Annotated in this window: 52 protein-coding genes and 1 pseudogene; 27 read left to right on the top strand and 26 right to left on the bottom strand. The window is 73.8% G+C overall.

Annotated elements, in window-relative coordinates:
- Positions 1–692, bottom strand: a 692-nt coding sequence (locus IF89_RS0128365; protein WP_030774039.1) for a catalase, incomplete at its 3' end; no start/stop codon positions are given.
- A gap of 120 nt (positions 693–812) precedes the next feature.
- Entirely contained in the window at positions 813–992 is a 180-nt protein-coding gene (locus IF89_RS0128370) for a hypothetical protein (RefSeq protein WP_030774042.1), read from the bottom strand.
- Between the two features lie 134 nt (positions 993–1,126).
- On the opposite strand from IF89_RS0128370, the gene IF89_RS0128375 reads away from it, so the two are divergent.
- From IF89_RS0128375 to IF89_RS0128385, 3 genes are all read left to right on the top strand, one after another.
- Positions 1,127–2,029: a DUF3626 domain-containing protein gene (locus IF89_RS0128375; RefSeq protein WP_051807756.1), complete on the top strand. Its 903-nt coding sequence runs from the start codon at positions 1,127–1,129 to the stop codon at positions 2,027–2,029.
- Between the two features lie 211 nt (positions 2,030–2,240).
- Positions 2,241–2,534, top strand: coding sequence for a hypothetical protein (locus IF89_RS0128380; RefSeq protein ID WP_158717933.1), 294 nt, complete (start codon positions 2,241–2,243; stop codon positions 2,532–2,534).
- A 327-nt stretch (positions 2,535–2,861) separates the two neighbouring features.
- The gene (locus tag IF89_RS0128385; RefSeq protein WP_030774051.1) at positions 2,862–3,278 is read left to right on the top strand and encodes a CBS domain-containing protein; all 417 of its coding nucleotides are present in this window, start codon (positions 2,862–2,864) and stop codon (positions 3,276–3,278) included.
- Between the two features lie 274 nt (positions 3,279–3,552).
- Here IF89_RS0128385 and IF89_RS0128390 read toward each other — a convergent pair whose 3' ends face one another.
- Positions 3,553–3,783, bottom strand: a complete 231-nt coding sequence (locus tag IF89_RS0128390; RefSeq protein ID WP_051807743.1) for a hypothetical protein — start codon at positions 3,781–3,783, stop codon at positions 3,553–3,555.
- A 120-nt stretch (positions 3,784–3,903) separates the two neighbouring features.
- Here IF89_RS0128390 and IF89_RS0128395 point away from each other — a divergent pair, with 120 nt between their 5' ends.
- The gene (locus IF89_RS0128395) at positions 3,904–4,323 is read left to right on the top strand and encodes a VOC family protein (RefSeq protein WP_051807744.1); all 420 of its coding nucleotides are present in this window, start codon (positions 3,904–3,906) and stop codon (positions 4,321–4,323) included.
- On the opposite strand, the gene IF89_RS0128400 is transcribed toward IF89_RS0128395, so the two are convergent.
- Both IF89_RS0128400 and IF89_RS41030 read right to left on the bottom strand, forming a co-directional pair.
- A complete protein-coding gene (locus IF89_RS0128400; RefSeq protein ID WP_051807745.1) occupies positions 4,293–5,039 on the bottom strand; it encodes a lytic polysaccharide monooxygenase in 747 nt (248 codons plus the stop codon). The genes IF89_RS0128395 and IF89_RS0128400 overlap by 31 nt on opposite strands.
- A 144-nt stretch (positions 5,040–5,183) precedes the next feature.
- Positions 5,184–6,515, bottom strand: coding sequence for a fibronectin type III domain-containing protein (locus tag IF89_RS41030; RefSeq protein ID WP_051807746.1), 1,332 nt, complete (start codon positions 6,513–6,515; stop codon positions 5,184–5,186).
- 395 nt (positions 6,516–6,910) lie between these two features.
- Here IF89_RS41030 and IF89_RS0128410 point away from each other — a divergent pair, with 395 nt between their 5' ends.
- Positions 6,911–8,443: an FAD-binding oxidoreductase gene (locus IF89_RS0128410; protein WP_030774062.1), complete on the top strand. Its 1,533-nt coding sequence runs from the start codon at positions 6,911–6,913 to the stop codon at positions 8,441–8,443.
- A 12-nt stretch (positions 8,444–8,455) separates the two neighbouring features.
- Entirely contained in the window at positions 8,456–9,682 is a 1,227-nt protein-coding gene (locus IF89_RS46165) for a hypothetical protein (RefSeq protein ID WP_158717934.1), read from the top strand.
- Here the strand turns inward: IF89_RS46165 and IF89_RS41040 are convergent.
- Together IF89_RS41040 and IF89_RS0128425 are read right to left on the bottom strand one after the other, a co-directional pair.
- Positions 9,636–10,034: a hypothetical protein gene (locus IF89_RS41040; RefSeq protein ID WP_051807748.1), complete on the bottom strand. Its 399-nt coding sequence runs from the start codon at positions 10,032–10,034 to the stop codon at positions 9,636–9,638. The genes IF89_RS46165 and IF89_RS41040 overlap by 47 nt on opposite strands.
- Positions 10,035–10,099: 65 nt before the next feature.
- Positions 10,100–11,047 (bottom strand): AEC family transporter, encoded by a 948-nt coding sequence (locus tag IF89_RS0128425; protein ID WP_030774071.1) that lies wholly within the window; start codon positions 11,045–11,047, stop codon positions 10,100–10,102.
- An 86-nt stretch (positions 11,048–11,133) separates the two neighbouring features.
- On the opposite strand from IF89_RS0128425, the gene IF89_RS0128430 reads away from it, so the two are divergent.
- The 4 genes from IF89_RS0128430 to IF89_RS0128445 all read left to right on the top strand — a co-directional run bounded on the left by IF89_RS0128430 (position 11,134) and on the right by IF89_RS0128445 (position 15,739).
- Positions 11,134–12,531 carry a sensor histidine kinase gene (locus tag IF89_RS0128430; RefSeq protein ID WP_078628573.1) on the top strand — a complete coding sequence of 466 codons (1,398 nt, stop codon included), beginning with the start codon at positions 11,134–11,136 and terminating at the stop codon, positions 12,529–12,531.
- The gene (locus IF89_RS0128435) at positions 12,528–13,208 is read left to right on the top strand and encodes a response regulator (protein WP_030774077.1); all 681 of its coding nucleotides are present in this window, start codon (positions 12,528–12,530) and stop codon (positions 13,206–13,208) included. Before IF89_RS0128430 ends, IF89_RS0128435 begins: the two co-directional genes overlap by 4 nt.
- Before the next feature lie 189 nt (positions 13,209–13,397).
- The gene (locus tag IF89_RS0128440; RefSeq protein ID WP_030774079.1) at positions 13,398–14,513 is read left to right on the top strand and encodes an alpha/beta hydrolase; all 1,116 of its coding nucleotides are present in this window, start codon (positions 13,398–13,400) and stop codon (positions 14,511–14,513) included.
- The gene (locus tag IF89_RS0128445; protein ID WP_030774080.1) at positions 14,510–15,739 is read left to right on the top strand and encodes an acyltransferase family protein; all 1,230 of its coding nucleotides are present in this window, start codon (positions 14,510–14,512) and stop codon (positions 15,737–15,739) included. The genes IF89_RS0128440 and IF89_RS0128445 overlap by 4 nt, the downstream gene beginning before the upstream one ends.
- 101 nt (positions 15,740–15,840) lie before the next feature.
- On the opposite strand, the gene IF89_RS0128450 is transcribed toward IF89_RS0128445, so the two are convergent.
- Positions 15,841–16,263, bottom strand: a complete 423-nt coding sequence (locus IF89_RS0128450) for a DUF350 domain-containing protein (RefSeq protein ID WP_030774082.1) — start codon at positions 16,261–16,263, stop codon at positions 15,841–15,843.
- Positions 16,264–16,356: 93 nt separating this feature from the next.
- Here IF89_RS0128450 and IF89_RS49110 point away from each other — a divergent pair, with 93 nt between their 5' ends.
- A complete protein-coding gene (locus IF89_RS49110) occupies positions 16,357–18,147 on the top strand; it encodes a GNAT family N-acetyltransferase (RefSeq protein ID WP_063831358.1) in 1,791 nt (596 codons plus the stop codon).
- Between the two features lie 16 nt (positions 18,148–18,163).
- Here the strand turns inward: IF89_RS49110 and IF89_RS0128460 are convergent, their stop codons facing one another.
- Entirely contained in the window at positions 18,164–20,233 is a 2,070-nt protein-coding gene (locus IF89_RS0128460; protein ID WP_030774088.1) for an AMP-binding protein, read from the bottom strand.
- A 145-nt stretch (positions 20,234–20,378) separates the two neighbouring features.
- On the opposite strand from IF89_RS0128460, the gene IF89_RS0128465 reads away from it, so the two are divergent.
- A complete protein-coding gene (locus IF89_RS0128465) occupies positions 20,379–22,292 on the top strand; it encodes an ABC transporter ATP-binding protein (protein ID WP_051807750.1) in 1,914 nt (637 codons plus the stop codon).
- Between the two features lie 7 nt (positions 22,293–22,299).
- Positions 22,300–22,686 carry a VOC family protein gene (locus tag IF89_RS0128470; RefSeq protein ID WP_030774094.1) on the top strand — a complete coding sequence of 129 codons (387 nt, stop codon included), beginning with the start codon at positions 22,300–22,302 and terminating at the stop codon, positions 22,684–22,686.
- An 81-nt stretch (positions 22,687–22,767) separates the two neighbouring features.
- On the opposite strand, the gene IF89_RS0128475 is transcribed toward IF89_RS0128470, so the two are convergent.
- Entirely contained in the window at positions 22,768–23,115 is a 348-nt protein-coding gene (locus IF89_RS0128475; RefSeq protein WP_030774097.1) for a hypothetical protein, read from the bottom strand.
- Between the two features lie 516 nt (positions 23,116–23,631).
- Between IF89_RS0128475 and IF89_RS0128480 the strand changes: the two genes are divergently transcribed.
- A complete protein-coding gene (locus IF89_RS0128480) occupies positions 23,632–24,153 on the top strand; it encodes a gluconokinase (protein WP_030774099.1) in 522 nt (173 codons plus the stop codon).
- Between the two features lie 58 nt (positions 24,154–24,211).
- Here IF89_RS0128480 and IF89_RS0128485 read toward each other — a convergent pair whose 3' ends face one another.
- The 4 genes from IF89_RS0128485 to IF89_RS0128500 form a co-directional block, all read right to left on the bottom strand.
- Entirely contained in the window at positions 24,212–25,195 is a 984-nt protein-coding gene (locus IF89_RS0128485; RefSeq protein WP_051807752.1) for a hypothetical protein, read from the bottom strand.
- A 93-nt stretch (positions 25,196–25,288) separates the two neighbouring features.
- Positions 25,289–25,834, bottom strand: coding sequence for a cytochrome P450 (locus tag IF89_RS0128490; protein WP_030774104.1), 546 nt, complete (start codon positions 25,832–25,834; stop codon positions 25,289–25,291).
- Between the two features lie 927 nt (positions 25,835–26,761).
- On the bottom strand, positions 26,762–27,583 hold the full coding sequence (locus IF89_RS0128495; RefSeq protein ID WP_030774107.1) for a hypothetical protein: 822 nt from the start codon (positions 27,581–27,583) through the stop codon (positions 26,762–26,764).
- Between the two features lie 154 nt (positions 27,584–27,737).
- Entirely contained in the window at positions 27,738–31,346 is a 3,609-nt protein-coding gene (locus IF89_RS0128500; RefSeq protein ID WP_030774109.1) for a S8 family serine peptidase, read from the bottom strand.
- 181 nt (positions 31,347–31,527) lie between these two features.
- Between IF89_RS0128500 and IF89_RS0128505 the strand changes: the two genes are divergently transcribed.
- Both IF89_RS0128505 and IF89_RS0128510 read left to right on the top strand, forming a co-directional pair.
- A complete protein-coding gene (locus IF89_RS0128505) occupies positions 31,528–33,036 on the top strand; it encodes an MFS transporter (protein WP_051807757.1) in 1,509 nt (502 codons plus the stop codon).
- Between the two features lie 153 nt (positions 33,037–33,189).
- Complete coding sequence (locus IF89_RS0128510) at positions 33,190–34,848, top strand: GMC oxidoreductase (RefSeq protein ID WP_030774116.1); 1,659 nt, start codon at positions 33,190–33,192, stop codon at positions 34,846–34,848.
- Positions 34,849–35,010: 162 nt separating this feature from the next.
- On the opposite strand, the gene IF89_RS0128515 is transcribed toward IF89_RS0128510, so the two are convergent.
- The 6 genes from IF89_RS0128515 to IF89_RS0128540 all read right to left on the bottom strand — a co-directional run bounded on the left by IF89_RS0128515 (position 35,011) and on the right by IF89_RS0128540 (position 39,873).
- Entirely contained in the window at positions 35,011–35,490 is a 480-nt protein-coding gene (locus tag IF89_RS0128515) for a carboxymuconolactone decarboxylase family protein (protein ID WP_030774118.1), read from the bottom strand.
- The gene (locus IF89_RS0128520; RefSeq protein ID WP_030774122.1) at positions 35,487–36,569 is read right to left on the bottom strand and encodes a dihydrodipicolinate reductase; all 1,083 of its coding nucleotides are present in this window, start codon (positions 36,567–36,569) and stop codon (positions 35,487–35,489) included. Before IF89_RS0128520 ends, IF89_RS0128515 begins: the two co-directional genes overlap by 4 nt.
- A 70-nt stretch (positions 36,570–36,639) precedes the next feature.
- Complete coding sequence (locus IF89_RS47125) at positions 36,640–36,804, bottom strand: DUF6126 family protein (RefSeq protein WP_167751146.1); 165 nt, start codon at positions 36,802–36,804, stop codon at positions 36,640–36,642.
- Complete coding sequence (locus IF89_RS0128530) at positions 36,801–37,475, bottom strand: helix-turn-helix domain-containing protein (RefSeq protein ID WP_043194510.1); 675 nt, start codon at positions 37,473–37,475, stop codon at positions 36,801–36,803. The genes IF89_RS47125 and IF89_RS0128530 overlap by 4 nt, the downstream gene beginning before the upstream one ends.
- Positions 37,476–37,551: 76 nt before the next feature.
- The gene (locus IF89_RS0128535) at positions 37,552–38,118 is read right to left on the bottom strand and encodes an HPP family protein (protein WP_234327896.1); all 567 of its coding nucleotides are present in this window, start codon (positions 38,116–38,118) and stop codon (positions 37,552–37,554) included.
- A gap of 219 nt (positions 38,119–38,337) precedes the next feature.
- The gene (locus tag IF89_RS0128540; RefSeq protein ID WP_030774130.1) at positions 38,338–39,873 is read right to left on the bottom strand and encodes an ATP-dependent DNA ligase; all 1,536 of its coding nucleotides are present in this window, start codon (positions 39,871–39,873) and stop codon (positions 38,338–38,340) included.
- 220 nt (positions 39,874–40,093) lie between these two features.
- On the opposite strand from IF89_RS0128540, the gene IF89_RS0128545 reads away from it, so the two are divergent.
- Both IF89_RS0128545 and IF89_RS0128550 read left to right on the top strand, forming a co-directional pair.
- Complete coding sequence (locus IF89_RS0128545) at positions 40,094–42,934, top strand: alpha/beta fold hydrolase (protein ID WP_030774133.1); 2,841 nt, start codon at positions 40,094–40,096, stop codon at positions 42,932–42,934.
- Complete coding sequence (locus IF89_RS0128550; RefSeq protein ID WP_420706974.1) at positions 42,931–43,827, top strand: ABC transporter permease; 897 nt, start codon at positions 42,931–42,933, stop codon at positions 43,825–43,827. Before IF89_RS0128545 ends, IF89_RS0128550 begins: the two co-directional genes overlap by 4 nt.
- A 106-nt stretch (positions 43,828–43,933) precedes the next feature.
- On the opposite strand, the gene IF89_RS0128555 is transcribed toward IF89_RS0128550, so the two are convergent.
- Positions 43,934–44,884 (bottom strand): aldo/keto reductase, encoded by a 951-nt coding sequence (locus tag IF89_RS0128555; RefSeq protein ID WP_030774139.1) that lies wholly within the window; start codon positions 44,882–44,884, stop codon positions 43,934–43,936.
- Between the two features lie 223 nt (positions 44,885–45,107).
- Between IF89_RS0128555 and IF89_RS0128560 the strand changes: the two genes are divergently transcribed.
- Together IF89_RS0128560 and IF89_RS0128565 are read left to right on the top strand one after the other, a co-directional pair.
- Positions 45,108–45,386, top strand: coding sequence for a GlsB/YeaQ/YmgE family stress response membrane protein (locus tag IF89_RS0128560; RefSeq protein WP_030774142.1), 279 nt, complete (start codon positions 45,108–45,110; stop codon positions 45,384–45,386).
- 148 nt (positions 45,387–45,534) lie between these two features.
- On the top strand, positions 45,535–45,918 hold the full coding sequence (locus IF89_RS0128565) for a TraR/DksA family transcriptional regulator (RefSeq protein ID WP_234327897.1): 384 nt from the start codon (positions 45,535–45,537) through the stop codon (positions 45,916–45,918).
- Between the two features lie 180 nt (positions 45,919–46,098).
- On the opposite strand, the gene IF89_RS0128570 is transcribed toward IF89_RS0128565, so the two are convergent.
- The 5 genes and pseudogenes from IF89_RS0128570 to IF89_RS0128590 form a co-directional block, all read right to left on the bottom strand.
- A complete protein-coding gene (locus IF89_RS0128570; protein WP_030774175.1) occupies positions 46,099–46,836 on the bottom strand; it encodes an SAM-dependent methyltransferase in 738 nt (245 codons plus the stop codon).
- Positions 46,837–46,854: 18 nt separating this feature from the next.
- Positions 46,855–48,065, bottom strand: a pseudogene (locus tag IF89_RS38365) (glycosyltransferase); the annotation flags it as partial.
- 133 nt (positions 48,066–48,198) lie between these two features.
- Positions 48,199–48,984: a VOC family protein gene (locus tag IF89_RS49390; protein WP_043194511.1), complete on the bottom strand. Its 786-nt coding sequence runs from the start codon at positions 48,982–48,984 to the stop codon at positions 48,199–48,201.
- Positions 48,985–49,035: 51 nt separating this feature from the next.
- Positions 49,036–49,305: a GNAT family N-acetyltransferase gene (locus IF89_RS0128585; protein WP_030774149.1), complete on the bottom strand. Its 270-nt coding sequence runs from the start codon at positions 49,303–49,305 to the stop codon at positions 49,036–49,038.
- A 91-nt stretch (positions 49,306–49,396) separates the two neighbouring features.
- Positions 49,397–50,059, bottom strand: a complete 663-nt coding sequence (locus tag IF89_RS0128590) for a hemerythrin domain-containing protein (protein WP_234327898.1) — start codon at positions 50,057–50,059, stop codon at positions 49,397–49,399.
- Positions 50,060–50,181: 122 nt separating this feature from the next.
- Here IF89_RS0128590 and IF89_RS0128595 point away from each other — a divergent pair, with 122 nt between their 5' ends.
- From IF89_RS0128595 to IF89_RS0128620, 7 genes are all read left to right on the top strand, one after another.
- Positions 50,182–51,075: a LysR family transcriptional regulator gene (locus IF89_RS0128595; protein WP_030774156.1), complete on the top strand. Its 894-nt coding sequence runs from the start codon at positions 50,182–50,184 to the stop codon at positions 51,073–51,075.
- A gap of 163 nt (positions 51,076–51,238) precedes the next feature.
- Positions 51,239–51,688: a PRC-barrel domain-containing protein gene (locus IF89_RS38370; protein ID WP_030774159.1), complete on the top strand. Its 450-nt coding sequence runs from the start codon at positions 51,239–51,241 to the stop codon at positions 51,686–51,688.
- A gap of 147 nt (positions 51,689–51,835) precedes the next feature.
- The gene (locus IF89_RS0128605) at positions 51,836–52,027 is read left to right on the top strand and encodes a hypothetical protein (RefSeq protein WP_030774162.1); all 192 of its coding nucleotides are present in this window, start codon (positions 51,836–51,838) and stop codon (positions 52,025–52,027) included.
- Positions 52,028–52,219: 192 nt separating this feature from the next.
- Positions 52,220–52,705: a DUF2975 domain-containing protein gene (locus IF89_RS0128610; RefSeq protein WP_030774164.1), complete on the top strand. Its 486-nt coding sequence runs from the start codon at positions 52,220–52,222 to the stop codon at positions 52,703–52,705.
- Positions 52,705–52,941 carry a helix-turn-helix domain-containing protein gene (locus IF89_RS0128615; protein WP_030774166.1) on the top strand — a complete coding sequence of 79 codons (237 nt, stop codon included), beginning with the start codon at positions 52,705–52,707 and terminating at the stop codon, positions 52,939–52,941. The genes IF89_RS0128610 and IF89_RS0128615 overlap by 1 nt, the downstream gene beginning before the upstream one ends.
- A gap of 200 nt (positions 52,942–53,141) precedes the next feature.
- A complete protein-coding gene (locus tag IF89_RS44770; protein ID WP_043194513.1) occupies positions 53,142–53,378 on the top strand; it encodes a hypothetical protein in 237 nt (78 codons plus the stop codon).
- Between the two features lie 14 nt (positions 53,379–53,392).
- Positions 53,393–54,028: a hypothetical protein gene (locus IF89_RS0128620; protein ID WP_043194514.1), complete on the top strand. Its 636-nt coding sequence runs from the start codon at positions 53,393–53,395 to the stop codon at positions 54,026–54,028.
- Positions 54,029–54,206 lie beyond the last annotated feature (178 nt).

The raw sequence follows: 54,206 nt of genomic DNA on the forward strand, positions 1-54,206 counted from the left end.
TCCCGGTCCGGGTGCGGCTTGCCCGCGTGGATGATGTCGGGGAACTTGATCGCGTCCTGGATGAAGAACACCGGGATGTTGTTCCCCACCAGGTCGAAGACGCCTTCCTCGGTGTAGAACTTCGTGGCGAAGCCACGCGTGTCGCGCACCGTGTCGGCGGACCCGCGCGAGCCGAGGACGGTGGAGAACCGTACGAACACCGGCGTCTCGGTGTCCGGGGCGAGGAACGCGGCCTTGGTGACCGCCTGCGCGGTGCCGTAGGACTGGAAGACGCCGTGCGCAGCCGCGCCTCGGGCGTGGACCACGCGCTCGGGGATCCGCTCGTGGTCGAAGTGCATGAGCTTCTCGCGCAGGTGGTGGTCCTGCAGCAGTACCGGCCCCCGGGGCCCGGCTTTCAGGGAGTGGTCGCTGTCGTGCACCCGCGTTCCCTGGGCGGTGGTGAGGTACGCGCCGCTCTGGGCCATCCGGGCCGGGTCCTCGCCGGTCGGCTGACCTGTCGGACTGACCGTCTCCGGGGCTCCCTGATCCGCCTTCGGCGGCAACGGCTCCACCGGCTGCACCGGCTCGACGGCCTTCGGCGACACTGGGGCCGGCTTGCCCGGCACCCCCTCCTCGGGGCCTGTGCGCCCCTCACCTTGCAGGGCGTCCGCGATCTTGTCCGTCACAGCCTTCAGCGGGTTCTTCTCGGGCATCACGTCTCCGGGGCAGGGGGCGGGCGAGGCGATACACGTGTGACCCCGGGCCATCACTCCCAAACACCGACACGCTGGCACACCGCCCGGCTGTCACGCGAAGAGGCGACCGGGGATCTGTCAGGGTGTGTCGGCATCGGGGGTGGGCCCGGGCGGCACCAGCCCGAGCATGTCCAGCAGCATCTCGAGGTCCGCGGGGTCGGTGGCTCGCGCGGCGACGGCGCGGTACGCCGCGCCCTCGCCCACTACCCCGGCCGGGATCAACTGGGCGGGCTCACTACAGCCGAAAGGATCCTTCATCCACCGATCCCAACACGCCCTCCACCTCCTCGCAGCCGGGATACTCCACCTGCCCGGAAGAGGACAGCCTGCGTCCCCCGGGAGGGGCAGGAATGGGCGTGCACCGGTTGATCGGGGTGGGGAACACTGTGCCGATGACCTCTGCAACCTCCCACGCAGCACACGAACGGGCCCTTCGGCATGTCACGGCGCTGGCGTCAGGCCCTCCCATGGACCCCGCTCTGCGGGTGACCCTCAACTTCCACCCGGACCGTCTGTTGCGCGGCAAGCCGATCCTGGACGCCATGGCAGAGGGTGGTGTCTACCACTCCCAGTTCGTCACCGGGACCAGCAACGGTGGCCTGACCGCGCATCCCGGCGGCGACCGATGGCGTTGGGAGAGCCGGATCTTCGGCGGGGCGTACGACGAAGCGGCCGCACACGAGCGGCCCGTCTACGGGGCCTTGAACTTCCGTCGCAAGCCGGTCGGTGGGGCGCCGCGGTTCGGCTCGGCCCACTTCCGCCTGACGGCCCGGACCCTGACGCGGAGTACGTTCTGCTACCCGGACAGTTTCCTCGAACCGTCGGATTTCGGGGTCGCTGCCCGCATGGGGCTTGTCGACCTCGCCCTCGCCGATCGTCAGGACGAGCTGGACGACTACATCGAGGCGCAGGTGCACGGGCCGGTCCACTTCCGATCCGCAGTGGAGGCGCTGGTCCTGGACCCCTGCTACCGCGGCACGCCGGTCGAGAGCGCGGCTCTGCGTCTTGGCTGCCCGGTGGAGTGGCACCCCGGCTTCCGACTCGGCGTGGAAGAACTCCGGCGTCACCCCGACTACCGCGGTGCCGAATACGTCGACCTGGGCTCGCGGATCGCGGTCGACGGCATCCTCGATCCCGGGATCGTCGGAGAGGCCGCACGATCCGGCCTCCATGACCCCCAAGCGGTCAAGAAGGTGTGGCATTACCTGGCGCGATTCGGGTCTGCCTGGAAGGCCGCAGACGGCTCGGCGGCTCCCGCGGCGAGGCAGGGGGCGGTGCTCGATGGCCTTCGCTGACTGGTCGGAGCCGTGCTCTCGTGCGGCCGTCGGCGCTCGTCGTGCCCGTGGTCGTCGGCGCACGCAGGCCGCAGCCCCCTCTGCGGGAAATCGGTGCGCTCCTGGGCGCGGCCTCCCCACCGCTCCTGAGTCCGGACACTAGGCTCCCCGGCGCAGTCCTGTATGCACCACGCCGCGGGCGGGGTGCGCCCCTGGCGGATGAGGTGGTGTGGTGGCCGTTCGGGACAAGAGCGAGGTCATCGGGCGCAGCGGCCTGGTGGTACTGCACGTGGCGGTGGGTCATAAGGCATCGGTCGAGATCCGTGAGCCGCGGGACACGCTCGCCCTGACAAGGAGGGTGAACGGGGCGTCGATCCAGGTGGTCGAGGACCAGAACTTCACCGCGCTCAAGACCGCCCAGACCCTGCCGTGGGGCGCCATCCGCGCTCAGGGTCCCGAGGGACTCCGGGTCCACTACCGCATCCGCACCCGCGGGGACGTGACGGGGGACCCGGAATTCGATTGACCACGCCAGTGGCTGCGGCCCGCCGCCTCGGCCACCGGCCCTCTGGGCTCCTGACCCGGCCCCCGGCCGCTCGGAGCGCCCGTCCGAGAGTGCACCGCCCATTTCCACCTGCCGCCTCATCCTGCACCGCGGGCTCCCGTTCTCGCCCGGCCGTCCCGCAACGCCCAGGCAGGGCGCGCGGAGACGCCCGGGTAGCCGTAGCCCTGGGGTGGTAATGGGCCGCCTGTCGTTACCGCCCGAAGGCAAGGGGCACCCATAGGTCTCGTAACCGGTCGCGTGAAGCGGTCGGCTGCCACCTGTGCAGACGAGAACGAAGGAGTACCAAGGATGACCACGGCTCGCGAGATCATGACGGCCGACGCGACGTGCATCGGCGCCCAGGAGACGGTCCTTGAGGCAGCGAAGAGGATGACCCAGCTGAAGGTCGGGGCCCTGCCGATCTGCGGCACGGACGAGAAGCTCAAGGGCATGCTCACCGACCGGGACATCGTGGTGAGGGTACTGGGCGTGGGTCAGGACCCGGGTTCGGTGAAGGCGGGTGACCTCGCCCAGGGCGAGGCCGTGACGATCGGCGCTGACGACGACGCCGCGGAAATCCTGCGCACCATGAGCGAGCACCAGGTCCGCCGGCTGCCGGTCATCGATGGGCATACGCTGGTCGGCATCGTGTCGCTGGCCGATGTCGCTCGGGCTCTGCCGGACGCAAAGGTCGGCGACCTGCTCCAGGCGATTTCAGAGAACTGACCGGCGCCCGCTGTTCGAACGCCAGCCGGTGTCGGGCCGCCGGGCGGCCGCGGGCGGAGGGCATCGTTCTCAGCCGGTCGATGGTCAGGTTCCAGCGGAGTTCGGCGGCGGTTCCATTCGGCGCCGTAGCGGCACAGCGCGTCGGGGGCCGGGGAGGCGGTGGCCGGGATCTGGTCGACCGTGCTCCTGACGGCGCGGGCGGTTCCCACGGCGAGGAAGGACGGCAGGAGGGCGCCTGGCGGGGTGCCCTCCCACCGGTGTGCGGCCGCGGGGATCAGGCGTCGACGCGCAGCCAGGTGCGGCCGGCGCGGAGCCAAAGGGTGCCGTCGCGGCCCTGGCCGCACTTCATGACCACCCGTCCGGGCACTCGCCGCTTCTGGCTGGTGACGACGCACACGCCGCCGACCAGTTCGGCGCGGGTCACGGTGGTTCTGCGCTGGTAGTGGTCGCGCCTGGTCAGGATCAGCCGCGTGCCGCGCACGGCGAGTCCGTCCGGGCTGCTCACCGGGCTGCGGAAGCTCGCGACGTCCCCGGTCTTGGCGGTGCAGAGCGGGGCAGGGGTGTTCGGTACGCGGCCGCCCGATGAGGGGCGGCCGGGGCGGGGCGGCCGCGTAAGGTGGGCGGTATGGCATGCCGCATCAGTGAGCTGGTCCTGGACTGTGCCGAGCCCGAGCGGCTCGCCGCGTTCTGGAGCGAGGTCCTCGGATACGTCGAACTGGGCCGTGAGGACGACGGCAGCATCGAGATCGGGCCGCCCGGCGCCGGCTTCGGCGGCCCGCAGCCCACGCTCGTCCTCAGCCCCGGCAGCGGCCCGCGGGCGGGCAAGCTGCCCCTGCACATCGACGTCAACGCCACCGACCGCGACCAGGCCGCCGAGCTGGAGCGTCTGCTGGCCCTCGGCGCAAGGCGCGTGGACATCGGCCAGGACGGCACGGAGAACTGGCACGTCCTGGCCGACCCGGAGGGCAACGAGTTCTGTCTCCTCCACCGCCGCCTACCGCCGCTCCCCGAGGACTACTTGAAGGTGACGTCCGAGCAGGAGTAGAAGGCCTCCTCGCTCTGGAAGGAGCCGTCGGGCCGCTTCAGTCCGTGCCAGATCGTGTAGATCAGGTGCTTGCCCTTCTTCTCGGGGAGCACCGCCTTGAAGGTGAACGCCTTCGCACCGAGGAAGCCCGCGGGTGCCGGCGTGGCCGCGGTGTTGTCGGCGCTGAGGAAGGGCGTGTCCTCCAAGTCGGACCACTTCAGCGGCTTCCTGGGGTCGTAGCCGTCCTTGGTGACGTACATCTCCATGCGGTACGGGTTGTGCAGCGCGCTGATGTCGTAGCGGAGGTCGTACTCGGCGCCGCCGGGCAGGGTCGTCGAGGGGAAGTCGTCCCGTGCCAGGTCCAGGCCCGAGAACTGCGCGTTGCCGGCGCTGCAGAGCTTGCCGTCGGGTATGCGGGCGCGGTGCTGCGGGGAGGAGGTCGGGGTGCTGTGGTCGATGGCGCGGCCCTGGACGACCGACTTCCAGTCGCCGGGGATGCCGGGGCTCTGGGCGAGGGCCAGTCGGCAGGCCTCGCCGGCCTTCGGGTTCTTGGTGCAGGCGACGCTGCGGCTCACCGGGTCGGCGGTGGAGCCGTGCGCGGAGGCGGGTGCGGAGCCGAGGGTGGTCACGGCCAGCGGCAGGGCCGCGAGCGCGGTGAGACGCAGGAAGACGGTGCGGCGGGCCGGGAGCCGGGCCGGGTCGGAGGGGGGCGTGACGGCGGGACGGGTCGTACTCATGAGGGGGACGCTCCTGGTCATGGGTGGGTCATGCGCGTGGGGGCGACGGCCGGCCGGTCAGCCGGCAACAGGCCGGAGGCCGGTCGATCAGTCAGCCGGGGGCAGGGCGGAGGCCGGTCGGTCGGTCAGCTGGGGGCAGGTCGGTCAGCCGGCCGTCTTCACGGTCAGCTCGCGGGAGAAGGCGCCCCACGTGCCGTCGCCCAGCCGTGCCCGGATCTTCACGGTGTACGTCGCACCGGGATGGGCGCCGACGAGCACCTCGCGCGAGCCCTTCGTCGTCGGCACCGGAAGGACCGGGTCGCCGGTGCCCCACATGAAGGTCTGGGCGGGCTTGCCGTTCAGGTGGACCTGGTACGTGGTGATCTGTCCGACGCCCTGCGGGACCGACCAGGTGAGGTTCAGGTAGTGCTGGGTGACCCCGCCGTCCTGCTTCGTGGCGGTGGTGGCGGCGAAGTCGCCGGGGGCGGCGCCGCCGTTGCCGTCGGGGGCCGCAGCCGTCACCTGTGTTTCGCGGGTCGGGTCGGACTCCTTGCCGGAGGCGTCGACGGCGGTGACCTTGAAGCGGTGGGCGGTGCTCGCGGTCAGTCCGGAGACGGTGGCCGAGGTGGCCTTGGCGTCCGCCTCCTGGACCTTCGTACCGTTGCGGTAGATCCGGTAACCGGTGACGGCGACGTCGTCGGTCGCCGCGCGCCAGCGCAGCGAGGCCTGGTAGGGGCCTGAGGCCGTCGCCTCAAGGTCCGCCGGGATGACCGGCTTCGCCTTGTCCTGGCCGGGCGCCGCGAGCGTGGTGAGCACGATGTCCTTGCTGAAGCCGGTGGTGCGGCCGTCGGCGCGGACGGCCCGGACCTTGAACGCGTAGCGGGTGGCGGGGGCCAGCCGCTCGATGTCCGTCATCGTGTCCTTGACGGTCTTCACCTGCTTGCCGTCCTGGAACACCTCGTAGCGGACGACCTCGGCGCCGCCGGCGGGCGGCTTCCACATCAGGTGCACGGCGGTGTGGTCCTTGACGAAGGAACCGCTGTCGGCGGGGGCCGCCGTGCTGGTGCCGGTGTCGCCGCCGCTGTCCGACGGACCCTTCACCCTGCATCCGGTGATCTTGGGTATGCCCTTGCCGGCGGGGTTGATGCCGACCTTGACGGCCCGGCTGCCCCGGGCGGCCACGTCGGCCCGGTCGGCGATCGGCTTGACGGTGACGTGCCTGCCGCTCTGGCGGAGTTCGTAGGCCCAGGGGTTGTCGAGGGTGACCTGCCCCTGCGACACCTCGAACTCGGCCGTCCAGTTCCGCACGGGCCGGTCCCCCTTGTTCGCCAGGGAGACCTCGCCGGACGCCCACCACACGGTGGCCCCGTCCGCGACGCGACAGGCGGCGGTGACGCCGTTCCCTTCTTCCCCCGCGTTGGCGGCCACGGGGATCACGACGGAGCCGACCCCGACGACCACGGCCGTGCAGGCCAGGGCAATGCGCTTTCGGGACATCAGAAACCTCTTGGTGAAGCCGACCCGCCGGTGCAGCGGCAGATCGGGACGAGCGTCGGTCAACACCGGTGACCCTAAGCACCGTTCACGCCCCGAACGGCCGCTCAAGCGGCTGCGGGCCGCCTGTTATCCGTCCCTTAAGGTCCGGATAGGACGCCCTTGACCCCCTGCCCAGCCCCTTCGACCCTGCGAACACCGAAGATCACTCTCCGTTCGAGCCGTTGTGCGTCGGCGGTGGCCCGGGGCCCCGGTGGGGCTCAGCGTCTACCCGGGCCGTCGCGGTCCGCTCGTATGACGAGTCGAACCGTTTCGGCGATGAGCCGATCGGGCGGCACCGCGGGGTACGTGGGACCCGCCTGCTCGGGGATCCGGACGGTCGGTGGCAGGAAGGAGGTATGAGCCTCCCTCGGCGCCAGATCCTCGGCGGTGCGGCCGCGGCCGTCCTCGCCGGTGTCGGCGCGGCGGCCGGGGGCGCGGACTACGGTGCGCTGGCCCGCGGGATCGACGGCCGGCTGGTGCTGCCCGGGGACCGGGACTACGCGGAGGCGAGGCGGCTGTTCCAGCCGCGCTACGACGGCGTGGCGCCGGCCGCGGTCGCCTGTCCCGCGCACGCCGGGGACGTCGCGGTCTGCCTGGACTTCGCGCGCCGTACGGCCGTACCGGTGGTGCCGCGCGGCGGCGGGCACGGCTATGCCGGCTGGGCCACCCGGACCGGGGCCCTGGTCATCGACACCGCCGCCATGGCCGCCGTGGCGGTCGAGGGGGACGGCGTACGGATCGGCGCGGGCGCCCGGCTCGGTGACGTGCACGCGGCGCTCGCCGGGCGGGGCCTGTCCGTCCCGACCGGGCTGTGTCCCTCCGTCGGCATCGCCGGGCTCACGCTCGGGGGCGGGCTCGGACTGGCCTCGCGGGCCTACGGCACCACCGCCGATCGGCTGACCGGGGCGCGGGTGGTCACCGCCGACGGGGCCGTCCGCGAGGTGTCGGCCGAACGGGATCCGGATCTCTTCTGGGCCCTGCGCGGGGGCGGCGGCGGCAACTTCGGGGTGGTGACCGAGTTCCGCTTCCGCACCCACCGGGCCGGTGACTGCGCCTTCGCCGAACTGCACTGGCCGGACGGCGGTTCCGCGGACGTCCTGCGGGGCTGGCAGCGGTGGCTGGCGGACCTGCCGGACCCGTTCTGGAGCCAGGTGGAGTTCACCGTCGAGGCCGGAACGGGGCCCGGACGCGGCGCCGCGGCCGCCGCGGTGCCCTCGGTACGGGTGGTGTGCCTCGACGGACGCCCCGCACTGGAGAGGCAGTTGACACGGCTGACCGACCTGGTCGGCGCGTCGCCGCGGGACAGCTGGATCGTCGTCCGCAGTCATGGGGACACGGTGCGGGCCATGGCGGGCTGCCTGGACCTGAGCCCTGCCGAGTGCCGGCTTCCGGGCACGCTGCCCGGGCGGGACCCGCGGGGGCGGCTGGGCAGGGAGTCGTACAGCGCCCGCTCCGACTTCTGGGCCGGCGCCGGGCTGCCGGACGCGGCAATCGGCGCGGTCCTGGACGCGGTCCGGCGGTACGGGGCGGGCGCGCCCCGGGGCGGCCTCGGCGTGGTGCAGTTCGACGGGGTGTGCGGCGGCGCCGTCAACCGGGTGCCGGCCGCCGGCACCGCTTTCGCGCACCGGGACAGCGCCTTCCTGGCCCAGTACCTCGTCCACTGGCCGGAATCCGCGCCGGCCGCCGAGGTGGCCCGGCACGAGGCCTGGCTCGACGGCCTGTGGCGGGACCTGCGCCCGTGGGCGAGCGGCAGTGCCTACCAGAACTACACCGATCCGAAGCTCAGCGGCTGGCGCGAGGCCTACTACGGCCCGAACCTCGCCCGGCTGGAGGAGGTCCGGCGTACCTACGACCCGGACCGGCTCTTCCGTTTCCCCCAGGCCGTTTAGGGAGTGTCCGGCATGCGACGTACGTTGACAGTGGCCGCGGCGGCGGCCGCCCTGCTGGTGTCCGCGGGCCCGCTGCCCGCGGCCGGGGCGGGGAGTGCCGCCGCCGCTCCGGCGGCCGCGGCGGCCCGTTGGGGGGCGCACGAGGCGGAGTCCTTCTGGACGCCCGAACGGATGGCGTCGGCCCGCCCGCTCGCGCCCGTTCCGACGGAACGGACCGCGGCTCCGGAGCCCCCGGCCGGGCCCCTGCAGGTCCCGCGGTTCCCGCAGTTCCCCTGGGCCACACCGGTCCAGCCGCACGAGCCGCACGAGCCGGCCGAGCACCGGCAGCCGCCGGTGCCGGTCCCACCGGCCTCCTCGTCCCCGGGCGGCACCAGTGGGACCGGCGGGACCGGCGATACGCCCACCCCCGTACACACACCCGCGCCGGCGCCCACACCCTCACCGAGCACCCTCCCGGCCCCGGCACCCGCCCCCGCTCCCGTACGTCCGTCCCTGCCCCGGATCCCGGCCGCGGGCCCCGGTGTGGGCCGGGACTTCGGCGGTCTCCCGGTCGTCGGCCGGATGTTCCTCGTCAAGGGCAGCGGCTCCTACTTCTGCACCGCGAGCGTGGTCGCCTCCCCCGGCCGGAACCTCGTCATCAGCGCCGCCCACTGCCTGCTCGGCGCCGACACCCAGCGGGTGGCCTTCGTACCGCAGTACACGCGGGCGAAGCCGCGGCCGTTCGGCATGTTCCCCGTGGTGCGGACCGCGGCCGGACGCTCCAAGATCTGGATCGACCAGCGCTACCGCACGGCGGGGGTCGACCGCGCGGCCGCCCTCGACGTGGCGTTCGCCCAGGTGGGACCCGGCACCGGGGGACGGCGGGTGCAGGACGTGGTGGGCGGGAACCGGCTGGTCACCGGTGCCGGTTACGCGCACGCCCGCGTCTCGCTGATCGGGCACCCGTCCACCGCCGCCCGGCCGCGCCTGTGCGTCAACCGGACGACGAAGTACACCAGTACCGACGTCCGGATCCCCGGCTCGTTCCTGCGCATCGCCTGCACCGGCTACCCGGGCGGCACCAGTGGCGGCCCGTTCCTGCTGCGGCTCGACGGCCGCACCGGGACCGGCGACGTCGTGGGGGTGATCGGCGGCTGGAAGACGGGCGGGGACACGGCCGACGTCTCCTACAGCTCGTACTTCGGGGCCGACATCAGGACGTTGTACGAGAAGGCGGTTGCCGGGGCGAGGGCGTCGTAGCCGTCAGGGCCCGCACCCACCGGGTCCGGCGCGGGTTGCCGACGGTCCGCGGCACCGGGGGCAGCCCGTCGCCGGCCGGCAGGTCGGCGGGCGCGAGGCCCAGCCGGCGGCGCAGGTCGGCCAGTGCCGCGTGGACCGGCGCGAGGACGACCTCGGCGCCCGGGGCGGCCGAGGCGAGGGCGTAGGCGGTGGTCTCGATCGCCTCGGCGGCGTCCTCGGCCGCGGTCCGGCTCCACCCGCCCGGCGCTCCGGGCCCCCAGGGCGCGACGGTGTCGTACAGGTGGCAGGCGGCGTCGGCCGCGGCGTCGGCCCGTTCCCCGACGCCCGGCGCCGCGATGGTCGGCAGTTCCATACCACCTCAACGACCCGCTCCCACCGGGGGTACGACCCGTCGCGCCCGGAGGCGGCCACGGCTGCTCAGGAGGCGAACGCCTGCAGCCAGAGGGGCAGCAGCAGCAGGGAGACGAGTGAGGTCTTGAGCACCACCGAGGCGGAGAGGTCCACGCCGACGTCGTAGCGCTGGGCGAAGATGAACAGGTTCTGCGGGGTCGGCATCGCCGCGATCAGGACGAGGTACGCCAGCCAGTCGCCGCGCACCCCGAACAGCAGGGCGCACACCGCCCACGCGAGGAGCGGGAACACGAGGCACTTGAAGCCGATCAGGGCCGTTTCCTCGCGCGTCGTACCCCTGAGGTGGAGGCCGGCGCCGCCGAGGTGGAGGCCGAGGGCGAACAGCGCCACCGGTGAGGCGCTGTTCCCGACGAAGGCGGCTCCGTCCAGGACCACGGCCGGGATCCGTACCGAGAGCAGGTTGAAGAGGATGCCCGCGTTGCAGGCGAGGACCAGCGGGGTGACGAGCGAGGCCCCGACGGCCCGCGACAGCCGGATGCCCGGGCGGCCGTCGGCGGGGCCCGCGCGGCCCAGTTCCATGAGGGCGATGACGACCAGGGACAGGACGCACACCTGGAAGAGCAGGATCGGGAAGATCGGCGCGGCCGTCCCGAAGACGGTGATGAACACCGGGACGGCGAAGTAGGCGGTGTTCACCTGCACTCCGGCCATCACGCGCAGGGCCACGGCGCGCGGCTCGCGCCGGCCCCGGGCGACGGCCACCGCGGCCACGACCGCCGCGGCGATCGCCGCCGCAGCGGCGTACCCGCCGATCGCCCGCCAGTCGAACAGCGCGCCGAGGTCGCTGGCGTAGATGTTGCCGAAGAGGTAGCAGGGCACCGCGAAGAGGAAGGCGTAGTCGGAGAAGGCCTTGGAGGCCTCTGCCGGGACGACCTTGCGGCGTGCGAGGACCACTCCGCCGCCGAACGCCAGCAGCACCGGCACCAGCTTCTCCAGTGCGGCCGCCCCGCCCATGCGAACAGCTCCCCCATTGATCGACTGCCGTGCAGCCTACCCCTGCGCCCCTGTCAGGCCCGTCGGCGGCATACGCTGGTGCGATCATGAGTGACAGACCCCGCGAACGGACCGGAGAACGGGCGCCGGCAGGGGTGTCCGCCCCCACGGCCGCGGGCCGGGCGCCCGGCGGTGCCCCGGCCCGGCTCACCGCGGCCCTGCGCACCCCGGTCGGGGCTGCGCAGCCGCTGTTCGGGCAGGCCCCCAAGGCATGGCAGCGGGCCCTCCCGTACGTCGTGGTCGGCATCGTCGTCGTCTCGCTGCTGCCGACGACGATCGTCGTGCTGACGGGCGACTACGGCCTGGACGGCGGTTGGGCGGGCGCGCTCGGGGTGGCGCAGACGGTGCCGCTGCTCCTCGCGGTGACCAGGCCGCTGCCCGCATGGCTGCTCGTCCTGACCGCCGACACCCTCGGTGCGGTCCTGCTGACCCAGGCCGACAAGGTCACCGGCCACTCCTGGCCGTGGACACCGACGGCCGTCATCGGCTTCTTGGTGCTGCTGGCCTGCCTCGGGCTGCGTGAGAACGTCCGGACGCTGGTCGGGGTGTGGCTGGTCACCGGTGCGGTCGGTGCGGTGCTCGGCTTCTGCCAGCCCGCGGACACCATGAACACCGCCGCCCTGCTCTTCGTGCTCGGCGGTGTCGTCCTGGCCCTGACGGGCGCCCTGCGGGGCCTGGGCGACGCGCGCCGGCGCGTCGCCGAGCAGGAGAGCATCAGCGAGGCCGAACGGTCCCGGCGGACCCTGCTGGAGGAACGCGCCCGGATCGCCCGCGAGTTGCACGACGTGGTGGCGCACCACATGTCGGTGATCACCGTGCAGGCGGATTCGGCGCCCTACCGGCTGCCGGGCCTGTCGGAGCCGGTGCAGCAGGAATTCGCGGCGATCGCGGCGAGCGCGCGGGAGTCCCTCGGCGAGATGCGCCGGCTGCTGACGGTGCTGCGGGCCCCCGACGGGGCGGGCGGCGCGGGCGGCCCCGGTGGCGAGCGGTCTCCGCAGCCGGGGATCGGCCGGCTCCAGCAGCTGGTGGAGGCGACGGTACGGGCGGGCCAGCCGGTGGACCTGTCCCTGGCGGTCGGGGCCGCGCAGGCGGCACCGCCCGCGGTGGACGTGTCGGCGTACCGGATCGTGCAGGAGGCCCTCGCCAACGTGGTGCGGCACGCACCGGGCGCTCCCACCCGGGTGTCGGTGACCGTCGACGACGCGGAGGTCCTCGTGGTCGTCGTCAACGGTCCGGCGGCCCGCGACGCGGTGGTGGAGCCGGACGGGACCGGCACCGGACACGGCCTCGTGGGCATGCGCGAGCGCGTACGGTTGACCGGCGGGACGCTGGACACCGGGCCGCTGCCCGACGGCGGCTTCCGGGTCGCCGCGCGCCTGCCGCTGCACGCCGGTACCGCCTCCGACACGGACGGCGCCAACGATTCGAACGGGGAACGCAGTTGACCATCCGCGTGGTCATCGTCGACGACCAGGCCATGGTGCGGGCGGGCTTCGCCGCGCTGCTGTCCGCGCAGGCGGACATCGATGTGGTGGGCGAGGCTCCCGACGGGCGCCAGGGGGTGCAGGCGGCCCGCTCCACGCACCCCGACGTGGTGCTGATGGACGTACGGATGCCGGAGATGGACGGGCTCACCGCGGCCCGGGAGATCCTCACCCCGCCGCCCGGGGTGGTGCACCGGCCGAAGGTGCTGATGCTGACCACGTTCGACATCGACGACTACGTGTACGAGGCGCTCCGCGCCGGGGCCTCCGGCTTCCTCCTCAAGGACGCCCCGCCGGCCGATCTGATCGCGGCGGTACGCGTGGTCGCCTCGGGCGAAGCGCTGTTGGCCCCCTCGGTGACGCGGCGGCTGATCGCGGACTTCGTCCAGCAGCGGCCGGCGCCGCGCAAGGACCCGGCGCTCCGGCTGAACGGTCTGACGCCGCGCGAGAGCGAAGTGCTGGAGCTGATCGCGCGCGGGCTGTCGAACCAGGAGATCGCGGGCCACCTGGTGCTCGCGGAGCAGACGGTCAAGACGCACATCGGGCGGGTGCTGGCCAAGCTCGACCTGCGGGACCGGGCCCAGGCCGTGATCTTCGCGTACGAGGCGGGCCTCGTGCGCCCGGGCGACTCGGTCTGAGCCCACCGGGCGGCCCCCGGCCCGGCAACTGCGGCGCTGCCGCCCGCCCGTCGGCGGCGTCCACGGCGTGCCCGGGCCTCTCCTCCACCCCCTACCGGGGTATGACATCGGAATTGGCTCCACGGTCCGACGTCCGCGGTGGGGCCGTCTTCCTACCTTCCCCCTCGTCACGACGAGAGGAGAAGGGGCATGCGCCGCTTCGGAAGGACGCTGGTCACGGCCGCCCTGGCGGTGACCGTCGTCGGGGGGACGGCCGGATGGGCCTCGGGCGACAGCCAGTCGGCGGTCACCGGGCCGCCGCCGGGCACCGCCGCCTGGCGGGCCGACACGGCGTACGGCGGGGCGCTGCCCGATCCTGCGACGGCGACGCCGCACGCAGTGGCCCGGTTCTTCGCCGGGCTGGACGACGCTGCGCGTGCGGCCCTCGTACGGTCCCACCCGCTGGTGGTGGGCAACCTGGACGGGGCACCGGTCGCCCTGCGGTACGAGGCGAACCGGCTCGCCGCCGCCACCGGTGAGGCCCGGTACGCGTCCCTGGCCGCGCCCGGCCGGCGGATCCTGGCCTTCGACCCGCGCGGCCGGGGCCAGGTGGCCGAGGTCTTCGGGGATCTGGAGCACGCCGCCCACGTCTCGGTGATCGTGCCCGGCTCCGACAACGACGCCACCTCGTACGACGCCCTGCGCGCACCGCACACCGGCCCGGCCGGCATGGCCCGGGCCCTGCTCGGGGCGGCCGGCGCCGGGCACCACGGCAGCCCGGTGCGCGGAGGGTCGGGCAGTGGCGGTCCGGTGCACGGCGGTGCGGCGGCCGACGATGCGGTCGCCGTCATCGCGTGGACCGGATACACCACCCCGGTCGGCGTGGGCATCGACGCGGCCGGCGGACGGCTGGCCACGGCCGGGGCGCCCCGGTTGGCGCGCTTCACCGCCGGCCTCGACGCGGTCGGCGCACCCGACCCGGTGCTGTTCTGCCACAGCTACGGCTCGGTGGTGTGCGGGCTGGCGGCACGGCACACCGACGCCGCCGACATCGTGGCCCTCGGGTCTCCCGGGATGCGCGCGCGGACCGCCGGCGCCCTGCGCACCGGCGCACGCGTCTGGGCGGCCCGGGGGCCGTCCGACTGGATCGCCGACGTCCCGAACGTCAGCTTGGCGGGGATCGGCCACGGCACCGATCCGACGTCCGCGGCTTTCGGCGCGCGCCGCGTGCCCGCTGCCGACGTACGCGGCCACACGGGCTACTTCATGCCCGGCACGCAGTCCCTCGCGGCCTTCGCCGCGATCGCGAAGGGAGACACCCGATGAGGGGCGCGCCCGTCCGGGCGCGGCTGCGCCGGGCCGCCGAGCGGATCGACCGGCAGACCCCCGCGCACCGCGACCGGGCGGTCGACGGGCTGCGCGCGCTGGCGCTGCTGGCCGTGCCGACCGGGCACTGGCTGCTCGGCGGCTTCACGCTCGATGCCGACGGCGGTCTGCACAACGCCAGTCCGCTGACTACCTTCGGAGCGCTGGCGCCGGCCGGCTGGGTGCTGCAGATGCTGGGCGTCTTCTTCCTCGTCGGCGGCTACGCCTCGGTCCTCTCCTACCGTCGGCGCCCCGGTTCGGCGGGCGCATGGCTGAAGGGCCGGATCGTACGCCTGGGGCGGCCCGTGCTCGCAGTGACGGTGGTGTGGGCGCTCGCCGTGCCGGTGCTGTACGCGGCGGGGGTGCCGGAGGCGACGCTGCGGACCGGCGCGAAGCTGGTGGTCCAGCCGCTGTGGTTCGTCGGGGTGTACGCGGTGGTCACCGCGCTGACCCCGTACTGCGTGCGGGCCGCGCGCCGGCTGGGCGGCTGGGCCGCGGCCCCGCTGCTCGTGTCGGTCGCCGTGGTGGACCTGCTGCGCTACGGGCCGCTCGCCGGGTCGGTGCCGTTCTGGCTGTCGCTGCTGAACGTCCTGCCGGGCTGGCTGTTCGCCTACCAGCTGGGTGTGTCCTGGGGCGAGCGGCGGATCGGGCGTCGCGGGGCCCGGCTGCTCCTGCTGGGCGGGACGCTGCTGTTCGCGGCGCTGCTGGCGGTGTTCCACTATCCGGCGTCGATGGTGGGTGTGCCGGGTGCGGCGCGGACCAACTCGCACCCGCCGTCGCTGCTGGTGCTCGCGCTGGCTTCGGCTCAGTCGGGGGCGGCGGTCCTGCTGCGGAACCGGCTGGCGCGGCTGCTGGCCCGGCCGGCGCTGTGGGCCCCGGTGGTCGTGATCAACCTGTGCGCGATGACGATCCTGTGCTGGCACCAGACGGCCATGCTGGCTGCCGCCGTGCCCGGTTCGTTCGCCGGCCCGCTGGCCGGGCTGACGACGGCCCCGGACACGGTGGGCTGGATCGTGGCGCGGGTGGCGTGGATGCCGGTGTTCGCGGTGCTGCTGGTGGGGATCGTTCGGTACGCGCGGCGGTTCGAGCAACCGCCGGCCGGGGGCCGGCGCGCCGGTGTGGTGGGCCGTACGGTGGCGGGCATTCTGGCGGTGGGCTTCGGCGCGTTCGCGCTGGGTCTGGCATAGCCGGGGCGGGGCGCGGGCCCGGCCACGGTCCGACCGGTGCACGCAAAAGAGCGCCGCTCCCCTGACGGAGCGGCGCTCTCGACGCGTACGGGTGCTTCGCGTCAGGCGATCGAGGCGGCGACGATCGCGGCGACGGCGAGGTTGCAGGCGGAGGAGACCCAGACCGCCGGGTGGGGCTGCGGGTCGACGACGATGGCGCCGAGCTTGCCGGGGGTCGCCAGGTCGAGCACCAGGAAGGCCACCGCCATCAGGATCAGGCCGAGCACACCGAAGGCCGCCGTCGACGCCAGGCCTTTGCCGAAGTCGTCGTAGGTGGTCCAGATCGAGGTGAAGACGATGCCCCCGATGCCGAGGAGCGCGGAGCTGAGGAAGAGGGCCGCGTTGCGGTTGCGCTCCTCCCAGATCTGCTTCGGGAGCTTCCCGGGCGTCAGCACGTCCACCAGGACGATACCGAGGATCAGCAGGACCAGGCCCAGAGCGCCGTAGGCGCTGGTGCGGCCAAGTCCGTTGATGATGTCGCTCATTGAGAAGCCTGTCTCCGGTTGGTGGGAAAATACGTCCGTAGGGAGGCCGAATCTATCCCATGGCCTTCCGGCAGACCATGGGGAGGTCGGCGAATGGTAGAGGTCAGGGCCGCGCGGGCGGCCGAGGCGGCGGCCCTGACCGCGCTGGTTCTGCGCTCCAAGGCGCACTGGGGCTACGACCCCCGGTTCCTGGCGGCGTGCGCCGAGGAACTGCGCATCCGCCCCGACGAGGTGGCGGCCCGCCGCATCGTGGTGGCCGAGGACGCCGAGGGGACCGTCCTCGGTCTCGCCTCACTGGAGGGCGCGGCGCCGTCGGCGACGCTGGGGCTGCTCTTCGTGGAACCCTCCGCGATGAGGCAGGGCGTGGGGCGACTGCTGTACCGGGACGTGCTGCGGCGGGCCGCGGAGCAGGGCGTGCGGCGACTCGTCATCGATGCGGACCCGCACGCGGCCGGCTTCTACCGGGCGATGGGGGCGGTCGCGGCACCGGCCTCGTCCGCGGGGCCGGCCCCCTCCCTGGTGCGGTTCGAGACCGCCCCCGCCCCGCTCGCCGACTGGGCGCGAGCCTGGACGGGCGGGGGCGGGCGTGCCGTGCACGTGGGCAACGTCGCCGAGTTCAACGCGCAGTTCGGCGACCCGTCCCTGGACCGCGAGCAGTCGGCCGCGCACCACTACTCCTGTCTGGCCGCCTTCTACAGTCCCTACCCGTCCGCGCTGGTGCTGCCCCGGGCGGTGCCCGCCGGCTGGACCGAGCTGGTCTGCCGGCAGTTGGGCTGGAGCGGGGTGGAGGTCTACGACGGCCTGGTGGAGCGGGGTCCGGGCCTCGTCGACGCGGTAAGGGCCCGGCCGGCGCTGGCCGCGCGGCTGACCGGGGCCGGGGAGCCGCTCGTACCGTGGGGGCTCACCCGGCCGTTCGGCCGGCTCACGGGGCGTCCGTGGCGGCCGGAGGAGCTGCGCTACGAGTCGAAGGCCGCGGCGCACGGCCTGTTCGAGCGGATCCTGGCGGAGGGCGGGCACCCCGGGATCGTGCTCCCCGCGCAGGTGCGGGCCGCCGGCCGGTGGGCGGCGGCCCGGCTGCTGGCCGCACGGGCCCGGGCCGGCCGGAGCACCGTCCTGAAATCGGAGCACGGGGTCGGGGGTTCGGGCACGACCGTGGTCACGGCCGGGCAGGTCCGGGCCGCGGGCGGTGCCCGCGCCGTGCTGCGGCGGCTGCCGCGCGGCCCGCTGCTGGTGGAGGAGTACGTCGGGGCGCCGGCGGATCCGGACGCCGCCCGCGACCTGACGTACGACGGGTTCGTCGATCCGGCGGGCCGGGTCCACGAGGTCGGCGCGGCGCTGATGGACGTGACGGCGGGTGCCTACCGCGGCGCGACGGTGGGGCCCGGGGCGGTGCCGCAGTGGGCGCGGGAGCCGCTGCTCGCCTTCGGTGCGGCGGTGGGCCGGGAGCTGGCCGCCGCGGGCTACCGGGGCTGGTTCGACGTGGACTTCGTCGCCGACGCCGAGGGGCGGCTCGCGCCGACGGAGACGAACCTGCGGCTGACCGGGCCGGCCATCGCCTTCATGGTGGCGGCCCGGCTCGACGCGCTGCGGGGGGCGGGGCACCTCGTACGGATCGCCGACCGGGTGGAGCTCGGGGCCCGGCTGCCGGAGGCGCAGCTGGACGAGCTGTGCGCGGATCTGGCCCGCGGATGTGCGGAGCTGGGGGCGGTGTTCGTGCCGGCGATCCCGACGGGTGCCTTCGAACCGGCGCCCTGGCTGGGAGTGTTGGTGGCCGCGCGCAGCCTCGCAGTGCTGGACGCGGCCGAGGCGCTGGTCCGCTCCGGGGCGGCGGCCGTCGGCGCGATGTTCGACCCCGTGGCGCCGGACCCCGCGAGCCCGGCATGATCCGAGAGTCGTGCCCTCAGTCGCTGTCCTCGAAGTCGAAGGGCGAGTCCGGCTTGCGGGCCATGTGGAGGGCCACGACGAAGCCCGCGATCATCAGGGGGATGTTGAACGTGTAGACGAGGAGGGCTTGCAGGGGCCAGTCCTGTTTGGCCGCCAGCCGGTAGGCGTTGTCCTGGGGCCACCAGGCGAGCAGCAGATAGCTCACGGCGAGGTGGACGGCCCTGGTGCGGCCCGGGTGACGGCCGCGTTCCCGGCGCTCGATGAGGCGGTGTCCGGTGAACAGGAAGGCGAGGCCCGCTCCGAAGGCCGCGCTCTCGGCGACGTAGAGCAGGACGAACAGGGCCGCCCACGGTCCCGGCACGGCGGAGAGGTCGGTGGAGCCGGGCCACACGACGTCGGTGAGGGCAAAGGCGAGGAAGCCGAGGAAGACGGTCAGGCAGCCGGCGGCGGCCAGGCGCCCGCGGTCCTCGTCGCCGGCGGTGGCGGATGCCCGAGCGTACTTGCTCCCGTGCACGGCGGGCCGTTCGGAGACGGGCCGGGTGGGCAGCGGCAGCGCCGAGCGGTCCTCCTGGCCGGCCCGGTTGCGCGGCAGCGCCCGCAGCCGGATCAGGACGGTCGGGGACACCTCCTTCAGCACCACGCCCGCCAGGTGGTTGCGCAGGCCGTAGATCTCGGGCAGCGGGGCGGAGGCGTCCCAGGCCGGGTCGCCCGGCGGCGGGGCCACGTAGGCGACGAGCTTGCGCTCCCCGTCCTTGTCGACTGCGGCCACGAGGGCCGAGCCGATGCCGGGGTGGGTGCGGATCGCCGCCTCGACGGGGTGCGGGTCGAAGGAGCCCCCGTGGAGGGGGATGCGGTCGCGGATCCGGCCGGCGTACTCCAGCAGGCCGTCGGAGCGGGTCGCGCCGAGGTCCCCGGTGGGTATCGCGTCACCGCCGCCGGGCGGGACGAGGTGTATCTCCCCGCCCCGCAGCCGGATCCGGCATCCCGCGAAAGGGGTGCCCAGCAGGCAGAGGCGTTCCGGTTCGGCGACGGGGGCGGGCAGCTGTGCGAGTTCGAACCAGGTGCCCACTCCGGCGGTTTCGGTGATGCCGTAGACGTTGAGGATCCGCACGCCCGGACGCAGGCGGACGTGCAGGGCATCCAGTTCGTCGAGGTGGAGGCGGTCGCCGGTGACGCAGGCCAGCCGGAGGGAGCGCAGCGGTCGGGGGCCGGTCCGGCGGTCCGCGGCGGTGGGCCTGGGGCCGTCGACGACCAGCGCGGAGATGCCGGCCGGGTCCGTGTGCAGGACGGTGACCTTCCGGGCGTCGACCGCCGTGCGGAGGGGCAGCGGGTCCCCCGAGGGCCAGACGGGTCCCGCGGGCAGCACGAGTGCGCCGCCCGTGCACAGGGCCCGGGTCCAGCCTGCGGCGAAGGCGGTGACGTCCGGCCGGGCGGTGATGAGGTGCCGGTCCTGGGGGGTCGGCCGGGCCAGCTCGGTCCAGCCCGTGTGGGCGGCGAGCAGCAGGGCGTGCCCGACGCGTACGGGGCGCGGTTCGGTGCCCGCCGTGAACAGGACGGCTCCGCCGTCGCCGGACCCGCCGGTGCCGTCGCCGGACCCGTCGGCCGTCTCCGTGCGGTCCGGCGCGTGGTCGGGGCGGGCGGCGATCTCGGCGGCATCACGGTCGGTGGCGATCGCTCGCAGGCCGGTGCCGGAGTCGAGGGCGGCCCGGAGCGACGCGTCGGTGAGAAGTGCGAACGGCGTCGACGGCTGGAGTGCGGTGAGCTGTCGGCGGCCGGTACGGGGCGTTGCGGCGTCGACGACGGTGTAGGCCCCGCCCGCCTTGAGGACGGCGAGGATGCCGACGACGAGTTCGGCGGGGCGGGCGGTGCCGATGGCGACGAGACCGCCGGGCGGCAGGCCGCAGGCGAGCAGGTGGTGCGCCAGCCGGTTGGCCCGGGAGTCGAGCACTCCGTAGGGGAGCTCGTCCTTCGGGCCGGCGATGAGGGCGGGGGCTTCGGGTGTGTCCCGTGCCCAGCGCTCGAAGTGGTGCAGGACGGTGTCGGTGGTGCCCTTGGTGAAGTGGACTGACTCGGATTCCTGCGTCATGGACCGATGATGCCACCGGGCACCGACAACGGAGGTGCGTTCGAAATCGCCCGTGTGCCCCCGCAGTTGGCCGGAGTAGCCCGCCCGGGGGGTTCACTGCGGGATCCTTGACCTCGACCTTGCTTGAGGTCCTAGCGTTCAGGTCATGGACATGGAAGTCACCGCTTGGACCTCACTGCACAGCGCGATCAACGCCCAGCAGGACCGTCGCCCCCTCTCACGGGCAGGTCTGCGCCGCGTGGCCGCCTTCGCCCGCCCGCACCGCCGCGGGCTTGTTCTCTTCCTCCTGCTGAGTGTGGTGACCGCCCTGCTGGCCGTGGCCACGCCGGTGCTCGCCAGCAAGGTTGTCACCGCCATCGTGGACGGCCGGGACGGCGCCGCGGTGACCCGTCTCGCCCTGCTCATCGCGGTGATCGCGGTCGCGGAGGCCGGGTTGGGACTGCTGGCGCGGCGGCTCTCCGCCACCCTCGGCGAGGGGCTGATCCTGGATCTGCGGACGGCGGTCTTCGACCACGTGCAGCGGATGCCGGTGGCCTTCTTCACCCGGACCCGGACCGGCGCCCTGGTCAGCCGCCTCAACAACGACGTCATCGGCGCCCAACGGGCCTTCAGCAACACCCTGTCGGGCGTGGTCGCCAACACCGTGACCCTGCTGCTGACCCTCACCGTGATGCTGAGCATCTCCTGGCAGATCACCCTGCTGGCGCTGGTGCTGCTGCCCGTGTTCGTCCTGCCGGCCCGCCGGATGGGGTCGCGCATGGCGGCGATGCAGCGGGAGGCGTCGGCGCTGAACGCCGCCATGGGGACCCAGATGACCGAACGGTTCTCGGCGCCCGGCGCGACGCTGGTCAAGCTGTTCGGGCGGCCCGCCGACGAGTCCGCGGAGTTCGCGGTCCGGGCGGCGCGCGTGCGCGACATCGGGATCCGTACGGCGATGGCCCAGTCGACCTTCATCACCGCCCTGACCCTGGTCTCGGCCCTGGCGCTCGCCCTCGTCTACGGGCTCGGCGGCCACTTCGCGCTGCGCGGGACGCTGGACGCCGGTGCCGTCGTCGCCCTCGCCCTGCTCCTGACGCGGCTGTACGCACCGCTGACCGCCCTGGCCGGGGCCCGCGTCGAGGTGATGAGCGCACTGGTGAGCTTCGAGCGGGTCTTCGAGATCCTCGACCTGGAACCCCACATCACGCAGAAGCCGGACGCCCGGCGGGTGCCGGAGGGGCCGGTGGCCGTCGAGTTCGACCGGGTGTCCTTCGGCTACCCGGCCGCCGACAAGGTCTCCCTCGCCTCCCTGGAGGAGGTCGCCGCCCTCGACGCCCGGGGTGGTACGCAGGTCCTGCACGAGGTGTCGTTCCGCGCCGAGCCCGGCCGGATGATCGCCCTCGTGGGCTCTTCCGGAGCCGGGAAGTCCACGATCGCCCAGCTGCTGCCGCGGCTGTACGACGCCGACGCGGGCGCGGTCCGGCTCGGCGGAGTCGACGTACGGGACCTGACGGCCGACTCGATCCGCGAGACGGTCGGCATGGTGACGCAGGACGGGCACCTCTTCCACGAGTCGGTGCGGGCCAATCTCCTGCTGGCCCGGCCGGACGCCACCGAGGAGGACATCTGGGAGGCCCTGCGCAGGTCCCGCCTGGACGGCCTGGTCGCGTCGCTGCCGGACGGCCTGGACACGGTGGTCGGGGAGCGCGGCTACCGCCTGTCGGGCGGCGAGCGGCAACGGCTGACGATCGCCCGGCTGCTGCTGGCCCGTCAGCGCGTGGTGGTCCTCGACGAGGCCACCGCGCACCTCGACTCCACCTCGGAGGCGGCGGTGCAGGAGGCCTTGGGCGAAGCGCTCGCGGGCCGGACCGCCGTCGTCATCGCGCACCGCCTGTCGACGGTGCAGGCGGCCGACCTGATCCTGGTGGTGGAGGACGGCCGGATCGTGGAACGGGGCACGCACACCGACCTGCTGGCGGCGGGCGGCCGGTACGAGGAGCTGTACCGGACGCAGTTCGCCGCGGCGGACACGCCCGTGGGCACGGAATCGGGCGGCGCGGCAGCGGTCCGGGGCGCATGATGCTGTGATGGACATCAAACTGGAACTCGTCGCCGTGCCCGTCACCAATGTCGACCGGGCCAAGGCCTTCTACGAGAAGATCGGCTTCAACGCCGACCACGACGTCACCGTCAGCGAGGACATCCGCTTCGTCCAGCTGACCCCGCCGGGTTCGGCCTGTTCGATCGCGATCGGCAAGGGGCTGACCCGGATGACCCCCGGTTCCCTCGACAATCTGCAGGTCGTCGTCACCGACATCGAAGAGGCCTACGAGGACCTGCGCGGCCGGGGGGTGGAGGTGACGGAGGTCCAGGACCTGCCGTGGGGCTCGTTCGTGTACTTCTCCGACCCGGACGGCAACGGCTGGGCCGTGCAGCAGACCACGCCGCGCACGTCGGCCGGGCCTCGGCCGTGACGCCCGCCGGCCGCGGCCGGCGCCGGGCGGGACGCCGCGTCGCACGGTGCGCCGGGCACCGTGCGGCGACGCGCGGCGGGATCAGGCCTGTGCCGCGGCGTGGTGGTGGTCGAGTTCCCACGCGTGGTGCTTGAACTCGTGGCGGAAGTCGGCGTGGTCCTCCCACTGGCGGGCGATGCCGCGCAGCACGTCCCAGTTGTGTTCGACGGACTGGTCGATGACCCGGCGGGTGGCCGGTTCGGCGGATTCCCGCTGCTCGATGAGGCCCTTGACGGCCGAGGCCTCCAGCACGGAGTTGCGCAGGGCGCGCAGCGCGCGAGAGGTGTCGTCCATCGAGAAGCCGTGCTCGCTGCCCGTCGCCTCGTCGAACAGCGGGGTGAGGCGCGCCTCGATGAAAGCGGTGATCCGCTCGAAGTGCTGCACGTCCATCGGGGCTCCCTCTCCTGCCGGACCACACCTGTGTTCCGGCGTCTCCACTGTGCCTGCTGTTCGCGGACATTATCCCCGACCGTCCCGAGGCGACTTCCGCTGATCCATCGTGAAGATCCACTGCGCGGTCTGCCCGGACATGCTGCGCTCGCGCACGGGCGGTCCGCCGGGCACGGCGCCGGCCTGCCGGATTACGGCGGGGTCGTCCTGCTCGCCGCGCCGTCTGCTGCCTCGCGGCGGTCCCGGTCCTCGCCGGCCGGGGCGCGGGCCCGGACCCGTACCACCCGTCCGGCCGCGAGGTGTTGACGTGGAGGGGTGACGGCGGCGGGACTCCACCAGGCGCATCGACTCCAGGACGCGGACGACCTCGCGCACCACCGTGCGCGTGGCGCCGGCGTGGAAGGGCGCCCTGTGGGCGAAAGGTGTGACGTTCTCGGCGCATGGCTTGAATACGTATGACGCGATGCGCTTCAGTGGTGCGGCACGACCGATGTCGACGAGGGCAGCGAGGTGGGCGTGGGCACCCAGCGCGTCGTGGTGGTGATGGGCGTGGCAGGTACGGGCAAGACGACCGTGGGCCGACTGCTCGCGGAACGGCTCGGGCTTCCCTACGCCGAGGGCGACGCCTTCCACCCGGCGGCCAACGTCGCCAAGATGTCGGCCGGCCACCCGCTCGACGACGCCGACCGGTGGCCCTGGCTGGACGCCGTCGGCGAGTGGATCCGCAACCGTGCCGGGACCGGCGGCGGCGTGATCGCCGCGTCCTGCCTCAAGCGCGCCTATCGGGACCGGCTGCGCGCCGCGGCCCCCCGGGCCGTCTTCGTCCACCTCACCGGTGACCGCCCCCTGATCGAGGAACGCATGGCGGCGCGCAGGGGCCACTTCATGCCGACCAGCCTGCTGGAGTCGCAGTTCGCCGCGTTGGAACCGCTCCAGGAGGACGAGCTCGGCGTCGAGGTCGACGTGTCCGGCTCCGCGGACGACGTCACCGAACGCGCCCTGGCCGCGCTGCGCCGGCTCTGCACCCCCGAGGACTGAGAGCCGCTTCCTCGGGGCGGCTGCCGGTCGAACGGCGCTGCTGGGAGACCCCGTTGCCCTACGGGTCCTGCAACTGGACGGCGGCCAGGGCCAGTCCGCCCGCGGCGGTGGCGCAGCGGGCGGCCAGGTGGTCGACCTCGGCACGCAGCGCCTCGGTGTCCCGGCCCTGCCATCCCGGCGTCCGGGCCGCGGCCCCGCGCAGCCGGACGGCGTGCGCGCGCAGCGCGGCGGCGTGCTCGCGCAGGCTCCCGACCTGGGGCCGCGGGCCGGTCCGGACCGGTGCGGGCGGGCAGGGCGGCCGGTCCGCCGCGACGCGGCACCGCACGGGTCCGCGCTCGGGGCCCCTGCCGCCGGAGGCGCCCGCCGTGCCGGGAGGCCGTACGGGCAGGCCCGAGCCGCGGTCGCAGAAGGCCCACAGGGCGGCCCCGAGCCCGAGGAGCGGCCGGGCCGCCTCGGCACGGCCGGTGGCCACCTGCCAGCCGGCGTGGTCGTTGAAGGGGTTCACGTCGGTCAGGGCGTGCCAGGCGAGGATGTCGGCGAACGACGGCGCCAGCACGGAGAAGGCGTGCTCGGCGCCCCGCTCGCGCATGATGCCGCGGAACAGGCGGGCGGCCTCGGCCTGCCGGCCGGCGTCGACGGCCCGCAGGACTGCGGCGGCGCCGGGGTCCTGCAGCAGTTCGGGGCGGTCGGCACTGGCGACCCGGATCCTCGCCTTGAGACCGCAGACGGCGATGCTGACGGCGAGGCTCTCCCGGCCGGCCAGGACCCCCGCGAGGCGGCCGGCGCGGGCCGCGCCGCGGCCGCGCGCGGCCCAGCCGAGGCCCGCCGGGTCGGTGAGGGTCCGCAGCAGGGTGCGCCAACCGCGCCTGCTGCGTCCCCCCATGGCGAGGGCCGCTGCGGGCAGGCGGGTGCCGAAGGCCAGGCCGGAGGCGTAGCGGGCAGCCTCGCCGACGGCATCGGCGGCGTCGGCGAGGGCGCGGCACGGGGCGTCGAGCTGGTCGACGTCCGGGGCGGGGGACGCGGAGGTCGCGGCGTCGGACATGGGTTCCTCGTGGGGGTTCGGCAGGGATCCGGTGCGGGGACGGCAGCAGCGGTACGGGGGCCTGGCCGGGGGCGGTGCTCGGCAGGCGGGTCGTCAGCGGCGGGTGAGGGTGAGCCGGACGCCGTGCGGGTCGAGCGTCACCGGCAGGGGGCCCACCGGGTCCAGAACCGGCCGGGTGCCGGTGATGCGGTGGCCGCGCAGCACCTCGGCGCAGAAGGCCGCCGTGATCATCAGGCCGAGCTGGTCGCCGGGGCAGCGGCCGCCGCCGTGGCTGAAGGGCGCCATCCGGATGTCCTGGTCGGCGCCCGGGTTCTTCCACCGGCCCGGGACGAAGACGTGGGCGGCCGGGACCCGTTCGGGGTCCCGCTGGTGGAAGGCGGCGGGCAGGAGCACGGCGGTGCCCGCCGGGTGGCGTACGCCCCGCCATTCGGTCTCGCCCCGGGTGACGCGGACCGGGTCCGGCACCACCGGGTACAGGCGCAGCGACTCCCGGACGCAGGCCCGCAGCCTCGGCAGTTCGCCCCGGGCCGGTCCGGCGGCGGCCTCGGCGGACGCTTCGGCGGCGGCCGCGTCCTGTTCGCAGGGGTGCGCGCCGAGCAGGAGCAGGGTCCGCAGCAGGGTGTCGGGCACGGCGTCCATGGCCAGCAGCCAGAGCCCGGCCTCGTCGGCGGGGTGGACACTCCCCTCGGGGTCGGCGGGGCCGGCGTGGCGGCGCGGCCGGCGAGGGTGTCGTCGCCCGCGTCCCGGACGTACTCCCGGAGGCGTGCGCCGACCCTGTCGTGCACCGACCGCGTGGCGCGGGTGCGGCTGCCGCGCAGGTGCCCGTCCTGGGCGGGCAGTTGGGTCAGCCACCAGGCGAGTTCGTCGTCCTCGGCCGCCCGGTCGCCCAGGACGGTCCGCCGGGCGGCCCGGGCCACCGTCTCGCGGGTGCGGGTGGGTTCGAGCGTGCCGGTGGCCGTCAGCCGCCGGGCCTCTTCGGCGACGACTGCGAGGATCGGTCCGGCCGCGGGGTGCACGGGCAGTCCGGGCGCGAGCACGTCGACGCTCCACCGCCGCCGTTGCGAGCGTGGTTTTGCGGGGGCGTAGCCGGTGCCGTCCTCGTCGCGGCCGGGCTCGTGGCTGTTCGAACCCGGACACCTCCGGGACGGGTCGGCCGCGAGGACGCTGACGGGTTCGGCGTAGAAGCGGCGCAGGTCCTGCGGGTCGAGCAGGACGAGGACCGTCTGCCCGGACCGGGTGCGGACGAGTGCGGGCGCCTCCCCCTGGCGTGCGCGCAGGGCGCGGAGCGCGGCGGCGCAGGCGCGCACATCGCCCGTCCGGCGGCGGTGCCGGGGGCGTGGCCGGGCGGTGCCGGAGAGCAGGGCGCCGAGGGCGGCGCACACGGTGGTCGCGGCCGCCGGGGACACGACGGCCGCGAGCGCTGGGCTCCGTACCCGGGCCTTGGATCCGTCGAGGGCAGCCCCTTGGACCGTACGCATCCGTGTACCTCCGCGACGGGAACGACGACAACGGTCGGTGACATCGGCATCACCGTACGTCCCGCCCGCGGCGCGCGCCCTCCGAGCGCTACGCCCGGGGGACACCGCCGCGGCTGCTGCTCGGGGCGGCTGCGGCCGGGGGGAAGACGGCCTCGCGGAAGGTGGTGCGCAGCGGTCCGCGGGCGGCCGGGAGGAGGAGCGCCCAGCGGCGGTGGCGCGGTGAGATCCACACGGCGGGGCCCGGCTCGGCGGGGGCGTGATGGGTCCACACGCCGTTCGGGGCGGGCTGCCAGAGCAGCCCGCGGGCGGGGCCGAGTTCGCCCGTGCGGATGCGGAGGGACTCGGCCGTCCAGGCGCGGGTGGGAGGCGGCGGGCCGGGCGTTCCGCCCGGGGTGCCCGAGCCGTTCGGGTCGCTCAGGGTGCCCGGGTCACCCGGGTCGCTCGGGTGGAGGAGGTGCGTGAGGAAGCGGGCGAGGTCGGCGAGCGGCGCGCGGAGGGTGCCGTCGGCGAGGCGGGTGCGGGTCATGCCCAGGGGGTGCCAGACGCGGGCTGCCGCGAGGTCGGTGAGGGGGCGGCCGGAGAGGTGTTCGACGAGACGGGTGAGGGCGGCCGTGCCACCGGGGTGGGTGAGCAGGTGGTGGGCGGTGGTCCCGGCGGGGGTGTCCGCCGCGGCCTCATCCCCGTAGGCGGCCAGCGGGGTGTGCAGCCGCAGCGCCCCTTCGTCGACGAGGGTGCCGACCGCCGGCCACAGGGCGAGGACGGCGGTGAGGCCGCCGACGTCGTGGCTGTCGTCCGCTCCGCCCGAACCGGCCTGGGGGCCGTCGGGGCCGCCGACGGCCCACACCGCCCCGGGATCGGCGGCCTGCACGAGGGCCCGGACAGCGTCTGCCTGGTCGCTCAGGAGCGTCATGGTCGCTCACGCTAGTGATCCGGGCGCCGGGTGCGCGGCAGGTGGCGCGCTGCGGCAGCAGCCGCCACCCGAATGGGCCGGAGGCGGGCGGCCGGGGACCGGCTGACGGGAGGGAGGGGGCGGGGCCCGGTCGGCGCCCCGCCCCCTCACGGCGTCAGCCCTTGTCGGGGCGGTCGGTCACCCGGAGGGTGTTCAGCAGGGGCTTGCCGAAGCCGGAGTGCGTCACGAAGCGGACGTTGAGCACCCCGTCCGTGACCGTGACGGTGTAGGTGCGGGTCAGGGCTTGGTAGGTGCCGGCCTCCAGGGCGATGTCGAGGGAGGGCAGGACCTGGGTGCCTTCGGCGAGGACGTCGAAGACGCGCTTGTTCGGCTTGGTGGAGGAGAGTTCGGCGAAGCCGAGCTCCACGGTGTAGGTGCCGTTCGGCACGTTGTCGAAGCGGTACTCGTACATGCCCTCGCGGGCGTTGCGGAAGAGCCGCTGCTCGTCCGTGCCGGCGATGGTGCGGCCGGTGGACTGGACGCTGCCGTTGCCCTGGTATCCGTACGAGCCGGCCGTGTACTTGCGGTCCGGGGACCAGGCGTCGCCGAGGGCGTCGGTGGAGCCGTAGCCGGAGCCTGCGTCCAGGCCGACCTGGTAGCGCGGGACGACGACCTTGACGGGGACGGTGAGGACCGGGGTGCGGCCGCTCGCCGAGGCGATCTTCAGGTCGGCGGTGAGGACCGTGCCGGGAGCCAGCCCGGCCGTGTCGACCGCGAGGGAGACCGGGGCCTTCCCGCCGGTCGGCAGGTCGCCGCTCGCCGGTGCGGCCGTCAGCCAGGCCGCGTCCTCGGACACGGTGAACGCGGTGGCGAGGCCCGGGTTGGTGAGGTCCAGGGTCCGCGTGCGCTGCTGGCCGGCCGGGAGCACGACCTCCAGCGCCGGCTGGGACGCCGTGACCCTGCCGGTGCGCAGGGACCGGGTCACCGTCGTGACGTCGGCGGCCTCGACCTCCACGGTGGCCGTGGCGGGTTCGTACTGCGGCGCCGAGAGGGAGACGGTCCGCGGGCCGGAGGGGCTCTGGACGACGTACCCGCCGTCCGCGGCCGTGGTCGCCGACACCGCGGCGTCGCCGGTGCCGACGGTCACCGTGGCGCCCGCGATGCCGTTGCCGTCGTTGGCGTCGAGGACCCGGCCCGCCACCACGCCGCTCTTGGTGGTGCGGAAGGCGATGGACAGTCCGTCGGTGATGACGGGGGTGTTGAAGGAGTACCTGAAGGCGTCGGTGCCGGTGGCGTTCTCCACTCCGACCGTCGCCGTGGAGCCGCCCTTGATGCCGGTGCCGCCCGTGCCCTTGTAGGAGTAGGTGACGGTGCCGTCCTCACCGATCGCCGCGGAGAAGGAGAACTTCTCGGCCTGCGCCGACCAGTGGGCCACCTCGCGCCATTCGATGACGTAGCTGCGGTGCGGGGCGGTGCCGGTGACCGCGGTGAGGACGCCCGAGCCGCTGCCGGCCGCGCCCACGACCAGGTCGTCCCAGAAGGGGTAGAGGGCGGCATTGGGGGTGGCCGTGCTCGGCAGGTCCCCGTTGACGTCGCCGGTGTGGTTGCCGCCGAAGCTGACGGTGCCGTTCGTGCCGATCCAGGCCTGGGCGTACGTCCTGCCGTACAGCGGCACCGGGAAGGGGAGGTCGACGCGCTCGGTGGTGTTGTCGCCGGTGAGTGCGAGCTGCCGGCTGCCCGGGGTGTACGGGCGGTCGCCGGCGGTGGCGCAGGCGTACCCGTAGCCGTCGGTGCGTTCGGGCAGGGTGACGGTGACGGTGGCGTCGCCGCCGACGGTGACCTCGGCCGAACCGGCGCTGAGGCAGCGGGAGGCGTGGGTGGCGTTCACCCGGTAGGTGCCGTGCGGCAGGGTGGCCTCGAAGCGGCCCTGGGCGTCGGTGGTCGCGGTCACCGGGGTGTCGGCGACGGTGACGGAGGCGCCGGCGACCGGTCCGGAGGCGGCGGTGACGGTGCCGGTGACCTTGCCGGACGCCGCCTGGGTGAGGGTGAGGTCGCCGGTGGCGGTGGCGTTCTCGGTCACGGTGGCGGTCGCGGTCTGCTGCCCGTAGCCGAACTTGGCGGCGGTGAGGGTGTACTCGCCCACCGACAGGGCGGGGAAGCCGTAGGTGCCGTCGGCCGCGGTGGTCGTCGTGCGGTCGATCGGGCCGTCGGCGGTGACCTTCACGCCGGCGAGGGGCAGGCCGCCGGAGCGGACGGTGCCGGTGAGGGCGCCGACCGGACCGCGGGGGGCGGCGCTGACGGCGGCGAGGACGTCGAGCCGGCCTTCGCCGAAGACGTTGTTGTCGGCGGCGCTGCCGCCGCACTGGCTGCTGTCGGTGTCCAGGGCCGTGCCGTCGAGGAGGGACTCGGTCTGTGCGATGTCCCCTTCCAGGGACGGCGCGGCGGACCACAGCAGGGCCACGGCGGCGGCGGTGTGGGGCGAGGCCATGGAGGTGCCGGAGAAGGCTTCGTAGGCGCCTCCGGGGACGGAGGAGCGGACGTTCACGCCGGGGGCGGAGATGTTCGGCTTGACGACGCCTCCGGGTCCGGCGCCGCGCGAGGAGAAGGACGCGACGGCGTTGTTGATGTCGAAGGCGCCGGAGCTGTAGGAGCTCGCGTAGTCACCGGGTGAGCCGCTGGTGGAGCAGCCGGGTCCGGCGTTGCCGTTGGAGAAGGCCGGGAAGATGCCGGCGGCCCGCCAGGTGTCGACGATCTGCTGGTACCAGGTGTCGCCCCCCGCGCCGCCCCAGGAGTTGTTGACGATGTGCGGGGCGAGGTCGGGGCGCGGGTTCTGCCCGTCGAGGTCGGTCGGGGCGACGATCCACTGGCCGGAGGCGAGGAGCGAGGCCTCGGAGCAGGAGTTGGACTCGCAGCCCTTGGCGGCGATCCACCGGGCACCGGGGGCGACGCCGATCTTGTTGGCGCCGCCGTCGTCGCCGACCATGGTGCCCATGGTGTGGGTGCCGTGGTCGTTGTTGTCGCAGGGCGCGGCGCCCGCGCACACGCCCGCCGGGTCGAACCAGTTGTAGGCGTGGGAGTACGTTCCGTCGGCGTTCCTGCCGCGGTACTGGTGGGCCACGGCCGGGTGGGTGTGGTCGACGCCGCTGTCGATGTTGGCGACGACGATGCCCTCGCCGCGGACCCCGATCCCGTCCCAGACCTGGGGGGCCTTGATCCGGTCGATGTTCCACTCCACGGCGTCGGCGACGGCCTGCTGGCGCTCGCCCTCGGCCGGCGCGGGGAGGTCGACCTTGTCGTCGGCGTCGATCCGGGCGACCTCGGGGCGCTGGGCGAGTGTCCCGGCCAGTTTTTCGCTGCCGACGACGCGGACGGCGTTGACGATCCAGTACGAGGTGTATTCGGCCCCGGCGCCTTCCAGGGCCTTGATGACGTCGGCCTGGCTGCGCGCGGCGTGGTCCTTCTTGGTCCTCAGCACGGTTTCGGCCTTGGCGGCGCGGCTCTGCTGCTGCTTCGCGGCGGTGAGGTCGGCGGCGCTGTCGAGGTAGACCCAGAAGACGGCCTTGGCGGAGCCGTCGAGCTGGGCACGGAGCTCGGGTTCTATCTTGCGCTCGGCCGCGGTCGGCGCGCCGGGGCCGGGATCCGGTGCGGCTGCGGCGACGCCCGCCCCGAGCGGCAGCAGCAGGACCGAGGTGAGGGCGGCGAGCGCCGTGCGTAAGGACCGTGCGGGCCGGGCCGGCCTTGTGGGCCGTAAGCCGTGTGAGGACCGCTTGTCGCGTTGGGCCACGTGGTGTCTCCTCGTACGCCGTGTGCGGGATGTGCGGGAAGGGTGTGCGTGACGTGCGCGGGCCATGCTGAAGGAGGCGTCATGTCCACTACAAGAGGGCCTAATGAGCCGTTCCGGTCCCCGCGTGCGGCCGGCGCGCGCCCCGCTGGCCCTTCCGCTCCGGGCGCGCCAGCCTGAAGGCATGACCGTGCCCGCCGAGCCGCCCGACGTGCCGCCCGAGCCCGCCGTCCCCCTGGCCTCGGCGCGAGGCCGGTGGATCCTGCTGGCCACGGTGCTCGGGTCGACGATGGCCATGCTCGACTCGACCGTGGTGAACGTGGCGCTCCCCCGCATCGGGGAGGACCTCGACGCCAATCTGGCGGCGCTCCAGTGGACGGTGAACGCCTATCTGCTCACCCTGGCGGGGCTGATCCTGGTCGGCGGGGCGCTGGGCGACCGCTTCGGCCGGAGGCGGATCTTCGTGCTGGGGACCGTGTGGTTCGCGGTGGGCTCCCTGCTGTGCGGGATCGCCCCGAACGCGGGGGTCCTGGTGGCCGCCCGGGCCCTCCAGGGCGTCGGCGGGGCGCTGCTCACGCCGGGCTCCCTCGCCCTGATCCAGGGCTCGATCCGGACGGGCGACCGGGGCCGCGCCGTCGGCCTCTGGTCGGGCCTGGGGGGCGTGGGCGCCGCGGTGGGGCCGTTCCTCGGCGGCTGGCTGGTGGACGGCCCGGGCTGGCGGTGGGTGTTCCTGCTGAACGTACCGGTGGCCGCGTTGTGCGTGCCGGTGGCGCTGCGGCATGTACCGGAGTCGCGGGACCCCCAGGCGCACGGCCGCTTCGACGTGGCCGGAGCCGTGCTCGGCGCGGGCGCCCTGGGTCTGGTCACCTACGCACTGATCGAGGCCTCGTCGGAGAGCGCGCCCGTGATCGCCGCAGCGGTCGGCGGCGTGCTGCTGGGCGGGGCCTTCGTCCAGGTGGAGCGGCGTCGCGCCGATCCGATGGTGCCGCCGGACATCTTCGCCTCGCGGCAGTTCACGGCCGTCAACCTCGTCACCCTGTGCGTCTACGCGGCTTTCAGCGGATTCTTCTTCCTCGTCGTGCTCCAGCTGCAGGTGGTCGCGGGGTACTCGGCGCTGGCCGCCGGGGCCGCGCTGCTGCCGACGACGCTGTTGATGCTCCTGCTGTCGGCCCGCTCGGGCGAGATCGGCGAGCGGATCGGGCCGCGCATCCCCCTCACCGTGGGCCCGCTGCTGTGCGCGGCCGGCATCCTGCTGACGCTGCGCGTGGGGCCGGGGGCCTCGTACGCGGGGGACGTGCTGCCGGCGATGGTGGTGATGGGGCTGGGGATGGTGACCCTGGTGGCTCCGCTGACGGCGACCGTACTGGCCTCGGTGGACCCGGGCCGGGCCGGCCTGGCCAGCGGTATCAACAACGCCGCTGCGCGTGCGGCCGGGCTGCTCGCGGTGGCGGCGCTGCCGCTGCTGGCGGGGATGGGGCCGGAGTCGTACCTCTCGGCGCCGCAGTTCGACGCGGCCTTCCGGCGGGCCGTGCCGTGGTGTGCGGGGGCCTTGATGGCCGGCGCCGCCGTGGCCTGGGCGACCGTACGCTCCCCCGCGGCCGGGGCGTGCCCTCCGCAGTGCCACACCCACTGCGCGCTGTCCTCCCCGCCGCTCGAACCCCGCGAGCGCGGCGACCGCGCCGCTCCCGGCTGACGCCCCCCGCCCGCCGCCCGGGCGGTGGTGAGCGCCCTGCCCCTGCGCCCGGAGGCGGCTGATCGACCGAAAGTTACCTTGACGTATGTAGTGACTTCACACGCATGCGGCAGTAGAACTCGTTCCCATTCCATCGAGAGTGAGGAACGTCACATGGGTGACAACTCCCCGCCCCAAAGAGGCTCCAATGGAATTTCACGCCGGGGCTTCCTTGGTAGAACAGGTTCCATTATCGGGGCTGCGGCCCTGGCCGGTCACATCACTCCCGCCACGGCGCAGGCCGCTGCGGCAGCCGCTGCGGCGCCGGGACCGATCGGCGACGGCGCCCGGGTACCGGTCCTGGTCATCGGCACCGGCTACGGCGGGTCGGTCGCGGCTCTGCGCCTGGCGCAGGCCGGAGTCGACGTGCAGATGGTCGAGATGGGCATGAACTGGGACACCCCGGGGCCGGACGGCAAGATCTTCCCGAAGGTCACCAGCCCGGACTACCGCTCCTTCTGGCTGCGCACCCGTACCAAGGCGCCGCTCAGCAACTTCCTCGGCTTCCCCATCGACAAGGACGTCCCCAAGTACACGGGGATCCTGGACGCCGAGGACTTCGCCGGCATCACCGTCTACCAGGGCCGCGGCGTCGGCGGCGGTTCGCTGGTCAACGGCGGCATGGCGGTGACCCCCAGGCGCGCGAACTTCGCCGCCGTGCTCCCGTCGGTGAACGCCGCCGAGATGTACGACACCTACTACCCCAGGGCCAATGCCGCGCTCGGCGTCGGGATGGTCGACCCCGCCTGGTTCGACACCGCCGACTGCTACCAGTACTCCCGCGTCGGCCGCAAGCACGCCCAGCGCTCCGGCTTCGCCTGGACGTTCGTACCCGACGTGTACGACTGGGACTACATGAAGAAGGAGGCCGCGGGCACCGTCACCAAGTCCGCCCTGGCCGGCGAGATCCTCTATGGCAACAACGCCGGCAAGAAGTCGCTCGTCCAGACCTACCTCGCGCAGGCGAGGGCCACCGGACGGGTCACCGTCTCGCCGCTGCACAAGGTCACCACCGTCTCCCCCGCCGCGGGCGGCGGCTACACGGTCGCCATCGACCAGATCAACACCACCGGAGACACGGTGGCCACCAAGACCGTGACGGCCGACCGGGTGTTCTTCGCGGCCGGCAGCGTCGGCACCAGCAAGCTCCTGGTCAAGCTGAAGGCGACCGGGGCGCTGCCGAACCTCGACGGCGAGGTCGGCAGGGGCTGGGGCGAGAACGGCAACGTCATGTGCGGCCGGGCGAACCACATGTGGGACCCGACCGGCAAGCTGCAGTCGACCATCCCCTGCTCCGGCATCGACAACTGGGACGCCGGCGGCGCCTTCGCCGAGGTCGCACCGCTCCCGACCGGGATCGAGACGTACGCCTCCTTCTACCTGTCGATCACGAAGAACCCCCACCGGGCCGAGTTCACCTGGAACGCCGCGGCGGGGCGGGCCGACCTGAGCTGGCAGACGGCCTGGAAACAGCCGTCCATCACCATGGCCAGGACCATCTTCGACAAGATCAACTCGAAGGAGGGGACGATCTACCGGACCGACCTGTTCGGCGGCAACAGGATCTGGAACGACACCCTCACCTACCACCCGCTCGGCGGCGCCGTCCTCGACCGGGCCACCGACAACTACGGCCGTCTGCACGGCTACACCGGTCTGTACGTCATCGACGGAGCGCTGATCCCCGGGAACGCCAGCGTGAACCCGTTCGTCACCATCACCGCGCTCGCCGAGCGCAACATCGAGAAGATCATCGCCACGGACCTCTCGTAGGCGCCCTCTCGCGGGCGTCACGCGCAGGCGTCCTCCGCAGACGCCTTCGGGCAGGCGTCCCTCGCAGGCCGCGTCCTCCCCCCAGCGGCCGGGGCCGTTCGGATGTGCCGAACGGCCCCTTCTTCACGTACCGCCCCCACCCTGCGCCGCACCCCGCCCGGGTCAGTGCCCGGGCAGTACGCAGACGCTGTCGAGGCCCAGCACGTGGTTGAGCCGCCCGAAGGCCAGCCAGGACCCGATGCTCATCGTGAGCTCCACGATCTCCAACTGGCTGTAGTGCGCGGTCATCCGGTCCCAGAACGCGTCGTCGAGCCCGTGGTGGTCGAGGGTGTAGCGCTCGGCGTACTCCGCCGCCAGCCGGGTGCGCTCGTCGAACGCGTCGGTGGTCCGCCACGCGGTGACCGCGTCCGCGAACTCCTCCTCGACCTTCTGGCCGTCCCGTTCGGTGCGCCAGTCCAGGCAGAAGGCGCACCCGTTGATCTGGGCGACACGCAGCCGGGCCGCTTCGAACTCGCGCAGGCCCAGGGTGGTGTGGGCGTACACCGACAGGGAGAAGTTGGCGGCGGCCATGCCGATGCCGGGGACCATGTCGCCCCACACGTACTCGATCGGGTGCTGGCCTTCGGGGATGTCGATCCTCATGACGGTTTCCTTCCGAGTCTGCCGGTGGCCGGGCGCAGCGGGACGTCGAGGGCGTCGTAGAGGCCGGGCTCCGCCTCGGTGAGCCAGTCGATGGCTCCGACGAGACGGCCGACGGCGGTGGCGTTGCCGCCCGCGGAGCGGTTGTCGCCCTCGTCGGTGGCTTCGATGGTGACCTCGATGCGTGGGCGGCCCTCGATGACGACGCGGTGCGCACCGTCGCCGCCGTCCGGCGGCACGGGCCAGTCCGGAGCGCACGAGGAGTGGATGCGGGTGACGTGCTCGATGACGATGCGGGGCTCTCCCGCGACGATGCCCTGGACCTCGAAGCGGATGGCGCCCTGGGTGCCCGCCTCGAAGTCGCCCATGGTGCGCGTGGTCACGGTGGTGTCGAGGGCGCGGCGCTCGGACGTCTCACGGATCCCGTCGAGTTCGACGCCGAGCGCCCGGGCCATCATCCGTATCTGGCCGCCCCAGACCATCGTCGGGATCGACGGCATGAGCATCATCGGCTCGAAGTCCATGGGGTGGCCCATGCCGATGAGGTTGCGGACGGAGTCCGGCTGGTCGTAGGTGGAGTAGTCGAAGATCTCCTGGCAGCGGACGGCGTCGATCGTGGTGCCGAGTCCGCTGATGAGGAGCGGGAGCACGTCGTTGCCCCAGCCGGGGTCGACGCCGGAGGCGAAGAGGGAGCCGCCGCCCTCCGCCACGGCCGCCAGCACCGGGTCGCGGAAATCCGGCGGGGCGCTGCGGTGGTCGTACAGCGGGTAGAGGGCCGGGCTGACGACGACGGCGCCCGCGCGGATCGCGCGGGTGATGTCGGCGAGGGCCTCGTCCGGCCGGATGTCACCGGACGCGGCATACACCACGGCCCGGGGGCGAGCGGCCAGTACGGCCTCGATGTCGTCGGTGGCCTCGACGCCCAAGAGGCGGTCGAGCCCGCCGAGTTCGCCCGCGTCGCGGCCGACCTTGGCCGGATCGTGGACGATGACCGCGGACAGTGTCAGCGCGGGATGGGCCGCGACGGCGCGGAGGGCCAGACGGCCGACGTTGCCGGTGCCCCAGACAACCGTGGGAATCATGCGCGGAGGGTAGCCACCGCTCCCGCACCTTTCCATAGCCGCGCGGCACCGACTCCCGCGGCCCGGGAGGTCACTGGTTCTGGCCGCCCAGGACGAAGAGGAGATAGACGAAGAAGGCGAAGAGGTGGCCGACGAAGAGGTAGGCGATCAGCCGGATGATCAGGCCGCGCGGGAATTTGGCCTCGAAGCGGGCGCGTACGCCGACGGGCTCGTCCGCAGGGGGTACGGGGGTCATGGGTGGCTCCTCGCCTGTCGATGGTGCGTCGTGGTCGCGGCCCCGCCGAGGCACACCCCGGCGAGGCTGCTCTGGAGCAGGGTGTGGACGAACAGCAGGTCGGCCCCGCCGGAGGAGGCGGCGCCGATGCGGTGCGGGGTGAGGGAGTCGAAGTGGGCACTGTCCCCCGGTTCCAGCAGGTACTCGGCCTCGCCCAGGTGCAGGCGCAGCCGGCCTTCCATGACGTACAGCCACTCCTCGCCGGGATGGACGCGCACCAGCTCGTCCGGACCGCGGCCGTGCGGGACGTGCACGCGCAGTGCCTGCATCCCGCGGCCGGCGCCGCCCGCCTGCCAGTACGTCCAGCCGTCGGCCTCGCGGGCACCGGGACCGCCGGCCCGTACGATGGGGTCGGCGACGGCGGAGGTCTCGCCCAGCAGCTCGGAGACGGTCGTCCCGTAGGTGCGGGCCAGGCCCAGCAGGAGCGGCAGCGAGGGCTGTCGCCGTCCGGTCTCCAGCCGGGACAGGTGGGCCGGCGAGAGCCGGGCCCGAGCGGCGGCGGCCTCCAGGGTGAGGCCGGCGCGGCGGCGCAGCTCGCGCAGCTGCGGTGCGACGGCGGGCAGCTCGCCGGGGGCGTCTGCGCCTGCCGGTGCGTCTGCGTCGGGCGCGCCGGGTGCGGTGCCGGGGTTCATGCCCCGATTGAGCCAGACTCTTACCTTTCTGGCAAACCGTCTTGCCTCTGAGGCAAACCATGGGGGCGTGTCGCGGTCACCACCAGCGGACCGGGTACCGGGCCGCTGCCCGGCGCGTGCGGGAGGCGGCGACAGCGCCGAGGACGAGCACCACCGTGGCGGCGAACAGCAGCGGGACGAACCGCGCGGGGGCCGGCGTCTGCAGGACCACGACGACGGCGGTGGCACAGGCGGGCGAGTGCGGGGTCCGGGCGAGGCTGGTGGCGGCGAAGGTCAGCCCCGCGGCGACGGCGGCGCTCCACGGGCTGCCGGGCGCCGTCGTGAGGACCGTGTAGCCGGCGGCGGCGCCGAGGAGGTGGGCGACGACGACGGTCCGCGGCTGGGCGGTGGGCAGGCCGGGCGTGTGGTGGAGGACGGCGGCGCTGGCCGCCATGGACGGTATGAGGACCGGTTCGCCGACCATCACCCCGAGGGCCGCGAGGGCGAGGAGCGCGGCGACGACCGCGCCGGAGCCGTGCAGGACCGCGACGGCGGCGGCCCGCGCCCGGTGCAGCCGGCCGGGCCCCCTCGGCAGGGGCACGGCGTCGCGGGCAGCCTCGGCGCCGGGGAGCGCCCGGCGGGGCAGCACGGAGTCAACTTCCACGGTGGCGGCTCCTGGCACGGCGGGTCGCGGTCACGGGCGGCGGAACGCCGGGGCGGCCCCGCCGTGGTCCGCGTGCCGGTCCTGCGGGGCCGGCACGTGGACACCCACCGTGACCCGCCGGTCTATCGCGGCCCTATGCCGTGTCGATGCCGGTCCACCTCCGGGCCCCACCGGGCATCGGCGTCCGACCGGGGTGGGGGCAGGTGCGGCCCGGCGGCGTCAGGGGGTGTTGCCCTGTGCCAGGACCGTCTCGACGGTGTCGGCCTGCTCCGCCGTCTTGTCCGGGCGGTGACGCACCACCCGCGCGAAGCGCAGCGCGACCCCGGCCGGGTAGCGCGTCGAGCGCTGGAGGCCGTCGTAGGCGATCTCCACCACCAGCTCCGGCCGTACCCGCACCGTGAACCCGTCGTCCGAGACGGCGAGCGCCCGCAGCGCCTGTGTCTGCCAGCGCAGCATCTCGTCCGTGAGGCCCTTGAAGGTCTTGCCCAGCATGGCGTGGCCGCCGTCGGCGGTACGCGCTCCCAGGTGCAGGTTCGACAGCAGGCCGGTGCGCCGGCCGTGCCCCCATTCGGCGGCGAGCACGACCAGGTCCAGGGTGTGCACCGGCTTCACCTTCAGCCACTGCTTGCCGCGCCGGCCGGCGGCGTACGGCGACTCCAGTGCCTTGACCACGACGCCCTCGTGGCCGCGGCGCAGGGTCTCGGCCCAGAACTCCACGGCGTCGGCCTGCTGCGCCGCCGGGTCCCGCACCTCCAGCCGGCCGACCCGAGCGGCTTCGGGCACGAGTGCGACGAGGGCCTCGTACCGCTCGCGGACCGGGAGGTCGAGGAGGACCTCGTCGCCGACGGCCAGGACGTCGAAGAAGTAGGTGACGACGGGGAGCGTCCGCCGGGCCGCCTCCACGTCCACCCGGGAGCCGACCCGGCTCGCGATCTCCTGGAAGGGGACGGGGCGGCCCTCGGCCGTCTGTCCGACGACCTCTCCGTCGAGGATGAACCGCTCCCCCGGCAGCGACCGCGCCAGGTCCGCCACCTCGGGCAGCCTCCCGGTGATCTCGTCGAGGGAGCGCGTGTAGACCCGTACGTCGTCCCCGTCGCGGTGGACCTGTACGCGGATCCCGTCGAGCTTCTCCTCCACCGCGCACGGGCCGAGCGCGGCCAGCGCCTCCGTGACCGACGCGGCCGTGCCCGCCAGCATCGGCTGGACGGGCCGTCCCACCCGCAGGGTCACGGCGCGCAGCGCTTCCGGCCCGTCGGCCAGGACCGCCTCGGCCACCCGGGGAAGGGATCCCTCCAGCATCACCGCCCGGCGCAGCTCGGTGGCGGGCACCCCGGCGGCCGCGGCGACGCCCTCCAGGGCCACCGCGTCGAGTGCCCCCTGGCGCACCTCCCCGGACAGCAGGCTGCGCAGGAAGGCCTGCTCGGTCTCGGTGGCCGCACCGAGCAGCCCGGCCACGATGCCGCTGCGGCGGGCGGCGGACCCGGCCCCCGCCTCCGCGACGAGTCCGCTCACGGCGGCGTCCACGTCGCGGACGGTGAGGGTGGGTTCCGTTGCCGGGGCGGTCTCCTGGCCCAGGGTGCGCCAGCCGATGCCGGGACGGCCCTGCGGAAGGCGTCCGGAGAGGTAGGAGATGACCAGCCCGGCCTCGTCGGGCGGGGCCGCGGCGAAGAGTTCCGCGAGCAGCGCGGTCTTACGGGACCGGGCGGAAGTGGCGGCGACTTCCCGGGAGACTCGGGCGACCTCGGCCAGCAGCATGCGGCCATCCTGCCGCCCGGCGGCGCGGTGCGCAGGTCGACCGCCCGTATCGGGGGGTGCGGGTGCGGAGCCCGTCGGCCGTACCGTGATCGTGTGTGCGGGGCCGGTCGGCCGTACCGCAGGTGCGGTACGCGCCGGGGACCGGCCTAATCCCTGAGAAGGTCGGTGGTTCCGCCTGTGGGTGCTCGGGGGCCGGGTACGGGGCGCTTAGGCTGCGCGTATGAAGCTCCGAATGCCCCGGCGCCGCCGCGACCGCCTCCTCGCGGGCGCCGCCGCGCTGGCCGTCGTGGCGGGGGCCGGTACGTGGACGGCCTCGTCCGCGTCCGGCGACGCGCCCGCCGTGCACCGCCGGGACCAGGTCCTGAACATGCCCGGCGCCGACATCGACACCTCCTACTTCGTCGCGGGTGACGGGGAGGCCGGTGGGACGAAACGTCCCGCGGTCCTCCTCGGGCACGGCTTCGGCGGCAGCAAGGAGGACGTCCGGAAACAGGCCGAGGGGCTGGCCCGCGACGGCTACGCCGTCATGACCTGGTCGGCGCGCGGCTTCGGCCGTTCCGGCGGCCGGATCGGGCTCAACGACCCCGAGCACGAGGTCAAGGACGTCTCCCGGCTCATCGACTGGCTCGCGGCCCGCCCCGAGGTGCGGCTCGACGCGGCCGGCGACCCGCGCGTCGGCGTGTCCGGTGCCTCCTACGGCGGGGCGGTCTCGCTGCTGGCGGCCGGTCACGACCGCCGCGTGGACGCGATCGCCCCCCAGATCACGTACTGGAACCTCGCGGACTCCCTCTTCCCGGGCGGCGTCTTCAAGAAGCTGTGGACCGGGATCTTCTTCACCACCGGCTCGGCGGGCGGGATGCAGCAGCAGGCCGGGACCGCACCGCAGGACTCCGGGACGGGCCCGCCCGACGGCGGGACCGGCCGGCCGGAGGCCGGGAGCGGGCAGCAGCCGGACACCGGCGCCGCAGCGGGGACGGGCGCCGCGCCCGGAGCCGGGGCCGGGCCCGGTGCCGCCGGCGGCACCGGTCCGGGCTGCGGGCGCTTCACCCCGGAGCTGTGCGCGATGTACGAACGCGTCGCCGTGGCCGGGAAGCCCGACGCCGAGGCGCGCACCCTGCTGGAACAGCGCAGTCCCTCGGCGGTCGGCGACCGCATCAAGGTGCCGGCCCTCATCGTGCAGGGCCAGGACGACTCCCTCTTCCCGCTGGACCAGGCCGACGCCATGGCCGCCGCCATCGCGGCGAACGGCGCGCCGGTGGCGGTGGACTGGGCGGCCGGCGGGCACGACGGCGGCATGCGGGAGACGGACCGGGTGGAGGCCCGCGTGGCCGCCTGGTTCGATCGCCACCTCAAGGGCGACGAGGGCGCCGACACCGGTCCTGCGTTCCGGGTCTCGCGATCCGGCGGGATCGACTCCACCGACGGCCGGGTGATACTCCGCGGCGCGAGCGGCGAGCGTTACCCGGGGCTGGCTGCGGGCCCGAAGGAGTTCGCGCTCACCGGCCCGGAGCAGACCTTCGTCAATCCGGCGGGCGGCGCGCCCCCGGCCCTGTCCTCGCTGCCCGGTGTCGGCGGCCGGCTGGCCTCGTTCGGGGCCGGGGTGTCGCTGGACTTCCCCGGGCAGAACGCCCGCTTCGAGTCGGCGCCCCTGACGGAGGATCTGCACATCACGGGGACCCCGACCGTGACCCTGAAGCTGAGGTCGACGGCGGCGGACGGTTCGGCCGTGCTGTTCGGCAAGGTGTACGACGTCGGGCCCGACGGGCGGCAGCAGGTGCTGCCCTCCCAGCTGGTCGCCCCACTGCGGGTGGAGAACGCGCAGCAGGGTGCGACCGTACGGCTGCGGCTGCCGGCCATCGACCACTCCGTGGCGGCCGGGCACCGGCTGCGGCTCGTGGTGGCCGCCACGGACCTCGGGTACGCGAGCCCGGCCGCCCCGGCCGCCTACACGGTGGCCGTGGAGGGCCCCCTGGCCGTGCCGGTCGCCCCGCGGGTGCGTACCGCGACGGCCGGGCTGCCCGCCTGGACCTGGGCGCTGCCGCTGGGCGCGGCGGCACTCGCGGCCGTGCTGGTCGGCTTCCGCCGGACGGGCCGCGGCGCCGCCGGGGCGCGGGGCGGCGCACCGCAGCCCGACCCGGCGCTGGCCGACGTACCGCTGGAGATCACGGGGCTGTCGAAGCGGTACGCGAAGGCCCAGGACCGCTACGCGGTACGGGACCTGTCGTTCCGGGTCGAGAAGGGGCAGGTGCTGGGGCTGCTGGGGCCCAACGGAGCCGGGAAGACCACCACACTGCGCATGCTGATGGGCCTGATCTCGCCCGACGCCGGGGAGATCCGGGTGTTCGGGCACCCCGTACGGGCCGGGGCGCCGGTCCTGTCGCGGGTGGGGGCCTTCGTGGAGGGCGCCGGTTTCCTGCCGCACCTGACGGGCCGCGCCAATCTGGAGCTGTACTGGCGGGCCACCGGCCGTCCGGCCGAGGACTCGCACATGGCGGAGGCCCTGGAGATCGCCGGGCTCGGCGACGCGCTGGAGCGGGCGGTGCGCACGTACTCGCAGGGCATGCGGCAGCGGCTCGCGATCGCGCAGGCCATGCTCGGGATGCCGGACCTGCTGATCCTCGACGAACCGACGAACGGACTGGACCCGCCGCAGATCCGGGAGATGCGGGACGTGATGATCCGCTACGCGGCCGGCGGGCGGACCGTCATCGTCTCCAGCCACCTGCTGTCGGAGGTCGAGCAGTCCTGCACCCACCTGGTGGTCATGGACCGCGGGCAGCGGGTGGCGGCGGGCGAGGTCGCCGAGATCACCGGTGGCGGGGACACCCTGCTGGTGACCCTCGACCGGCCGGTGGACGAGGTGACCGTCGAGAAGGTGGCGGCGCTGGAAGGGGTGGGGTCGGTGGTGGCCGCGGACGACGGGCTGCTCGTACGGCTCGAAGGCGCGAGCCCCGCCGGCCTGATCGCCGAACTGGTGCGGCTGGAGGTGCCGGTGACCGCAGTGGGGCCGCACCGGAGACTGGAGGACGCGTTCCTCACCCTGATCGGAGGTGCGGCGTGAGCACGGTGACGACGGAGCCGGAAGCGGGGCGCGTGGTGGCGCCGGAGACGGCACCGGGCTACCGGGCGAGCCGGACGCTGCCGCTGCGCGTGGAGGCGCTGCGGCAGTGGCGTCGGCGGCGGACGCTGGTGATGGGCGGCGTACTGGCCGCTCTGCCCTTCATCATGATCATCGCGTTTGCGGTGGGCGGCGGACCGGACAGCAGGGACGGTGGGAACGGCCGCATCACCCTGATCGACACGGCCACGGCCTCCGGCGCGAACTTCGCCGCGACCTGTCTGTTCGTGTCGGCCGGCTTCCTGCTGGTGGTGCCGGTGGCGCTGTTCTGCGGGGACACCGTGGCCTCGGAGGCGAGCTGGTCCTCCCTGCGTTATCTGCTGGCCTCTCCGGTGCCGCGGGCGCGGCTGCTGTGGAGCAAGCTGGTGGTGGCGCTGGGTTTCAGCCTGGCGGCCATCGTGCTGCTGCCGGTGGTGGCGCTGGCCTCGGGCACCGTCGCGTACGGGTGGGGGCCGCTGAAGCTCCCGGCGGGCGGCGCCCTGGCGGCCGGGGACACGGTGCCGCGGCTGGCGCTGGCGGTGGCCTTCGTCTTCGTGTCCCAGCTGGTGACGGCGGGGCTGGCGTTCTGGCTGTCGACGCGGACGGACGCGCCGCTGGGCGCGGTGGGCGGCGCGGTCGGGCTGACGATCGTCGGCAACGTGCTGGACGCGGTCACGGCGCTCGGCTCGTGGCGTGACTTCCTGCCCGCGCACTGGCAGTTCGCCTGGGCGGACGCGCTGCAGCCGCAGCTGGAGTGGGGCGGGATGGTGAAGGGGGCGGCGGTGTCGGTGGCGTACGCGCTGGTGCTCTTCGCCCTCGCCTTCCGCGGCTTCGCCCGCAAGGACATCGTGTCCTGACGGCGCGGGGTCGCCGACCGGCCGTCCGGCCGTCCGGCCGCTTGGGCGGCGAGCGCTCCCCAGGCCCCCGCGCGGGGTGCGGGGAGCGCTCGTCGGCATCGGCGTCCTACGCGGGGACGGCCGGGGCGATCGCGTCGATCTCCGCGAGGAGGTCGGCGTCCAGAGGGCGCTCACCGGCGGCCGCGTTGGCACGGATCTGCTCGGCGGAGGTGGCGCCGGCGATGACCGAGGAGCATCCGGGCCGGGCGGAGAGCCAGCCGATGGCCAGTTCGAGGACGGTGCGGTCGTGCTTCTCGGCGATCGCGGCCAGTGCCTCCACGACGTCGAGGCGCTCCTCGGTGAGGTAGGAGGTCCGGTCTTCGAGGCGGGAGCCGGCCGGGACGGGCACGCCGCGGCGGATCTTGCCGGTCAGCAGGCCGTTGGCGAGCGGGAAGTACGGGAGTACGCCGACACCGTAGTGCCGGGCCGCGGGGACCAGCTCGCGCTCGGCCGACCGCTCCAGCAGTGACCACTCGTTCTGCGCCGACACGAAGGGGACGGAGCCGGTCTCGCGGGCGGCGTGGGCGGCTTCGGCGAGCTGCCAGCCGGCGAAGTTGGAGTGGCCGATGTAGCGGACCTTGCCCTCGGCGACGAGTTCCGTGAGTGCGGCCAGCGTCTCGGCGATGGGAGTGGCCGGGTCGGGGCTGTGCAGTTGGAGCAGGTCCAGGTGGTCGGTGTCGAGGCGGCGCAGGGACTCCTCGACGGCGCGCCGGACGTAGGCGCGGCTGCCGCGGGAGCCGGCGGCCGGTCCGTACTTCATGTCGACGCCGTCGTAGCCGAACTTGGTGGCGAGGACGACCTGGTCGCGGCGGCCCTTGAGGGCCTGCCCGAGATGCTCCTCGGAACCGCCCCCGCCGCCGTAGATGTCGGCGGTGTCGAGCAGGGTGACGCCGGCCTCCAGGGCGGCGTCGACGACGTCCCGGGTCGCCCGGGCGTCGAGCCGGCTGCCGAAGTTGTTGCAGCCGAGACCGACGGCGGAAACCAGCAGACCTGAACTGCCCAGGGGGAGATAGCGCATGCGTTTTCGTTCCTCCGACTCGACGGGTACCCGACCGGGCGAGTCTAAGTCGCCGTTCGTCGGGGCGGTCCCCGGGACCGGGGCCGACCGGGCGCGCCGGGAGTCACCGCGAGGTGCTGTGCGGCATCGCGGCGGGACTCGATCGGGATCCGGACGTTTGGAAACGTCGGATCGGCGCAGACGAGCGTCGAGAACGGTTCACTTCACGAGGTTGGAGAAGCGCATGGGCATCATTGCCTGGATCCTGATCGGACTGCTCGCGGGCTTCATCGCCAAGGCACTCATGCCGGGCAAGGACCCGGGCGGCCTCATCATCACGATGCTGATCGGCATCGCCGGCGGTCTGCTCGGCGGCTGGCTCGGCAAGGTCATATTCGGCGTCGACTCGATCGACGGCTTTTTCGACCTCTCCACCTGGATCGCCGCGATCATCGGTTCGGTCATCCTTCTCGCCGTCTACCGCCTGGTCGCCGGCAACAAGCACCACCACCGCCACGCCTGAGCCACCCGGCTCGCACGCGGCGGCCATGACGACGAAGGGGCCCGGCCTTGAGGCTGCGGCCCCTTCGTCGTGCCGTGCGTGCCGGACGGGCCGGCCAGGGTCGGGGGAATCGGGGGGCGGGGCGGGGTGTTGTCGCAGTATGGGTCACGTGGAGCGGCACGGGTCGGCGCCGGCCGGGCCGTCCGGCGACGCCGGTGTGCGGGCGCGGTTGGCGGCCGATCGCGAGGACACGCTCACGCGGGTGGCCGCGCTGCGGCGTGACTTCGACGGGATCGTCGCGGCCAACGCGCTGGTGGCGGTCGACGACGAGCACGACCCCGAGGGCGGAACGACGGCCTTCGAGCGGGCGCATGTGGCCGCGCTCATGGCACAGGCGAGTGAGCACCTGCACGAGCTGGACCGGGCACTGGAGCGGCTCGATGACGGACGCTACGGGCAGTGCGAGGCGTGCGGAGGGCCGATCGCGCCGGAACGACTGGAGATCCGTCCGGCGGCGACCACCTGCGTCCGCTGCGCGTCCACCGCCGCCTGACGCCCGGGAATGTTGCGGTACATGATGACTCGGCGGTCGGCACCGGCCGTCATGCCCTTCCGGTCATGCTTGCGGCGGACAGGCCGGGAGCGAGGCGAGTCGACCCCGCCCCCGCGGCGCGTGTTCTGGTACCTGGTGACGGGCCGCCGGCGCAGGGACGTGCCGGTGGCCCGTCGGGGGTCAGTCGGACGTTCGCCGCAGGACCAGGCAGACGAAGCCGAAGCTGTCCCGGTAGCCGCGCAGCCACTGCGTACGCCGGGCGTTGGCCGTCTCCAGCACCTGTGCGGCCGCCGCATCGTCAGGGCGGTCGAGTGCCCATGCGGCCAGTGAGCCCCAGCAGGCCCATTCGTAGGCGTCCAGCTCGGCGCGGGTGCTGACGTGGCCGTGGACGGGGGTCCACCCGTCGGCGACGATCCGGTCCACGGTGGTCGCAAGGTCGTCGAGGTCGCCGAACGCCTCGACGGCCTCCGGGGAGGGCGGACGGTCCCAGAAGGACTCGCCGATCAGGACGCGGCCTCCGGGAGCCAGGTGCTTGCGGGCTGCCGCGAGGGTGGGCAGCAGGCCGCCGAAGGCGTGGGTCGCGCCGACGCTGATCACCAGATCGAACGGTTGCGGGGAGACGAAGTCCGCCGCCTCCCGCCGGTGCAGGACCAGACGCTCGGCGAACCCGAGTTCGCTCGCCGCCCGGCCGGCCTGTCGCAGGGCGACCTCGGAGACGTCGACGCCCTCGCAGAGCAGGTCCGGGCGCGTCGCCAGGGCCCGCAGCAGCCATTCAGCCGTACCGCAGCCGAGATCGAGGACCCGCTCGTCGCCACGCGGCAGACCGTGTCCGAGCAGCCGGCCGACGGACTCGTCGTCGAGCGGAGCCTTGATCGGGTGGCCGGCATGCGCGATGCCGGAGATCTCCTCGGGGCTCAGCGGTGCCGTTGTCCCCGCTTCGAGGAGCAGCTTCGCCCCCACCGACACCCCGTCGGTACGGACGGTGGATGCCACGGTGGCGGCCCGTGCCCGGGTCTCGGGCGCCAGGGCCGTCTCGAGAGCGGTCGACAGGGACTCGGTGGTCGGCGACGGACCGTCGTGTGCCACGCCGATGCCCAGCTCGGCCACCCGGTCGGCCCAGTAGGGCTGGTCCGCCATCTGGGGTATGCGACCTGGGGTACGCCGGCCCGAGCTGCCGTCGTGGTGGTGCCCGCGCCGCCGTGGTGCACGACGGCGGCCACCCGACGGAAGAGTTCCTGCTGGTTGACCTCGCCGACGGTGAAGCAGTCGTCCTTGTCGTCGGTCGGTTCCAGGTCGGCCCAGCCACGGGAGAGGAGTACGCGGCGGCCCTGGGCGCGGACGGCGTGGATGGCTGCCCGGGTGACGCCTTGCGCGTCCCGCACGGGGATGCTGCCGAAGCCCACGTACACCGGCGGTGCACCCGCGTCCAGGAACGCCTCCAGCTCGGCCGGGAGCGGGCGTTCGTCCGGTCGAATCCACGCGCCGGTCTGCACCACCTCGACATCGGCGGGCTCCGGCCACGGACTCAGGACCGGGTCGGCCGCCAGCAGGGGTCGGTCGGCGAGGATGTGGTCGCGGACGTCGTGCACCGGGCTCAGCCCGATCGACGCACGGTGCGTGTTGATCGCCTCGGCGAACAGCACGTTCAGGCTTTCCCTGTTCAGCTCCCACAGCTTCCGGTTGTCCGTGAGCCCGGTCGGGGCCGGCCGGCCCGGCCACGCGAGCGGCGGGTGGTGCGGAGAAGGCAGGAAGGACGGGTAATAGGACACGGACGTGTAAGGGATGTCCAGCTGTTCGGCCACCGACCGTGCGGCGGCCATGGCCGGGACCAGGCCCGTCGCCACCACCAAGTCGCAGCCCACGGCGGCCTCGGCCACTGCGTCGTACGCGGAGGCGAGCAGTGCGGCCGTGCGCTGAGCCAGGCCCTGCGCCGCCGTCGGCGCCGTTCCGGTCACCACTGCTTTCACGACCGGCCGTAGCGGCAGGCCGATCGGCGTCAGCGGGAGACCTGCGGTCTCCAGCATGTCGGCGAAGTCCGGCGGCGCACACACGCGCACCTGCGCACCGAGCTCTCGCAGACGCATTGCGAGTCCCACCATCGGCTCGACGTCTCCACGCGACCCGTACGCCATCAACAACACACGCATTGAGCGATTCTCATTTCACTGGATGCCGGCCGAGGCCGGTGATTGCGGGCTGGACCGGAGCCTTGCGAGGGGCCCCGGGACCACCTCGTGTCCGGAGCTGCGCCGCCTGCTGCCGGCGCATCTCCGACTCAGGTCACCAACGGGCCCAAGGCAGTTCGCGGCTGCCCTCGGTGCCGGGGACGGAGGCGACTCCGTCGGCGCGCATCGCGACGTGGGCCTCGGCTCGTGCGTGCGCGTGGATCCGCCGGGTCCGGTCGGCCGGCAGGATCAGGGTCTGGCCGGCGGCGACCTTTTGGGTGCGTCCGTCGCACGTCACCTCCAGGACGCCTGCGGTGACGGTCCAGACCTGTTCGCGACTGATGGAGTGCTCGGGGCCGGTCGCGCCGGCCTCCATCGTGACGGTCCAGGTGCTGAGTTCCGCGCTGCCGCGACCGGGGGATGCCATACCGGTCATGGTCGCGCTCGGGGAGACGACGACGTTCTCGGCCGACGGAGTGATCACATGCGCGGCGCGTTCCCGGTCCCGGTCCTGCGGGTGGTCGGAGGGGGCCCACTCGACGAGCTGGACGACGACCCCGTTGGGGTCGGTCATCTGGAACAGGCGCTCGCCCCAGGGCTCTTCGCGCAGCGGCATGGTGATGGGGGCGCCGGCCGCACGCAGCCGGGCCTCCTCGGCGTCGAGGTCGGTGACCGTGAGCGCGAGGATCAGCCCGCACGCCTCCCGTTCCCGCTGCTCGGCGGGCAGGACCTCGGTGCCCTTGCGGAGCAGGACGATGTCGACGGCGGCGTCTGCGCGGGTCAGGGAGGCGAAACCGTCGGCGGCCATGGCCACGCTGTAGCCGAGGTGGGTACAGAAGAAGTCGCGTGAGGTGTCGACGTCGGCGACGGTGAGGGACAGGGTGGAGGTGGAAACGTTCACGGCAGCTCCTTGGCGGTGGTGCAACGGGGGACGGACCGGGGTGTCGGTTGTTCAGGTCGTGGACCCATCGAGCTGGAACGCGCGGGTGCGCCGGTACGGACGGAATCCCAGGCGGTGGTTGACGGCCGGCATGGGGACGGTGTCCTCCGCGTTGTCCGTCTCGATCTCGACGACGCCGGGGTGATCGGCGCGAAGCCGCCGTGCCTTGGCGGCCTTGACCCACATCGCGAGGCCGTGGCCGCGGTGCGCCGGCACGACCGCCGCGGCGGCCTCGGTGTCCGAGACGCGCGGGAGCGGCTGGAGGCGTGCAGAGGGAGACATGGTGGTGGCCTTCGCAGTCCAGGTCTAGGTCGAGGTCGAGAGGCAGGCCCATCGGGCCATGGCCGCAAGAGCGGTAGGTGGTGGTTGCGTGTCAGGCCCCGCTGCCGGGACTCCAGCGAAGGAGCGCCCTGTAGGCCGGGATCCATTGGGTAGTGCAGGCGACGTACGTCTTCGGGGGCAAGGGGGCGAGGAGCCTCGCCGAGGTCTGCTGATCGGCGCCGTCCAGGAGCCACGGCAGCAGAAGGGGCGCGTCCCTGCCGATGTGGTGGGCGTGCACCTGGCTGAAATGGGCCCACTGCTGGGCGGTCAGCGTCCGCCGGATCAACGGGAAGGCCGCGTCCTCCTCGTGCTGGAGGTGTCCGGCCACACCACGGGTCAGCGCGTCGGTGAGCTGGCCCAGCCGCATGGAGTCGGCCCCGGGCTCGGTCAGCAGCCTGTCGATGGCGTGGACCACCGGGGTCATGGCGGCGTGTTCGGCCTCCAGCACTTCCAGCCGCGCCAGGTCCTTCGGGCGGCCGACCAGATTCTGCCGCAGTGACGGCCACAGGGCGCTGTCCTCGGCCTCATGGTGCGCGCGCAGGGCCTTCTTGAGCAGTGTCCATCCGGCAGCGGTGGCCAGTACGTGCACGGGGTCACGGTCCGCGGCGGTGGTGACCCGGTCGAGCTGGGCCAGTTCCCGGCGCAGAGCGGCATGCGTCGCGTGCAGCACGGTCAGGTCGATGGCGTCGTTCATCGGGCCGGACGAATGCGGCATTGTTCACGGATCTTCATACGGGCATCCACACCTCGAACGATCTTGCGATCCGCGCATATGATCAAGCCCTACTTTCACGCGGTTCGATAACCGCCGGGTTATCGACACGGGGGCGGGGGCCGGTGGAGCTGAGGGACATCGAGATCTTCCTCGTACTTGCGGAGGAGCTGCACTTCGGCCGGGCCGCCCAGCGGCTGCACGTCTCGCAAGCACGCGTCAGCCAGGCCGTCAAGAAGCAGGAACGCCGCATCGGGGCTGAGCTGTTCGCCCGCACCAGCCGCACGGTTCGGCTCACGGAGATCGGCCGGCAGTTACGCGACGACCTGCAGCCGGTGTACGCGGGCCTGCACGCCTCCGTACAGCGAGCCCAGCTGGCGGCCCGCGGCATCACCGCACAGCTCCGCGTCGCCCTGATGCCCTTCAACGTCGCCGACCTGCACCCGTACTGGAAGACGTTCCGCGCCCGCCATCCGCACTGCGGACTACAGATCCGCCAGGCGACCTACACCGATCCGTTCGGGCAGCTCCGCAGCGGTGCCATGGACGTCCTCGTCGCCTGGCTACCGGTGGAAGAGCCTGACTTCACCGTCGGACCGGTCCTGTGCACCGACTCGCGGATCCTCGCAGTGGCCGCCGACCATCCCTTCGCGCAGCGAGAATCCGTACCGCTGGAACTGCTCGCCGACTTCCCGCACGGCACAGCCAACGGCCTGCCGGACTACTGGGAGGACAGCTATCTGCCCTTCTACACGCCGCGAGGACGCACGATCGAACGCCTCGCGTCCGCAGCCTCGGACAACGGCGACGACCTGATCAGCTACGTCGGCATGGGCGAGACCATCCACGCATTCCCCGGCCACGTCACCCGACACTGGGGTATGGAGAACATCCGCTGGCTCCCGCTGCCCGACATGGCCACCCTGGCCTTCGCTCTGGTCTGGCGGACCGAGGCGGAGAACGACCTCGTCCGCGCCCTGGCCGACACGGTGCGCGACCTGGGCGTCTTCCGCTTCTGACCCCTGATGCCGCGCCCGAGCCTCCGCCCCGGCGCGGGCACGATCGGGTTCTCCGCAGGGCGCCGGGCACCCGCGGCGTCTTCCGGTGGGGGACACGACGCTTCTTCTCGGCCGGAGTGGGTAGCCGACGGACGACAGAGCGCGGCAGGGGTGAGGAGCAACAGTGATCACGCAGGAGCAGCTCACGGCGATGGAAGGGTGCGCGGCGTTCACGGAGCAGGGGCAGCGTCTGGGGCAGGTGGAGTACGTCCTGGTGGACGACACCACCGGCAGGCCCGAGTGGGCGCGGATCACCGACCGGGCGTCCGGGCTGGGCGGGGTGTTCGTCCCGCTGCGGCAGGCGGACCTGCAGAACGGGCACCTGGTCCTGCCGTACACGGTGACGCTGATCGAACAAGCCCCCTGCGCGGCCCTGGACTGCGGCAGCGTCCTGTCCGTGTCGGAGGAGGCCGAGCTCTACGGGCACTACGGCGTGCGGGAGACGCGGAACGAGGTGCATGCGCAGGAGCAGGCCGGCTGGGCGGTCATGGACCGGGCACAGACCATTCGCGAGGGCACGACCGGCCGGGAGCACGCCGTGTCCCGCTTGCAGCAGGTCCGACCCGGGCGGTGAGGCGCGGCCCGGTGCGGCAGGGGTGCCGGTCCGGTCGGCCGCCGATCGGATGAGACTCCTGCCCGCACCGGCAGGTCCGCAGCCGCGGGGCGGCCCGGGGTCTCTAGCTTGGGCGCGTTCCCTCGCCCTTCCGCAGAGAGGCCCACCATGCGTTTCCTTCTGGCCACCCTGGCCGCAGGCGCCGTCGTGCTCGGTGCCGCCGGTGTCGCGAACGCCGACGTGACCGTGAACTACCAGCCGCAGCCTTCCTTCACCTTCGTCTTCGGCGACTGGTCCCAGGTCGCCGGGGACGACGTGTTCAACGCCGGCCACGACAACACCGTCGGCTCCAACAACTGACGCCCCGCTGCTGCCGCCACCCGGGCGCCCCGTCTCCCCGACACATCGTCGGGGGACGGGGCGCCCGCGGCGTACGGGTACCTCGCGGCACGTCGCCGGAAGGGGCGAGCAAGGCCGTCCGGATGCGCCCCCCCTTGCTGCACCTATCGAAACTCGATAGATTTCCATCGTCACTCGATGGAAGGATCCGTCATGGGGAAACTCGCCGTGGGTGCGCTCCGCGCCGTCCTCGCCGTGGTGCTCACCGGCACCGTGTTCGTGCAGGCTTCGATGGTGTGGGCGTTGGGGCACGACCCGGAGGACGGGTCGCTCCCGCTGACCCCGCTGCGGGTGATCACGATCCTGGGCATGGTGGCGGCCCAGGTCGCCCTGGTCTGCGTCTGGCGGCTGGTGGCGATGGTGCGTCGCGGAACGGTGTTCTCCCCCGCCGCTTTCCGGTACGTCGACGGCGTGATCGGCGCGATCGTGGCAGCGGCGCTCCTGTGGTTCACGGTCACCGCCGTCAACGCCCCCGGCCAGCGGGAGGATCCGGGCGTCACCGTCATCATGGGCGGGATCGGCCTGGCCATCCTCGGGGTCGCGCTCATCGTGCTGGTGCTGCGGATGCTGCTCGCCCAGGCGGTCGCGCGGGACGGCGAAGCGGCGCGGATGCGGGCCGAGCTGGACGAGGTGATCTGATGCCGATCTCCGTCGACATCGACGTGATGCTGGCCAGGCGGAAGATGTCCGTGGGCGAGCTGGCCGACCGGGTCGGGATCACCCCGGCCAACCTGGCGGTGCTCAAGAACGGCCGCGCCAAGGCCGTTCGCTTCGCGACGCTCGCCGCGCTCTGCGAGGTCCTCCAGTGCCAGCCGGGCGACCTGCTCCGCTGGGAGGCCGAGGACGGCGGGACGCAGGACGCGACCGCATCCTGAGCAGGCACGGCCCCGCCGCGGTACGACCGGCGCGGCTGAGCATGCCGGCAGCGGGGGAACAGCAGAAGGACGCACTGGCCCACCCGGAGTGACCGCGGCCGACCCGGTTTCGAACTCCCTGATTCCGGGGACGGTGTCCGAGCATCGCCGTCTTCGTCCTCTGCGCCGCTGCGGCGCCCCCGCGACAGCCGAGGGAGACCATGGGCCGCACCCGCGTGGGCCGGAGGGGCGCACCGGCCGCTCTCGCCTGTTCCCGTATTCCGCGCTTCACCCTGGAGGACCTGAACCGGGGCGTCGAGGACGCGCGGTTCGTCGGGCAGGAGACCCCGCGGCGCGGCCCCGAGCGGCGCGTGTACCACCGGCGGGCGGTCATGGACACCTTCGAGCACCGTCCCGGGACCGCGACCCTCCCGCCGCGGCGCCGGGCGCCCCGCTGACGGGGGCGCCCGCCGTGCGCGGACGAGGCCAACGGCTCACGTTCGACGGCTGGATCGCGGCCGTCGGCACAAGCTCGGGCACGCGGGTGGTCGTCGGCCACTGGCCGCGGTCGCCCTTCGGGCCGTTCAGCGACGTGATGGTGGAAGGTCCCGACGGATGGCGCACCCTGCTGGCGCCCACTGCCCGGACGGCCGACTACATCGCCGGCGTCTACCACTTCGACGAGGTCCGGACGGGTCCGGTGGGCGTGCGCGTCCGTGACGGCGCGTGGGACGTCGGGGCGCGGCGCCTGGACCTGCACTTCCGGGTAGGGCGTCCAGGAGTCCTCGGCCTGGCGCTGGGGGCGGTGCCCCGCCCGCTCGCCCGCCGGCCCTTGTGGGCGGCCGTGACCGACGTGCCCTCCCGCCTGCTGGTCGGCGTACGGACCCGGGGCAGCTCGCGCCCGGGATACCGCCAGTGGTACGCGGCCGGCGGCCTCTGGCCGATCACGACCGCCCGGGCCGCCTTCGAGGGGGCCGACCTCGGCGCGCTGGCTCCCGTCGCACCGCCGGTGCGCTTCGGCTTCGCCTCGGCCCCCGCAGCCCCCGCGCTGGTCCGGGTCTGCTCCACCGTCGAACGTGCCGGCGGCGACCCGTTCGCCGCAGGGTGACGGTCGCGGTGGTGCCGAGTGCCGGGACCGGGCCGGTCGTACGGCAGGAGCCGGACCCCGGGCGCAGCCCGGTGGCCGCGGGGGGTGTCTCTATGTCCTTCGTCAAGGACGTGGTGGTGGGTGGGTGTCTGGGCTGGTTATGCGGCGAGGGTGACGGCGGGGGATCTGGACTCGTAGA

Source organism: Streptomyces sp. NRRL F-2664 (assembly GCF_000719345.1).
Classification (GTDB): domain Bacteria; phylum Actinomycetota; class Actinomycetes; order Streptomycetales; family Streptomycetaceae; genus Streptomyces.

Excerpts from the sequence above, each read along its gene's own strand:
- IF89_RS0128370 (WP_030774042.1), bottom strand. The coding sequence starts at position 992 with ATGAAGGATCCTTTCGGCTGTAGTGAGCCCGCCCAGTTGATCCCGGCC.
- IF89_RS0128375 (WP_051807756.1), top strand. The coding sequence starts at position 1,127 with ATGACCTCTGCAACCTCCCACGCAGCACACGAACGGGCCCTTCGGCAT.
- IF89_RS0128385 (WP_030774051.1), top strand. The coding sequence starts at position 2,862 with ATGACCACGGCTCGCGAGATCATGACGGCCGACGCGACGTGCATCGGC.
- IF89_RS0128395 (WP_051807744.1), top strand. The coding sequence starts at position 3,904 with ATGGCATGCCGCATCAGTGAGCTGGTCCTGGACTGTGCCGAGCCCGAG.
- IF89_RS0128400 (WP_051807745.1), bottom strand. The coding sequence starts at position 5,039 with ATGAGTACGACCCGTCCCGCCGTCACGCCCCCCTCCGACCCGGCCCGG.
- IF89_RS41030 (WP_051807746.1), bottom strand. The coding sequence starts at position 6,515 with ATGTCCCGAAAGCGCATTGCCCTGGCCTGCACGGCCGTGGTCGTCGGG.
- IF89_RS0128410 (WP_030774062.1), top strand. The coding sequence starts at position 6,911 with ATGAGCCTCCCTCGGCGCCAGATCCTCGGCGGTGCGGCCGCGGCCGTC.
- IF89_RS46165 (WP_158717934.1), top strand. The coding sequence starts at position 8,456 with ATGCGACGTACGTTGACAGTGGCCGCGGCGGCGGCCGCCCTGCTGGTG.
- IF89_RS41040 (WP_051807748.1), bottom strand. The coding sequence starts at position 10,034 with ATGGAACTGCCGACCATCGCGGCGCCGGGCGTCGGGGAACGGGCCGAC.
- IF89_RS0128425 (WP_030774071.1), bottom strand. The coding sequence starts at position 11,047 with ATGGGCGGGGCGGCCGCACTGGAGAAGCTGGTGCCGGTGCTGCTGGCG.
- IF89_RS0128430 (WP_078628573.1), top strand. The coding sequence starts at position 11,134 with ATGAGTGACAGACCCCGCGAACGGACCGGAGAACGGGCGCCGGCAGGG.
- IF89_RS0128440 (WP_030774079.1), top strand. The coding sequence starts at position 13,398 with ATGCGCCGCTTCGGAAGGACGCTGGTCACGGCCGCCCTGGCGGTGACC.
- IF89_RS0128445 (WP_030774080.1), top strand. The coding sequence starts at position 14,510 with ATGAGGGGCGCGCCCGTCCGGGCGCGGCTGCGCCGGGCCGCCGAGCGG.
- IF89_RS0128450 (WP_030774082.1), bottom strand. The coding sequence starts at position 16,263 with ATGAGCGACATCATCAACGGACTTGGCCGCACCAGCGCCTACGGCGCT.
- IF89_RS49110 (WP_063831358.1), top strand. The coding sequence starts at position 16,357 with ATGGTAGAGGTCAGGGCCGCGCGGGCGGCCGAGGCGGCGGCCCTGACC.
- IF89_RS0128460 (WP_030774088.1), bottom strand. The coding sequence starts at position 20,233 with ATGACGCAGGAATCCGAGTCAGTCCACTTCACCAAGGGCACCACCGAC.
- IF89_RS0128465 (WP_051807750.1), top strand. The coding sequence starts at position 20,379 with ATGGACATGGAAGTCACCGCTTGGACCTCACTGCACAGCGCGATCAAC.
- IF89_RS0128470 (WP_030774094.1), top strand. The coding sequence starts at position 22,300 with ATGGACATCAAACTGGAACTCGTCGCCGTGCCCGTCACCAATGTCGAC.
- IF89_RS0128475 (WP_030774097.1), bottom strand. The coding sequence starts at position 23,115 with ATGGACGTGCAGCACTTCGAGCGGATCACCGCTTTCATCGAGGCGCGC.
- IF89_RS0128485 (WP_051807752.1), bottom strand. The coding sequence starts at position 25,195 with ATGTCCGACGCCGCGACCTCCGCGTCCCCCGCCCCGGACGTCGACCAG.
- IF89_RS0128490 (WP_030774104.1), bottom strand. The coding sequence starts at position 25,834 with ATGGACGCCGTGCCCGACACCCTGCTGCGGACCCTGCTCCTGCTCGGC.
- IF89_RS0128495 (WP_030774107.1), bottom strand. The coding sequence starts at position 27,583 with ATGACGCTCCTGAGCGACCAGGCAGACGCTGTCCGGGCCCTCGTGCAG.
- IF89_RS0128505 (WP_051807757.1), top strand. The coding sequence starts at position 31,528 with ATGACCGTGCCCGCCGAGCCGCCCGACGTGCCGCCCGAGCCCGCCGTC.
- IF89_RS0128510 (WP_030774116.1), top strand. The coding sequence starts at position 33,190 with ATGGGTGACAACTCCCCGCCCCAAAGAGGCTCCAATGGAATTTCACGC.
- IF89_RS0128515 (WP_030774118.1), bottom strand. The coding sequence starts at position 35,490 with ATGAGGATCGACATCCCCGAAGGCCAGCACCCGATCGAGTACGTGTGG.
- IF89_RS0128520 (WP_030774122.1), bottom strand. The coding sequence starts at position 36,569 with ATGATTCCCACGGTTGTCTGGGGCACCGGCAACGTCGGCCGTCTGGCC.
- IF89_RS47125 (WP_167751146.1), bottom strand. The coding sequence starts at position 36,804 with ATGACCCCCGTACCCCCTGCGGACGAGCCCGTCGGCGTACGCGCCCGC.
- IF89_RS0128530 (WP_043194510.1), bottom strand. The coding sequence starts at position 37,475 with ATGAACCCCGGCACCGCACCCGGCGCGCCCGACGCAGACGCACCGGCA.
- IF89_RS0128540 (WP_030774130.1), bottom strand. The coding sequence starts at position 39,873 with ATGCTGCTGGCCGAGGTCGCCCGAGTCTCCCGGGAAGTCGCCGCCACT.
- IF89_RS0128545 (WP_030774133.1), top strand. The coding sequence starts at position 40,094 with ATGAAGCTCCGAATGCCCCGGCGCCGCCGCGACCGCCTCCTCGCGGGC.
- IF89_RS0128555 (WP_030774139.1), bottom strand. The coding sequence starts at position 44,884 with ATGCGCTATCTCCCCCTGGGCAGTTCAGGTCTGCTGGTTTCCGCCGTC.
- IF89_RS0128560 (WP_030774142.1), top strand. The coding sequence starts at position 45,108 with ATGGGCATCATTGCCTGGATCCTGATCGGACTGCTCGCGGGCTTCATC.
- IF89_RS0128585 (WP_030774149.1), bottom strand. The coding sequence starts at position 49,305 with ATGTCTCCCTCTGCACGCCTCCAGCCGCTCCCGCGCGTCTCGGACACC.
- IF89_RS0128590 (WP_234327898.1), bottom strand. The coding sequence starts at position 50,059 with ATGCCGCATTCGTCCGGCCCGATGAACGACGCCATCGACCTGACCGTG.
- IF89_RS0128605 (WP_030774162.1), top strand. The coding sequence starts at position 51,836 with ATGCGTTTCCTTCTGGCCACCCTGGCCGCAGGCGCCGTCGTGCTCGGT.
- IF89_RS0128610 (WP_030774164.1), top strand. The coding sequence starts at position 52,220 with ATGGGGAAACTCGCCGTGGGTGCGCTCCGCGCCGTCCTCGCCGTGGTG.
- IF89_RS0128615 (WP_030774166.1), top strand. The coding sequence starts at position 52,705 with ATGCCGATCTCCGTCGACATCGACGTGATGCTGGCCAGGCGGAAGATG.
- IF89_RS44770 (WP_043194513.1), top strand. The coding sequence starts at position 53,142 with ATGGGCCGCACCCGCGTGGGCCGGAGGGGCGCACCGGCCGCTCTCGCC.